Origin of the sequence: Scandinavium sp., from assembly GCF_032012665.1 — a bacterium.
Classification (GTDB): domain Bacteria; phylum Pseudomonadota; class Gammaproteobacteria; order Enterobacterales; family Enterobacteriaceae; genus Scandinavium.
Genome location: NZ_DALZVG010000030.1, coordinates 1 through 51,163, shown reverse-complemented (window position 1 = coordinate 51,163; position 51,163 = coordinate 1). Strand labels below are relative to the sequence as shown.

The window sequence follows — 51,163 nt, the reverse complement described above, 5'->3', positions numbered from 1 at the left end:
TAGACAGAAAGCCAATTGTAGTCGGGCAAAGTGGGTCTATTTTTGTTTATCCTCTCAAAAAATAGTCGCGTGACTGGGATGTTTAACCTGAAGTTTATTCCGTACATCAGAGTTTTTCACGTTATTAAAGGTCTGAAAGTATCTACTGCACATCAGCACATCAGCACAAAAATCTGTTGACAAGCAATAATTACACGCATCATTCAGCGTCACAAGGTAGGCGTAGCTTCCCCTTTGCAGCGAAAATTCACTATCAGCAAGCAGTAATTCTGGTGAATACGCTTATGATTTCATGCGTTGCCCTTCCCACTTAGCAACAGCTTCTTAAAATCGTATCGTGGCTCACATTCCGTCTCTTCAGTCAGCGCCTGGATAACGGGTTCATCAAGCCGGGATACCGTGGAATAAAAATAGATCGTCCTGACAACCAGATGTATGTGATCCCTTTGCACATTTAGCTCAACTGCTGTGCATGCCTTAGTTCTATCGTAGATATACTGCTCTAAAACTCTTCACCTAGGTTGCCTTTGAGGATTTTGTATCCGTACATCGGGGTTTTCATACAAGATGATACAGAAAGCGACAGAATGCGTGGAAACCACATTCATCTCTGCTTATCCAATTTACTTCTGGTCTGCGGATAACAAACCGGGGCAGTATTTAGATTTAGCATGGGCGGTCTACGTAAAAAGCCCGACATGAACGATCGCATTCTCCACAGGAGGTGAGCTAAGTCTGACAGCAAAACGCCCCTATTCAGGGGCGCTAGTTTCAACAACTACTTATCAAAAAACCGTAACCGCCAGCTCTGGAATGTGCGCGGCATGGTGCGTAATTCGTTACCCTGAGTGCTAAAGTAGTGCAACTGAGGTTTGCCCTCTTTGTCGCTGTCGATACGCGCAGCCCAGATATCGTTTTTGGTGTACATAATTACTGCATTCTGGATATTTGCGGCACCGCGTACCCACATTCCCACCACGGTAGCACCAATATTATCAAGGTCATCCTGGTAGATGTAGACGTTCGCCGTATCCACAAACTTCTCATAATCATCGCCGACCAGGTCATGAAAGCGTTTATCCATCGCTTCATCGCGCAGGATGCCCATCGTCAGCAGCGTGGATTTCTGCCGCGGATCTTTCTCACTGAGCATGTATTTACCATCGATAAAGCCGCCGCCCGGCATCGACAGGCGACATCCCCATTCGGCATTGGTATAGACCTGAAGCACACCGCTGCGACGTGGGATTAACAGCACCTTGCAGTTACTGGTATCAATGATGTTCTCCACCAGAGCCATGCCGTAGATTTTGCGGGCTTCCGCTGTATATTCATCATGGTTACGCCCAGCCCATACGCGAATGTCAGTATTCACTGACCACTCCGCACTGTGGCTAAGCTGAAGTGTGCCGCCGCTCATATTCGGCGCACTCATGTTCCACCACTTGCCTTCCCAGTTAAACTCTGGTGCCACATCGGACAGCAGGCTAATTCCTTCGTAATAAGCACGTTCGATACAAGTATCTGAAGTGCAGCTATTAAGCGACTTCTCCCAGTCAGTATACTGTTTGTGGACGGCATTCGAGTCACCCTTCACCAGCATCGAGCGGTAGATTATTGTCAACGTACTGTCGAGCCAGTGCAGATTGTCGTTGTTGCAAATGGTGTTTTCGACCGGCGTAGCCGCGCGCTGGCAATTAACAGCCCAAGCACTGGAGCCGTATAACACCATAAATACAATCATAATTTTCATCAGACGAAGTAGCATTTTGTATGTTCTTTAGCCAAGGCGGCGGCTATTTTGGCGAAATAATTATCTTAATGCAATATGTTCAGAAGGTAAGTAATGACATATCATTTTAAGTTCTCAGATACTTCTGTTAGTTTATTATATTACATATGTAATTTGAATCGTCAATGCATGAAAATTGATAACAGAAATTATATATTTATAGCGATTTCACTACAAATCCTCGCTATTGAATTCCCGCGTACACCACCAGGCATTGAACACAACACGGGATGTACGTGCCCGTAGAGCAGCCAGTGGTAGATGGCGATCCCGGAGGTTTCGACGATGGTCAACGTAAAGAGCGTAGAGAAAGTGGCAACATCCCTTACCCGTACAAAGCCTGTTACGATCGTCAGAAATGCCTATTCTAATTTTGATAAAAACACTTTCCGCACGAATAAATTTAAATACTTGGAGGATCCTTGACGCCCTATCGGCAATGTGAGCCAGCTAAATCACACGGTCAAATATAAAAAACTCTACTTTAAGCATGCTTATTAAGTTATATTTAAAATCGTGCAGCCACTGCTATTAACCAACTGGTATATTTAATAGCCTATAGCTGAAATATATTTTTGGGAATAGTTAATAAGATTTTATTAATTTCCATTATGGTTATGGTATGCCCCACAACCTGAATTTGATAAACTCCGCACTCAGTTCAAAAAGGGGGACAGAAAACGCGCAACCAGATGGCATTCGAGATTGTGTTTTTTGAGTTAGTTGCGTTATCGAACTCAATAGAATGCTTATGTTTTACTTTGCCAGATCAGCAAGCTAATACTACCGTCCAAAATGTCCCAACATTTACTACACACTTCACCAATAAAAAAGCCGAAGCAAGATACTCAGCTTCGGCTTTTTTGACTGGCAACTGCGTTTAGCAGATTTAGAACTCAGTCCATTCCTCTTCCATCATATTCACGCTTTTCTTCGATGTTGCCACCTTCGCCACGTTCTCAACCACCTTCACTTTATTGGGCTGAGGCTGTGTACTTTTCCGGATTACCGCTCCCCGGCTGGAGGGTGCAAATTTTCTATCTTCAATAGTAAAGACAGAAACCGTATCAAACAGATGTTTTGCATTAACGCTCATGCTCTCAGTAATCGCCGCCGATTCTTCAACCATCGCGGCATTCTGCTGCGTTGCCAGATCCATCTCGTTGATAGCCGTCGCAACCTGGCTTACACCCGTGCTCTGCTCTTCAGACGCCTGACTAATCTCCTGCATAATGTCGCTTACGTGGGTCACCGACGCCACGATCTCGTCCATGCTTTTACCAGCATCGGCAATCAATCGAGCGCCATCATCGACATTTTTCACTGACTCATTGATCAGATGGCTAATCTCTTTGGCTGCATCTGCGCTGCGCTTGGCAAGATTTCGCACTTCTGTTGCCACCACCGAGAAACCACGGCCTTGTTCTCCTGCCCTGGCAGCCTCTACAGCCGCGTTCAGCGCAAGAATATTGGTCTGATTCGCAATACCATCAATCACGCTGTTAATTTCGGAGATTTTCCGTGCACTTTGCGAGATCTTATCCATGGTACTCACAACGCGGCTCATGACAATAGAGCCATTATCCGCCGCTGTACGGGCCTGGTGAGAAAGACCATTTGCCTGCCGGGCATTTTCGGCGTTATTAGAGACGGTAGTTTTAATCTCCTCCATGCTGGCCGCAGTCTCTTGCAGCGCACTCGCCTGCTCTTCAGTTCGCGATGCCAGATCGTGATTACTGCTATCAATCTCATTGGCGTTCACAGTAATTTGCTCTGAGGACTCTCGTACCGCCGAGATAATTTTTGTGATAGATGACTGCATCCCCTTCAAGGACCCAAGCAGGGCCCCAATTTCATTAGCAGCCCCCATCTCAAATTCGTGACACAGGTCCCCTTCACCAATTTTCTCCAACGCCAGTGAAGCAATTTTCAATCTATCGAAAACATTCTTTTTAATAAGCCAATAGGAGAATAAAGAGATGGCAATAGCGATAATCAGCAAGACAACAGCATTTATCAGGAAGATATGAGTATCATCATTGAATGCCTGACTCATTTTTTTCTGAGAGGAGACAACAAAGTCCATATACTTATCAATAGAATGTTCAAATGCAACCTCACGTGTACCATTATCAAAGCCGTGATTATTATAGGCTGCCAGAGACTGCATATTCGCAGTATAATTCTCAACTAAGGCTTTAAACTTCTGAACAACATCGGTAGAAAGTACTTGCGCTTCCTCATTATCAAAGGAATGTTGTCCCTCAAACCGCCGTAAATAATCTTGAGCTCGTCCAAGGTTAGTCTTGATAGACTTAACTTTCTCCTCATAAAGTTCGCGACTTACTGTTGGGTCATTATAGACATAGTTGATATCGCCACGAACCTGAGTTAGGGAGTTGCTTAGATTCCCCAGATAGCGCATATTATCCGTTAAGTTCTGCGCATCGCTAAAGGAAACAGATACAGTATTTATCGATTTTATAGCAAAGGTTGATATCAATACTATCATTAAACATAGAGTAATCAATATCGCCTTTATAAGCGTCGATATTTTTAATTTTTTCATATTAGATCTCTGTCAATAACAAAACACCTTGCAAAAGGAGAGCAATCCCGTAAATGTCACCAATTACAGGCACCCTTCTTTGCGCATCGCGCATCTAAAATGTACATTTTAAAAACACACCAAACCTAGGAATGTTCTTATGAACATATTACCTATTGAGGATCTAAGTGCAATTTATTTCACACAAAACAATCTTGAGAATAATGAGCACAAAAAGCCGTAAAATAGCGCAAAACGAATGCTAAATGGATTAAGGATTAATTTACCCCTCCCAACGCCATAAGAAGTTGGGCAAGCTGTTCAAAAATAGAGGCCATCATATTTTCGAAGAAAGGCGCCAGCGTGTACATAATAAGAGCAAGTGCTCCCATACCTACGGTCAATGTTAGCGGGAAGCCAATCACAAAAATAGATAGCTGCGGTGTAAGGCGATTAAGCAGCCCAAGCGTCAAATTGATACACAGCAGAAGAGTTATTACGGGTAGGCCAAGCAGGATCCCGTTACTGAAGATAATACCGGCGGATTTCACAAAAAAGAAGAAACCTTCCTCATTTAGCGAGGTATCGCCAATCGGCAGCAAAGTGAAGCTTTTCACAAGAATATTCAACATCCACAAATGTCCATTGAACGTGAGAAAGAGCAGCATCACTAACAAGTTTAAGAGCCTTGCCACCACCGGCATGTTACCGCCGCTGGAAGGATCATAGAAGGTCGCAAAGGAGAGTCCCATTTGCATGCCGATAATCTCACCGGCATGCTTTACCGCCACAAAGATAAACTGCACGGTAAGCCCCATCAGCACACCAATCAGCAGCTGCTGAACTGCCACCATGAGGCCTTGAAGCGAAAATATTCGCACGCCGGCATCCGGCAACAGCGGCGCAACCAGAGCAGTAATCAATACGGCAAGACCCACTTTCACCTTTTTGCTAATGCCAGCTTCGCTAAAGAAAGGGGCTGTACTAAATAACGCAAGGATCCGAAATAGGGGCCAAAGCCCCTGATTGATTAGAGGGTAGAGATCAGCGACCGAGACGGAGAACATAGCTATCCAATAATATACGGCAGGCTATTGAACAGCGAGCGCGTATAGTCAAGAAAGAGGTTCAGCATCCAGGGCCCTAATGCAATCCCTACTGCAACAATGGCCAGGATTTTCGGGATAAAGGAAAGGGTCATTTCGTTAATTTGCGTTGAAGCCTGTAGGATACTGACGATCAAACCAGTCAACAGTGCAGTCAACAGCAAAGGGGCGGCGATAGTTAATCCCACTTTTATCGCCTGGAACCCTAAAGCCATGACGCTTTCTGGTGTCATTTTTTCTTCCACTTAACTAAAAAAACTTTGGGCAAGGGAGCCCATTAACAACTGCCAACCATCAACTAACACAAACAACATCAGCTTAAAGGGTAGAGATATAGTGGCAGGCGGCACCATCATCATCCCGAGCGCCATCAGCACACTTGCCACGACCAGATCGATAATCAAAAAAGGGATAAAGATAGTGAAACCAATCTGAAACCCAGTTTTCAGCTCGCTGGTAATAAAAGCAGGCATCAGCACCCGCAGTGGGACATCTGCCTGGCTTTGGAAATTATCCACTTTCGCCAGACGTGCATATAGCGCCAAATCGGATTCCCGTGTTTGCCCAAGCATAAAGGTGCGCAGCGGCTGCATCCCCTTATCCAGGGCCGCCTCCATCGAAATTTTATTTTCGGATAATGGCTGCCAGGACTCATCATAAATCTGGCTAAAAACGGGTGACATCACAAAAAACGTCAGAAACAGCGCAAGCCCCAACAGAACCTGGTTCGGCGGAGTAGACGGCGTCCCCAGCGCATTGCGCAACAGCCCCAGCACGATGATGATGCGGGTAAAACCGGTCATCATCAGCAGGATAATCGGCAGGAAGGTGATTGAGGTCAGCAGAACCAGCGTCTGAACTGGCAGCGACCACCCCTCACCACCGTTCGTTGAGTGAGCCAGTATGATGTCGCCGTTTGCCGCAAATGCATTGTGAGCGGGCAAAAAAAACATCAGTAGCGCCAACAGACCTACCGGGAGGATAAAAGAGACATTGCGTGAAGATAACAGGGTCATTCTGCTGGTCCTGCCTCGCGTTTAGTTAACAGCTTCTTTAGCGTGGCCTGGAAATCTGTGCCACCGGAAAATGGAGCGTTTTTCTCTTCCTGCTCAGGTCTGTCAAAAGTGGCAACACAATTAATCTGTTGGCCTGTCACCCCAAGCAGCAGCCGCTTATCCTGCATATCCACGACGACCAGGCGCTCGCGCTGGCCCAAAGAGTGGCTGGAGATAACAGACAGTCCGGAGGCTGAGTGCAGCCTCCGGTTTACGCCTTTAAAGCGCCGAACGGCCCAGACAAAACAAGCAGCAATCACCAGCAAAGCAACCAGCCCGCCGCCAAGGTTTGCCAATAGAGATCCCGGCGTCGCCGGATCGAGATAAGGCGTGGCCGTATGGGCCTGTGTCTGACCTTTCATTAGCGGCTCAGGCGGTGCATACGCTCGGAAGGCGTAATAATATCGGTAATACGAATACCAAACTTATCGGACACGACGACCACTTCGCCCTGAGCAATCAAATAACCATTGATCAGAATATCCAGCGGCTCACCGGCAAGCCCTTCTAAGGTCACAACCGAGCCCTGGCTTAAGCGCAGCAGCTCCTTGATTGTCATTTTGGTACGACCTAATTCCACAGTCATTTTGACCGGGATATCAAGTATAAGCTCCATATCTTCAGAGAAGCTGGCAGCAAGAGCCTCTTTCGCAGAAAGACCACCTACGGATTGCTGTTCACTCATCGCTTCACCCCAAAGATCGTCTATAGCCTGCTTATCATCACCAGAATTTGGTGTGGTATCACTCATTGGGGAACGACTCCTTTTTTAACGCTAATAAAGCGGGGCTCATCATGCTCTCAACTTTCAGAGCATATTGATTATTCACACAACCATATTTACCCGACAGAACAGGTACACCGTCCACCCGGGCTTCAATAGTCTCTTGTTTATCAATCGGTATCACATCACCGACCTTCATTTTCATTACTTTCGACAGGCGCGCAGGGATATCAGCAAAACTAGCCACCAGCTCAAGTCCAGTCTCTCTGAGCTGTGAAGAGAGCGTACTGCGCCACTGCTGATCTTCCTGCTTAGAGTTTTCCAGCGGCGGGCTAGTAAGTAGCTCGCGCAGTGGCTCAATAATGCTGAAAGGAATACAAATATCGAATTCGCCACGATGAGCACCAATTTCAACGTAAAAAGGTGTCGTCACCACAATATCGTTTGGCGAAGAGGTGATATTGGTAAACTTAACCTGAATCTCGGCACGTACATATTCTGTCTTCAGCTTAAAGATCGAGCTCCACGCTGAATCGTAAGCTTCAAGTGCCATCGTCAGCATACGCTTAATGACGCGCTGTTCGGTTGGGGTAAACTCCCGGCCATCGGCCTTCGTTGGGAAACGACCATCCCCACCAAACAGATTATCTACCGCCATAAACACCAGATTTGGCGAGAAGACAAACAGCGCCGTCCCGCGCAGCGGATTCATATGCACCAGGTTTAAGTTGGTCGGCACCGGCAGGTTTCGAGCAAACTCATGATAGGGCTGAATCTTAATATTCCCGGCAGTAATATCCGGGCTACGACGCAGTAAATTAAACAGCCCTATACGAAACTGGCGAGCAAAGCGTTCATTAATAATTTCCAGTGAATGTAAACGCTCACGAACAACACGACGCTGGGTGGTGGGATCGTAAGGTTTAATCTCGCTTTCTAACGCCGTACCGCCTGCTGGCTCTTCACTTTCAGCGCTGCTGCCGCCATTTAACAGACGGTCAATTTCATCCTGAGATAGGATACTGTCAGACATAGACATTACCGTAGAATAAAGGCATTAAATAAAACATCGTTGACATATATACTTTGGTGAGATGCAACAGGTTTACTAATAACTTCTTTTATTTTATCAATAAGCTGTTTTTTACCCACTTCCGTAGACAGCTCTTTTGCTGCCTGATGCGCTAACAATATAAAAATACGGCTGCGAACTTCTGGTAAATATTTTTCCGCAAGCGTTTTAGAGTGTTCGTCTTTGACGCGCAGCGTTAATCCAATGTAGATAACGCGATCCTGATCGTCGCCGTCTGGCTGCAGACTAACGGTAAATGTCTCCATTGGAACGTAGAGCGGCGTTTCGTTGTCGGCTGACTTACGGTTATTATTGTTATCATTCTGTTTATTTCCCGCAACATTGCTCTGCAAACTTTTCATTTCATAAAAAGTATAGCTGGCAAGTCCGCAGGCAGCGATTGCGACAAACATCAGTAATATCACAAGCAGCGAGTTTTTTTTACCACCGGCCGCAGCCTTCTGGTTCTTTTTCGTCATTTTCTTGAAAAACCTTGTTCTGAAATAGTCCAGATAAATAGAGAATGGCTACCCGGATGAGCAGCACATTCTATTACACCCGGAGCCGGGAACAATTCACTAAAAAACCAGAATTGTTGTCCCCAATTCCCTCTATGAATGTAATTATTAAATAAATGTATTTATTCCGTTAGAATAAGTCCGCTGCATCACTACAAGTGGTTCACTCTCTTCGTCCGCGATCCTGCCATTTCCGTTACCGTTGCCCTCTTCACTGTGCTGCTGTCCTGAAGAGTGCTCAGACTCAAATGCCTCCTGCCAGGCAGGGGATTCAGACCCCACACTGCTCTGTCCCAGCTCAATGCCTGACTCCGCAAGCGAGGTGCGCAAATGTGGCATCGCAGCTTCAAGTGCGGCGCGCACCTGGTGGTTCTCCGTCACAAAGTGCAGCTGGGCTTTATCGCTATTCAGACGTAAATTAATCTGCAGGGAACCCAGCTCTTCAGGGTGAAGGCGCAGCTCAGCGTTATGGACGCCGTTGCGGGTAAAATAAGAGAGCTGATGGCTGAGAGCCTGCTGCCAGGCTGGCGTTCCTACCGTCTGGTTTATCATTGTGCCTGGAGTCTGTGACAGCTCCGGAGCACGGGCAGCCGCCTGGGTATTTGCGCTGGTAAGAGAATGCAGTGCGCCGTTTGCCATAACGCCGAAACGGTTATCTGTATTCTGGAGCGGCTGTGTCCCCCCCTGCTCCTGCGTTTTCAGCACTGCAGGCAGGATCTCCTTACCCAGCGGTTCTTTACTGTTCTGTAACGTACTTGTTGCGTCATCACCGTTTTCCTGAGCTTCATGCACGACTTCTGCAAAACGCTTAGGAACCATGCGATCTTCCACCGATACCTGCGCCATCAGGCTGCGCATCGGTGCTTCGCTGGCAACATGCACGTCAACATCAGGCAGAGCAGCCTGAGATTCTGCCGCCTGCAAGCCTTTCTGTGCCACATCGGCCAGCCCCGGTGTAGCGACGGTAAGAGGTTGCGCCTGAACCGGCTCTGTCGCGGCTGGCAGTGCTTGAATATTCGTGACGAGCTGCTGGAGCTGATGCTGTTTTATCTCACCATCTACAGGCTCAGGGGAGACCCCTGTCTCCACGTCCACCGGCGGTGCAACAAGCTCCGCAAGCGTAATATCAAGCAGAGGTAAAACGGCGACGTCAGCTTCAGCATCCGCGCTCTCCTCTTTTTTGCCCGGTAGCTTACCGCCATTTGCAAGTGGCAAGCTCTGCTCCGGATTTTCCGTCGCAGCCATGTTCGAGGTATCTTTCCCTTTTGGCTGAGTCTTTTCCTCAAGGGTTGCCAGGAAGTCCGGTTCATCCGACGTTTGCGCGGCAGGTTTTGAAGACGGAGAGGCAGAGGCGGCATTAACGACGGGTAATATCTTGGCGATCATAAACTTTCTTTTCCCATACACGCACGCTGTGCGAATTCATCCATCGCCTTCTGTTCCTGGCGATTTTCTTTCATCATTCTGACCGCATCACTGCGACTTTTTAGTGTTTCAAACGCATTAAGGCGCTGCTTGTCCCGGCGCCAGGCCTGAAGTGTCTGATCAACCATATCCTTACATTTGGCGACGTGCCCGGAATGCTGCTTAACCACCTTCCCCAGCGAGTCAATAAAAGACTGCCGGTTTAACAGCTCAGCCATAGAAATCCCCTCACCGGAAACCGTCGCGTGGAGCTGCTGCTGATACTCAAGCTTAAAGCCCTCCAACTGAGTAAGCTGGGTAGTTGCACGAGTGTAATTCTGCTGCACTTTACCAAGTTCAACGGTGGTATCGCTCAACGTCTTCTCGGCCATCTCGCGCAAGAAATCCATCGGACTGGTCATCGCCATTATTCAGTGTTCCTGTAACGTTAAGTAGGTCATCAGTCTCGTCAAGCCTCGGAGATGAGCTTCGTTAGCGCATCGCAGGCCTCTTCATAACGACTGCTTTCATGGATCCCCTGCTGTAAAAATGCCTCCATTCCTGGATAGAGGCGGATGGCATTATCCAGCATCCTATCGCTACCGGCGGCATAGGCCCCCACGCTAATCAGGTCACGATTGCGCTGATAAGCTGAAAGTAGCTGTTTGAAATTTTGAACTTTTTTATAGTGTTCCGGATTAATCAGTTCGGTCATGGCACGACTGATTGAAGCTTCAATATCAATAGCTGGATAATGTCCGGATTCCGCCAGACGGCGAGAAAGCACAACGTGCCCATCAAGAATGGCTCGCGCGGAGTCTGCAATCGGATCCTGCTGATCGTCCCCTTCGGTGAGTACGGTGTAAAACGCGGTAATAGACCCTCCACCTTTTACGCCATTACCCGCGCGCTCCACGAGTGCCGGGAGTTTAGCAAATACCGAAGGCGGATAACCTTTGGTTGCTGGTGGCTCGCCGATGGCCAACGCAATTTCACGCTGGGCCATCGCATAACGGGTCAGGGAATCCATAATGAGCAGCACGTCCAGACCACGATCGCGGAAATCTTCAGCAATACGGGTGGCGTAAACCGCGCCCTGCATACGCAAAATCGGAGAGACGTCTGCAGGAGCAGCAATGACGACCGAACGCTTACGTCCGTCCTCACCGAGGATATTCTCGATAAAGTCTTTTACTTCACGTCCACGCTCACCGATAAGACCAACCACAATCACATCAGCTTTGGTGAAGCGTGCCATCATGCCAAGTAATACACTCTTGCCCACACCGGAACCAGCAAACAGCCCCATACGCTGACCACGTCCAACGGTAAGCAGACCGTTAATGGCTCTCACGCCCACGTCGAGCACGTTTTTAATCGGGTCACGCAGCAGCGGGTTAACGGTTGGTGTAAACAGAGGTGCATGATGTTCGCAGGCCGGAGGTGGCAGGCCATCCAACGGACGAGCACTGGCATCCAGCACGCGTCCCAGTAGTTCAGGCCCAAGAGGAAGCTGCTTGCCTTTAATAACGCCGTCGCCAATGCCTTCCGGCGCATAAACGCGTGCGCCGGGTAAAATACCGTCCACGTTCTCAAGCGGCATCAGGTACAGACACTGCCCGTTAAAACCCACGACCTCGCTCTCAACCCGATCAAGTCCGTGACTGGACTGACGCTCAACGATACAGAGTGTACCAATAGGGAGCTTCAGCCCCACGGCCTCCATCACCAGGCCCGTCGCACGAGTGAGCCTGCCGTACTGACGATAAGCAGGCAGGGCTGCCATCTGTTTCTCTTTACGACCGATTGCATCCAGCCACTTTTTCAAACGCATTGTCATGCGATCAGATCCTCGCGGGCAAGCTGACACAGCTCCTGCCAACCGGTCGTAATAGTGGCGTCATATTCGCCCTCTTCAGAGGTCAGGCGGCAGCCCCCCGGAAGAATGTCGTTATTGGTATGTAGCTCCCAGCCCAGAGAGGCCAGAGACGCGCCAATTTTGTCCTGCACCATTTCAAGGTCGTTTGGATGGATCCACAGCTGGGCTTTGCCCTTAAACAGCGTATCTTTTTGCAACAGGAACTGGATCTTCTCCATCAGCACCGAGTTGTCGCTGACCACGTTCTTGCCCAGCATCGAGCGGGTGGCCATGAGCGCAATCTGCACCAGACGCGCGGGAATAACGCTGTCGAGGTTATCGAGCGTGATTTTAAATTCATCGCACCAGCTGGCGAAACGTGCCGTCGCCGCTTGCTGTTCGCTCAGGGCCTCAAGACGGCCTTTTTCTGCCCCCTCCTGCTGCCCGTGCAGAAAACCATCCTCATAGCCTTGCTTCTTGCCCTCTTCAAGGCCTCGTGCCATGCCCTGCGCCATGCCTTTTTGCTCGGCCTGGCTGTACAGCCGGGCAATTTCCATCTGGATTTTCTCATCAGACTGCAAATCGACCGGCAGGGATTCAATGATCTCCTGCTCGCCGGGTACAAACTCTTCGAGCAGGTTTTGCGGCTGCCAGCTCTGCCAGCCGCCTGAGTGGTTACGATCAGATGTAGGCATCGTCGCTTCCTCCCAGAACCACTTCACCGGCCTCAGACAGACGACGTACAATCAGCAGAATATTCTTCTGCTCGGCCTCAACCTGAGACATACGCACTGGACCACGAGAAGCCAGATCCTCCACCATGATATCCGCCTGACGGCGCGACATATTGCGGAAGAACTTGTCACGCAGCGGCTGCTCGGCCCCTTTGAGCGCAATGATGAGCGATTCGTTTTCGATCTCCTGCAGAATGCGCTGAATGCTACGATCTTCGATGTCAACCAGGTTTTCAAACAGGAACATTTCGTCAATGATCTTCTGAGCCAGTTCCTGATCGTATTCGCGTACCGCTTCGATAGCGGCATCTTCCTGCTGACTCTTCATCAGGTTCAGAATTTCTGCAGCAGGACGAACACCACCCATCTTGCTACGTTTGAGGTTCTGTCCGCTCAGCAGGCCGTTCAGCACTTCAGTCAGCTCCTGCAACGCCGCAGGCTGTACACCGCCAAAGGTGGCAATACGCAGCATGATGTCGTTACGTTCACGATCATCAAACTTGCTGAGGATATCGGCAGCCTGATTACGCTTAAGGTGAACCAGGATGGTCGCGATGATCTGAGGATGCTCGTCGCGAATCAGATCGAATACCGTCTGTGGATCCATAAAGTTCAGCGTTTCGATGCCGTTTGCACCGTTCTGCGAATCCAGCAGATCCTCAAGCAGGCTGGAGGCACGTTCTTCACCCAGTGCTTTCACCAGCGCGCTGCGCAGGTAATCGTTGGTGTTAACACTCAGTACGGCAAACTCGCTGGAATCACGCTGGAAATCAGCCAGCACCGAGTGTAAATCTTCATGGGTAAATCCGCCCATGTTAACCATGGAGCTACTAATCTGTTTTACTTCATGCGTATTGAGATGTTTGAACACCTCGGCGGCCAGACCATCACCGAGGGTTAACATCACAATCGCGCTTTTATCAAAAGCATTCATGGTTATTTTGCTTCCTTATTGATCCACTGGCGGATAACCAGAGCAATAACGCGTGGTTCCTGCTCGGCCATTCCACGCAGCCTCTGCGTATTGAGTTCAACTTCCACACGCTGCTCAGCCTTCGCTCTTTCGCTGCTTTCAGCTTTACGTTTATGCGCATCCTGCTGGGCCTGGCGGGCCTCTTTTTCTAGCTCAAGACGTGCCAACAGCGATTCCTGATGGCGAGTCCAGGCTGGCTGTACCGCTTTGCGCCACAGTATCCACGCGATGATCGCAATCGCCAGATAGCGAGCAATAGACATCAGAAGGTTGAAGAACTCCTGCTGCTTCCAGAACGGCGGAGCCACTTCTTCATCAGCAAGACTAAAGGGTGAGTTAACCACGTTAACCGTATCGCCACGTGTCGCAGAGTAGCCAACCGCCTCTTTCACCAGCGCGGTAATCTGTTCCATCTGTTCTTTAGACAGCGCAACAAGCTTGCCCTCTTTATCGGGTACATAGTTCACTACGACCGCCACCGACAGACGTTCAACATCACCCATATTGCGCTTGGTATGGGTCAGCGTGCGATTGAGTTCGTAGTTGGTTGTATCGTCCAGGCGGCTGTTGTAAGGGATACTTGTCGGCGCAGTCTGAGCATTATTGCCCTTCGCTGCACCGTTTTGCCCCTGAGTGTTCCCCTGAGCGTTCCCCTGCGCATTGTTCGTGCCCGCAGTCTGAGTAATAGGTGCAGTCGCTGGCGTAGGAGGGGTATTGCTAAGTGCTCCCGGTACACCGCCAATTGCGTTGCGGCCTCCCTGCTGAGAATTGCTGTTCTGTCGGCTGCGAATAGCCATTTTGTTAACATCGGTATTCGGCTGGAACTGCTCGTCAGTCTGCTCATGCAGCGTGAAATCAAGCTGTGCGGTGACCTGTGCCTTCACATTGCTGCGCCCTACCAGCGGCATCAGAATGGCCTGAATACGCTGCTGATAGTCCGCTTCCAGATCGTTGGTAAATTTCAGTTGGGAAGTTTGTACCGCCTGCGCCCCCTTTTGTGTCAGCAGGCGCCCGCTCTGATCAACAATCGTCACGTTGTCGGCGTTCAGACCCGGCACCGCACTGGCAATCAGGTAGCTAATGGCGCTGACCTGACCTGAGTCCAGAGTGCGGCCATTGCTCAGGTTAACCGTGACCGAGGCCGAAGCGGCTTTCTGTTCGCGAACAAACATGGAAGGTTTAGGAATAGCCAAATGTACACGCACGCCGCGAACCGGGCCGAGCGTTTCAATGGTGCGCGCAAGCTCACCTTCTAACGCTCGTTGGAAATTAACCTGCTCGCTAAACTGGCTAATGCCGAATTTTTCCTGATCGAGCAACTCAAAACCAACTTCGCCACCTTTTGGCAGACCAAGCTGGGCAAGTTTCAGACGGGCTTCATAGACTTTATCTGCGGGTACGGTGATTGCGCCGCCGTGTTCAGTAAATTTGTACGGGATATTCATCTGGGATAGCTGAGTAACAATAGCTCCGCCATCCTGATCGCTAATATTGCTATAAAGTACCCGATAGTCAGGTGTCTTAGCCCAGAACAGTAACCCGATGAGAAGCGATAATGCCGCCGCAACAGCAAAAGCCAAGACTAATTTAGGACTGGAACGCAGGCGTTCTAGCACTGCCATCATATTAACCGTACTATTTTTTTTGATATCGTTTGTTGTGGCATTCATGCCATAAGTCCTGTAAGAAATTAGATAACGTGAATAGACGCAACGTCGCGGATCAACACTGCCAGTTCGGATATCAAAGCAAGACGCTAAACACGCAAACAGACAAAATTCCAGCGGCGTATTATCTGCTAATTAGATTTTTTCGAAGCACCAATAAGCTCAAACTTCTGACAGCTTTTCGGATTATGTTAGTTGACACCCTGCATGTTAATCTTTCGTTATTAAAGAAAGGCAGGAACGTCTGCTTGATTTTATTAAGCTGACTGACAGGAGAGAGTTGTGTCGATACAATCAATAAATGGTGTTCTGGACCAGATTAATTTCCAGGTCCAGCAGGTTGCTACGTCGCAGAGAACACCGTTCACATCTGGTAACGCCGGCGCCGAGAGAAAGCAACAATTCTCTGACATATTGTTTAATAGCCTTAACACTATTAGCACGATGCAAACACAGGCAAAGAATCAGGCTCAGGATTATATGATGGGCTCAACAAAAGTTGGACTGAATGACGTAATGATTGACATGCAGAAATCATCTCTGGCAATCAATTTCGGTGTTCAGGCGCGCAATAAGCTAGTCAATGCATATCAGGAAATCATGAGTATGCCAGTGTAATTATCAGCTTATTGTCCCGACTTCTAATTACGTCAATTATATTACTCTATTCACCGCAACGCTCACATTTTAATCATGCGGCACTCATTCTTGTTAATCACAGCAATGTTCTGACACGCCAGTGATAATCACAGTGGTACGTAACATGGACTGTTTCTGTAGCAATAGCAGTAGTAGCAACACTATATCGAACAAAAAACATGCGAATTCAGGAAGCATTAAGTGATAAAGACTTGCAGAGGATTGGCGAGTTAATTTATCAACGAGCAGGAATTGTTGTTAACCAACAAAAACGGGATATGGTCTATAACCGCCTATCCCGTCGTTTGCGCAAACTGCAGTTGACCAGTTTTACTGACTATATAAATAGCCTTGAGGCAGACCCCAATAGCGCAGAGTGGCAGGGGTTTATTAATTCACTGACCACCAATCTGACTTCATTCTTTCGGGAATCGTACCACTTTCCGATACTGGCAGAACACGCAAAAAGCAGACCGGCAAATTATAGCGTATGGTGTGCCGCCGCCTCGACCGGGGAAGAGCCTTGCTCCATCGCCATGACGCTTGAGGAAACGCTCGGACGCACGCACGCAGGTCCGCGAGTATGGGCAACAGATATTGACACAGAGGTCTTACAAAAGGCCAGCAGCGGGATTTATCGGCTGTCCGATTTGTCCAGCCTGACGCAGCTCCAAAAGCAGAATTTTTTTCTGCGTGGTACCGGTGCCCAAAGTGAATTTGTAAAAGCCAGAAAAGAGTTGCTGTCGACGATTCACTATCAACGGCTCAATTTATTGGACAGCAACTGGGATATTCCAGCGCCTTTTGACGCCATTTTTTGTCGCAACGTAATGATCTATTTCGATCAGCAAACCCAGGAGCGGTTGTTACAACGCTTTGCAAAAATGTTGAAGCCGGGCGGCATTTTGTTTGCCGGTCATTCTGAACATTTTGGTAATACGCGTGGTGCTTTTAGGCTGCGTGGTCAGTCGGTTTATTACCTGACCCAGGAGAAATGATGAGTAAGATAAAAGTCCTGTGCGTTGATGATTCAGCTCTAATACGCAGCCTCATTACTGATATCGTGAATAGTCAGCCCGATATGGAAATGGTGGCAACCGCGCCTGACCCTCTGATAGCAAGGGATCTGGTTAAACGCTTTAATCCAGATGTGCTGACGCTTGATGTGGAAATGCCACGCATGGACGGTCTGGATTTTCTTGAGCGTCTGATGCGTCTGCGCCCGATGCCAGTCATCATGATCTCATCGCTGACCGACAAAGGTTCAGAGATAACATTGAATGCGCTGGAGTTAGGTGCTGTGGACTTCGTCACCAAACCACAAATGGGACTAAAAGAGGGCATGCTGCAATATGCCGAGCTGATTGCCGATAAGATTCGTACCGCCTCAAAGGCGAGTATTCAGCGTCTTAAGCATAATTCCCCGGCGATCAAGACCCTTACCAGCCCTCTGGTTAGCAGTGAGAAGATTATCGCAATTGGTTCATCTACCGGCGGGACCGAAGCACTGCGTCAGGTGCTTGTACCCATTCCGGTAACCTGCCCAGGTATCGTCATCACTCAGCACATGCCGCCGGGCTTTACCCATTCATTTGCGATGCGCCTTAACGGGCTATGCCAGATTTCGGTGAAAGAGGCTGAGGATGGCGATCGCGTCCTGCCGGGACACGCCTACATCGCACCGGGTGACCGACACATGGAACTAACCCGCAGCGGTGCAAACTACCACGTCAAAATTAATGATGCGCTACCGGTCAACCGCCATCGTCCATCGGTTGACGTACTCTTTAAGTCCGTTGCCAAATCCGCCGGTAAAAATGCCGTGGGCGTAATTTTAACCGGAATGGGGAACGACGGTGCGCAGGGGCTTTTAGATATGCATAACGCCGGTGCCCATACGCTCGCCCAAAGCGAGAAGAGCTGTGTGGTCTTTGGCATGCCTCGTGAAGCTATTGCGCTCAATCCCAAAACGGAGGTTGTCGATCTGGTCGACATCAGCCAGAGGATGCTCAACAGCGTTGTGGGTCAAGCTCGCCGAATTTAATGCATTTTTACAACACTCAGCGTTCCCTTGAGATGAGCGCTTCTTTCTTCACAGGATATTGATTGATATGGCAGATAAAAATTTACGCTTCTTAGTTGTCGACGACTTCGCCACCATGCGCCGCATCGTGCGTAACCTGCTTCAGGATCTGGGCTACAAAAATGTAGAAGAGGCCGAAGACGGTCAGGATGCGTTAAACAAGCTGCGCAGCGACAAGTTTGACTTCGTGATCAGTGACTGGAACATGCCAAACCTCGATGGCCTCCAACTCTTAAATGAAATCCGCAAAGACGATGCGCTAAAAAGCACCCCGGTACTGATGGTCACCGCAGAGGCGAAAAAAGAGAACATTATCGCCGCCGCACAGGCCGGTGCTAATGGGTACGTTGTGAAGCCATTTACTGCAGCGATTCTTGAAGAGAAGCTCACTAAAATATTCGAAAAGCTTGGGTGGTAAGCGATATGAATACAGCGGAGAACCGACCTTTAGACGATAACAACAAGGAAGATATCTTTTCACGAGTTGGTCATCTTACACGTTTGCTGCGTGACAGCATCGCCAATTTGGGACTGGATCGCGCCATTATGGACGTCGCAGAAGTCATCCCGGATACCCGCGATCGCCTGAATTACGTTGTCGGAAAAACCTCGCAGGCGGCGGAATGCGCTCTCACTTGCGTAGAAATCGCCCGCCCACTGCAAGATGAACTGAGCACCCAGGCTAACGGGCTGAAAAGCCGCTGGGATGACTGGTTTGAGCATCCGGTTGAGCTGACTGACGCCCGGAAACTCGTCGATGATACTCGCCAGTTCTTAAGCGACACGCCAGACATCGCCAGCAAAACCAACAGCCAGCTGATGCAAATCATGATGGCGCAGGACTTCCAGGATCTCACCGGCCAGGTTATCCAGAACATGATGCAGCTTATCGAAACCGTTGAGCGCGAACTGGTACAAGTGCTGCTGGAAAATATGCCTGAAATGGTACTGCAAGTTCGGGAAGAAAATGCCCCTACCCTGAAAAATGGCCCGCAGATTAACCCGAATGTCACAGGGGTAGTCGCCTCCCAGGATCAGGTTGACGATTTGCTTGAGTCGCTTGGTTTTTAACTTTGCAGTCCATTATTGCTTTATCACGTAGCGCCGGGGTTTCTGAACCTTCTTTAGCCGTGTTAGTCCGCCATTACCGTAGTTTGTTTAGCAAAAACCATGTCTGAAGAAAGTGATGTAGAAAAAACAGAGGACCCCACACCCCACCGAAGGCAAAAAGCCCGTGAAGAGGGGCAGATTCCTCGCTCAAAAGAGCTTACCTCTATCCTGATGCTGCTGATTGGCTGGTTATTGATGCTGGTTGGCGGTCATCATGTTGCCTCCCGTCTTATGCTTCTGCTGCATGACGGTTTGACGTTTGACAGTCTGCTGGTGTCGGACCTCAATGTGACGCTAAGTCGGGCCTGTAAGCTTCTCAGCATGGCGATGTTTTCTGTGCTGCCTATCCTGCTTGGGCTCTTTTTTACCGGGATTGCCTCGCCAGCCATACTCGGCGGGATAAATCTGAGCGGCAAGGCATTAAAAGTTGACTTAAAGCGTTTGAATCCGCTTTCGGGTCTAAAGCGCATGTTTTCTATGCAGGTCGTATCCGAACTGCTTAAAGGACTCCTGAAAGTCGTTCTGGTTGGCGCAGCCAGCTCCCTGTATCTCATCGGCAACAAAGCCCATATGATTCAGCTGGTTTATGAGCCACTCCCCAGCGCGCTGGAAAACAGCACCGGGCTTATCTCCAGATGCTTACTCGTTGTAGTTGTAGCGCTGATCCCACTGGTGGGCTACGACGTTGTCTACCAGATAATGAGCAACCTTAAAAAGCTGCGCATGAGCCGTCAGGAGATCCGCGACGAGCACAAATCTCATGAAGGCGACCCGCACGTGAAGGGGCGCATTAAGCAGCTACAGCGTGCAGCAGCACGTAACCGCATGATGTCCGACATTCCTGATGCGGACGTTATCGTTAATAACCCGACGCATTATTCGGTCGCACTTAGCTACAAGGAAGGCAGCAAAGGTGCGCCCATCATGCTCGCGAAAGGCGCTGGTGAAGTGGCATTGCGCATTCGTGAAGAAGCAGCGAAGCATAAAATTCCGATGCTTGAAGCACCGCCGCTTGCTCGAGCGCTCTATCGTCACTGCGAAATTGGCGACGAAATCCCTTCGGCACTCTACGAAGCCGTCGCTGAAGTTCTCGCATGGGTACACGGCCTGAGGAACTGGCGCAAAGGCCAGGGTGTGTTACCTAAAAAGCCTAAAAATCTGCCGGTGCCTGCGGCGCTGGATTTTGAACAAGTACAAGAGAGTCAAACGTGATGGCAAACTTAGCCACCAAACTACATCTACCCAACCTGAAACAGACCCAGTGGCAGATAATGGCCGGGCCCGTGCTGATCATGACCATTCTGGCCATGATGATCCTGCCCCTACCCGCTTTTATTCTGGATCTGCTGTTCACCTTTAATATCGTCCTGTCTTTGATGATCTTACTGGTTGCGATGTTTACCCAGAACACCCTGGAGTTCTCAGCTTTTCCGACCGTGCTGCTCTTCTCCACCCTGTTACGCCTCGCGTTAAACGTCGCCTCTACGCGTATCATTCTGATGCACGGACACAACGGGGAAGCCGCTGCGGGTCAGGTTATCGATGCCTTCGGCCACTTCCTGGTCGGCGGTAACTTCGCTATCGGTATCGTGGTCTTTACCATCCTCATCATCATCAACTTCATGGTAATTACCAAAGGTGCCGGACGTATCGCCGAAGTGGGCGCGCGCTTCGTACTGGATGGGATGCCAGGTAAGCAGATGGCTATCGATGCCGATCTGAACGCCGGGATCATTGGTGAAGAGGAAGCGAAAAAACGCCGCTCAGAAGTGACCCAGGAATCTGACTTCTACGGCTCTATGGATGGTGCGAGTAAGTTTGTGCGCGGTGATGCCATCGCCGGTATTCTGATCATGGTGATCAACGTTATCGGCGGGCTTATCATCGGTATTATCCAGCACGACATGAGCTTTGCCGAAGCGGGTGAAACCTACACCCTGCTAACCATCGGTGATGGCCTGGTTGCGCAGATCCCAGCACTTATCATCTCGACCGCCGCTGGTGTTATTGTTACTCGCGTTGCTACCGAGCAGGACGTGGGTGAGCAGATGATGGGCCAGCTGTTCAAGAACCCAAGCGTCATGATGCTCTCCGCAGGGGTCATCGGCCTGCTGGGGATGATCCCTGGTATGCCGAACTTCGTCTTCCTGCTGTTTACCGCTGGTCTGCTGACGCTGGCCTGGTGGGTCCGTGGTCGCCAGATTAACGCCCCTACAGACGCCGCTAAGCGTGATAAAAAAACGCTGGATCAGGCAGAAGATCAAGCATCTGCGGTCACGGAAGCTTCCTGGGCCGATGTACAGCATGAAGACGTACTAGGCCTGGAAGTGGGCTACCGTCTCATCCCAATGGTAGACAACGATCAGAACGGTCAGTTGCTGACCCGAATTCGTGGCATACGTAAGAAATTCGCCCAGGAGATGGGGTTTCTGCCTCCAGCGATCCATATCCGCGACAACCTCGATCTTGCCCCAACGGAATACCGTATTTTACTTAAAGGCGTTGAGATTGGCCGCAGTGAAGTTCAGCCAGAACGCTGGATGGCAATCGATCCTGGCTGTGCCGAAGGTAAACTTGCCGGCACACCAACGACAGATCCGGCCTTTGGTCTTCCGGCGGTGTGGATTGATGAAGTGTTGCGTGAGAACGCGCAGATCCTGGGCTACACCGTGGTCGATCCAAGTTCTGTAATCGCAACCCACTTAAACCACCTGATAGCCATGCACACCGACGAGCTGTTTGGCCGTCAGGAAACCCAGCTGCTGCTGGAGCGCCTGACCAAAGAGATGCCGAAGCTGGTTGAAGACCTGATCCCGGAAACCATCTCACTCAATATCTTCCATAAGGTGCTGCAAAACCTGCTGGCCGAACGGATCTCGATTCGCGATATGCGTACGATCGTCGATGCGCTTGCAGAATGCATCAGCACCCAGAGCGATCCGGACGAATTGACCGCCCTGGTACGTATTCGCCTGGGCCGCGCCATTACTCAGCAGTGGTTCCCGGGCAACGGTGACATTGAAGCTATTGGCCTGGATCTCAATCTCGAAAGGCTGCTGATTCAGGCCACTCAGAGCGGCAGCGCCATTGAGCCAGGCATTGCCAATACGATTTTGCAGCACACCGAAAAAGCGATCATGCAGCAAAGCGCCGTTGGCGCACCGTTGGTACTGCTGGTGAACCAACCGTTGCGCTTTATGCTCTCGCGCTTCCTGCGCCGGGTATATCCACAACTGACAGTACTGGCAAACCAGGAGATAACCAGTAATCGCATGGTACGTATGGCCTTTATAATCGGAGCGAAAGAGTGATACTGCCAAAATTAACCGCAATATCGCTTCTGCTCTCCCCACTGCTGGCCTGCGCTGCCAGCGGTGGCGGCTGGAACGGTTATTCTGTGGGCGGCACATTGCACATGGGCAAACAGGAGCTGGTCAGCCGCCCTTTACAGCCCAATCTACCACCCCACGGGCGCATTCACCGGATAGCCTGGCAGATAACCTTGCTCCGCCCGCAGCCCGCAGGATTGAAAATCAAACTGTGCAGCCAGCAGCGCTGCCTGCCCCTCTCGTCTTTGTCCGGGCGGCTCGAGGTACATAACACCTTTCTGGCCCGCGGCCCTTTTTACTTCGTCTACTATGTAGGTACGCCGGGACGGCTCTCCAACCCAATGACGGTAGTAAAAAACGAGCTATCAATTACCTATAAGTTTGAGTGACATAAAAAAGTCCAGACTGAATCTCTGGACTTTTATTATGCAATAACAGAAGGTTCACTTATGCCGGATAATAATTCTGCCCTACGCAACGTTCAATACCCAAATCCCCTTCACCATCTCCCCCAATAAAACGTCAGGCGCAGGAATATTTATCGCCTGTTTCAACACGCCATTCAGCCAATAAGGGATAAGACTAACAATTAAAGAGAACGAACCGTTACTCATTAAGTATTGGCGCAGATTACGTACAAGTTGCCAAAGGCTATATACTGCCAACGCAGGCAGTCCGCCCGTACCGGGCAGGATAATCATTGGGGAGAAGAGGGAAGGAAAGCGAGGAGAAGAGTCAAAGGCTATGTTTACATGGGTAAAATAGCCTCTGCGTCATTAATGGAAGGCGGCGATGTACTGCCGGGTGTAGGCCTCGCTGCATTTTTTCCCGATATGCAGTGAAGACATATCTTTTTTCAGAAAATCAAGACGCTTCTGGAGCGTTTTTTTGATTTCCACTTCATTATTCACAAGACATTGGAGCAGAGATGCAAAGTTCTCCTTCTCCTTTTCCATCATATCCGCAGGTTGTTTTGCCAGTACGTCAGAAACGGCCGTTACATACATTTCCGCTAATTCAATAAACTCATCCCATTTACTCTCTTTTGCCAAAGTAAGCAGGTTTTCATTCAACTGATAAACTTTCTCATACTCCAGGGGTAACACATTAGCCATAGTTTGCCTGCTTTTTCTTAGGTTCAATATCTTTCCATGTGGTGGCAAGGTTCGTTAATATTTCGCTAACCTGAATCAGTGACGAAGGGTCATTACGAATATTTGCTTGAAGCAACGTTCGGGACATGTACTCATAAAGCCGCTCAAGATCGAGTGCAATCTCCTGCCCTTTTTCATGATCCAAAGCGCTGCGTAGCCCATTATCAATGATGTTGATAGCCCGGGAAATCATCTCGCCGCGTCTGGCTATATTACCACTTTCAAAGTAGATTTTTGCCCGCAGCACCGCGTTTATCGCACCGTCATAAAGCATCGTAATAAGCTGATGGGGCGTCGCCCCTGCCAGCTGGCTTTCAAGGTCAACGCTGGCGTATGCCTTAGTTCCCTGTTTCGAGTACACATTGGCTCCATTATAAAGAGATGACGGGAAAAACCTCCCGCGAGACCGATGACAACCCTCCCGTATAAAAGAAAGGTCTGGTTCTCACCAACCAAATTTTTATTGCTAAATAGCATTCCTGCGAACAGAGAAGAAGCACTCCCTTCTCTGCTCATAATCAGGCGAGGAAAATCCCCACCGGGTTACCTATATCCTTACAGTGTGGCAAGCAAGGAGTTAAGCTGGTTGCTCAGGTTATTGAGCTGCGACATGGTGCTGTCCAGATTCTGGAACTGCACGCGGTAGCGTTCTACTTGCGCATCAATCAGCTTCTGGGTTTTATCCAGCTGGGTATCCATCAGCTTGACCTGTTCATCCAGATCGTCTGTTGAAAGCTTGATAACGCCCTTGTTGTCTTTATCATCCGGATCGCCGACGTATTTATTGACGATATCCTGAAGCTTGGTCGCCATGCCCTCATTTTCGCCGCGCCCAATAAACATATCGCCAATCCCGTCCGGGTTATCGGCAATGGCCTTATCCAGCTTATTGTCATCAAGCGTCAGCGTGCCGGTTGCGGCATCAATTTTGATCCCAATGTCTGCAAGCGCGGTAAACGCATCTTCGTCGCTGCCGCCGACTCCGCGATCGCCATAGGTGCCGTTGATCGTCGTACGGATTTCAGCAACCATGCCACGCAGGGTGGAGTCACCCATCAACGCGCCGTTCTGGCTGTTCTGGGTAGCAATGTCATCACTACCAAGCCCGGATGTATCATTCTGCACATACTTGCTGGCCGCAGAGGTCAGCTTGATTAAGGCGTTATACTTATCAACAAAATCCTTTACGCTGCTTTTAATCGCCGAAGTATCTGAAGTCAGCGTGAGCTGTTCTGATTTGTCATCTTCGGATACCGCTTTCAGATCCAGGGTCACGCCAGTAATGATATCGGTAATGTTGTTAGAGGACCGGGTATAATCACTGCCGTCTACGGTGAGCATCGCATCCTGGGCTTTGCTCACGAGCGTCATTGCGTCACCATTATCAGGGCCGTCAGACGGGTTGCCCCCGTTAGAGGTGTTAAGGATAGACCCCAGCTTGTCATCACCATCCACGCTGACGGAAAGCTCGCCTGCACTGCCGGTATTTTTAGCGGTGAATACCAGCTGGTAGCCGTCATCGGTACGCTGTACAGAAGCGGTCACATTGCCTTCTGCCTTGTTTACCGCTTTAGCAATCTGTGACAGTGAGGTTTCATCATCAGACAGCTCAACGGTCGTTTCTTTTCCGTCGCCTGAGGTGATGGTAATAGTACGGGTGCCACCAGTGGTGCTGCCCTGCAAAGTATCCGCATCGTCAAAGCCCGCAGTTTTAATTTTGTGTGCGGTTGCCAGCTGGTGCACGGTAACGGAGTGAGTGTCCGCCTGTGCGCCTGCGCCAGCCGTAGCGGTAAACGCTTTGTTTGAGCTCACGGTGAGCGCACTAAAAGCATCGCCGGTCAGTTTTTTAACGCTGGCTTGCAGATCGGACATCGCACTGGAAATTTGTCCCCACGCGGAAATCTTTGCTTTATAAGTATTTTGCTTGATCGCGTAAGGCTGCAGACGCATCTGTTCTGAGGCCCGAAGCTGGTCGAGCATTGCAGCTGTATCCAGTCCGGAACCGATACCTAATGATGATATCCCCATGACACTCTCCTGTTTAATTCAATTATCGACTGAGGCTCGTTATTAGTTATCGGTTTGAGCGACATAAAGCTTAATTTTTTGTGGTTATCTCATCAACCTTAAGCCCCAATAAAAACACACTCTGTCGCTATTCAGCGGATAGATTCCCAGGCCTTCGCCCCCCTCAGAACGGAGCGAAAGCCAATACAATGAAATAGCCGCAATAATTGCGCCATTTAGCCGCATAGTAAAATTACTGTTCCAAAATCGACGGGGGTTCTGTGCCTTCCCTTGTCCTATAAAGAAGGAATTCCCATGTTGGGCAAAATTTGCTCTAAAAGCAAAAATAATTAAAAAAAATTTTAGAAGATTTTTTTGATGCCGATATTTTTAATATGCGAACGGAATGACGCATCACTATATTGCGAAGTTATCGTGATATTAACTAATTAATTGATGAGGAAAGAACAATGGCACAAGTTATCAATACTAACGCACTGAGCCTGGTAGCACAGAATAACCTGAACAAATCTCAGTCTTCCCTGGGTACTGCTATCCAGCGTCTGTCTTCAGGCGTTCGTATTAACAGTGCAAAAGACGATGCAGCAGGTCAGGCAATTGCTAACCGCTTCACCGCTAACATCAGCGGCCTGACTCAGGCGTCCCGTAACGCTAACGACGGTATCTCTATTGCTCAGACAACTGAAGGTGCGCTGAACGAAATCAACGACAACCTGCAGAACATCCGTCGTCTGACCGTACAGTCCCAGAACGGCACTAACTCCGATTCTGACCGTAAGTCCATCCAGGACGAAATCGACGCACGTCTGTCTGAAATCAACCGTATCTCCGAACAGACTGAGTTCAACGGCGTTAAAGTACTGAGCAAAGACCAGACTCTGAGCATCCAGGTTGGTTCCAACGATGGCCAGACCATCAATATCGACCTGAGCAAAATCGATGCTTCTACCCTGAGCATGGACAGCTTTGATGCAACTAAAGTTGCAACTAAAGTTGCTAAAGGTTCCAACATCGACGATGGTACTGCTACTGCCAAAATGTCCGCAGCCGACATGGACGCTCTGACAACCCAACTGAAAGATGCGAGTGTTACCGGTATCGCAGGCGACAACGCAGTTCTTTATCAACACACTGATGACACTGGTGCAACCAAGTTCTATGCAGTAGGTGATAAAGGTGCAGTTGAAATGACTGCTGTCGTTACCCCTGCAGATGATGCTACTAGCACCCCTTCTTCAGTAGCATTCACTGCAGGTGCTGATGCATTAACTGCTGATGAAATGGCTGCTGCTGGTCTTGGTCAGCTGCAGACCATCGATGATGCACTGGCTCAGGTTGACGAACTGCGTTCCGGTCTGGGTGCGGTACAGAACCGTTTCGATTCTGTAATCAGCAACCTGAACAGCACCGTTAACAACCTGTCCGAGTCTCGCTCTCGTATCCAGGATGCTGACTTTGCTTCTGAAGTTTCTAACATGAGCCGCGCGAACATCCTGCAGTCTGCTGGTACCACTGTTCTTGCTCAGGCAAACCAGGTTCCACAGAACGTTCTGTCCCTGCTGCGTTAATCATGCTTCAACACGGGTCCGGCTTTGCTGGCCCGTTTTGTCTACCCCAGTCATCCGACTGGGGTATTTTTTTGCCTGAAGATCAGTATTAAACCAATGAGTCGCTAAGGGTACACCGCAATACAATCCTGCCAGGTTGGGTACCCATCAATAGAAAAAGAGAAAGACCCCTTCATTCATTTGTATTGATAGTGACCAAGAGGAAAAAAACACGCGCATTATAACCTGGCCTTTATTTTTAACCTTTTGTTTATGGCCCTCTGAACAGGGAATTAGTAGCAGTTACAGATACTTATACATTTAATATTGATACTTTAATTATCCTACGCCTTGCTACACTTTTCCCCACCGTACCCACACAATACCCACGATGCCAGAATTCCCCCGATGATATTATTTAGACTTCACACGCCAAAATTATTCGTAAAACATCAGACTGTTTTTGCTTCAGATAGCCCATTCCGCCCGATACACTTATCTTCGATGGAATAACCAGAGGTAAATGAATATGGTCCCCCACCGCATTCAGCCTCAAGAATATTCACATACATCCCATCTTGCCATTGTCAAAAATATTGCCCATCGCTTTGTATTTTTCACGGTAGAAATCTGCCGGATATTTTTAGTGACGTAAACGACCTGATATTTACGGCTCCTGGCTTTTTTTTGTTCCTCATCAAGCCTCCCCTTTTGATTCCGCGAAGATACGTTTGCCTGGCAATTGCCAGAACGCAGGTTTTTCTGACTCATCACCAGGCGCTTTAGTCCGCAAGCCTCACCGCCCTCCCCGGCCAGGCAGAGAGATTTCGATGCACAAAAAAACGGGCGATATTGCTATCGCCCGTTTCTCATTGCATTTTTAATGCGTGGTTCAACCACAACCTACTTATCCAAGTTCTGGCTCCGACTCGCTCTCGGCCAGACGCTCAACAATATCCATCTCTTCGCTGTTCAGCAGTTTCTCGATATCCACAAGAATCAGCATGCGCTCATCAATCGTGCCAAGACCCAACAGGTATTTGCTGGACAGCAGCGTGGAGAAGTCCGGAGCAGGCTTAATCTGATCGGCGTTCAGCGATATCACATCAGAAACACCATCCACCACAATCCCGACCACGCGCTCTTTCAGATTGAGCACAATAGTGACCGTATTGTCATTAATATCTGCAGATTCCAGCTGGAACTTCACGCGTAGATCGATGATGGGTACGATCACGCCGCGCAGATTCGTCACGCCCGAAATAAAGCCCGGCGTATTGGCGATATGGGTCACACGATCGTAACCGCGAATCTCCTGAACTTTCAGAATTTCAATACCATATTCTTCATTGCCCAGCGTAAAGACCAGATACTCATGGCCCACGTTTTTATCACCAAAATTTTTGTCTGTGCCTGAAATATTCATTTCATAACCTCGCTTAACCAATCCAGATTAATGCTTTTCAGCTAATTTTTTATCTTTGCTCAGCGTAAACAGCGCCACGATATCCAGAATCAGCGCCACGCTGCCGTCTCCCAGAATGGTCGCGGCTGAAATACCAGGCACCTTGCGATAGTTAAGCTCGAGGTTTTTCACAACGACCTGGTGCTGGCCAATGAGCTGATCGACCAGCAACGCGTAGCGGCAACCCGCGCTTTGCAGGATGACAGCGATGCCATCCGTTGGCGTTTGTGAATCGCGAGGAATACCGAAAATTTGCTGTAGATCGAGCAGCGGCAGATATTCACCGCGCACCTGCAGCATCACCTCACCGCCCGCCATGTTGTAGAGCGCGCTTTCTGAAGGTTGCAGCGATTCCATAACGGTGCCAAGCGGCAGCACGTAAATTTCATGTCCTACGCGCACCGACATACCGTCAAGGATAGCGAGCGTCAGCGGCAGAACGATACGAATAGTCGTGCCAACATTCTGCTCCGAGTGCACCTCCACGTGTCCACCCATTGCCAGGATATTTCTGCGTACCACGTCCATACCCACACCGCGCCCGGAAACGTCGGTGACTTTTTCCGCCGTTGAGAAACCTGCGGCAAAGATCAGCATCCAAATCTCTTCGTCACTGCTGTTTTCGCTAATGGCGATTCCCTGCGCTTTCGCTCGGGCCAGGATTTTTTCACGGTTAAGACCCGCACCATCATCAATGACGTCGATGACAATGCTGCCACCATGGTGCTCTGCGGAAAGCGTCAAGTTCCCCTGCTCTGGTTTGCCTTTTGCCAGACGCTGCTCTTTTGGCTCAATACCGTGATCGAGGCTGTTACGCACGAGGTGTGTAAGAGGGTCAATAATGCGTTCGATAAGGCTCTTATCAAGCTCGGTGGAGCCCCCCTTAAGCGTCAACTCAACGTTTTTATCAAGCTTACGGCCCAAATCGTGGACCAGACGCGGGAAGCGGCTAAACACATATTCCATCGGCATCATACGGATGGACATCACCGATTCCTGCAAATCGCGCGCGTTGCGCTCCATCTGCCCGATGCTGCTGATCAATTGATCGTGCTCCGCGGGATCGAGAGAAGCAGAAAGCTGGGAAAGCATTGCCTGGGTAATGATAAGTTCACCCACCAGGTTAATGATGGTATCCACCTTTTCAACCGCCACGCGCAGGCTACCGGATTCCGCCACCTGGCTTCTGACCGCAGATTTCGCTTTAGTGGCTGGTACGACCTGCTCTGATGAACCGCCCGGCCGGGCCACTGGCTCTTCTTTTGTCTCAGGCAGTTCTGCTTTTATCTCCGCTGGTTCTGCAACCTGCTTTGACTCAGCAGGTTCCGCTTGCGCAGAGGTAATAGAAATTTGTTCAGGCTCCAGCACAAAGCACAGCACTGCCAGAATATCGTCAGAGGATGTCGTGGTGCTCAACTGGACCAGCAGCGTATCACCTCGCTGCTCCTGGCTTAATACATCACCCAGGTTACCGAGTTCTTCCAACAATGCCTCTTTATCTGCATCAGGAATCGCGGTCAGAGCAACGGTGAGTAGCCCAGCGCTGTCCGATTGTGCGGCAGGAACGGCGGTAGGTGCAGGAGTTAGTGCAGGTTTAGCTTCTCCTGCTTGCTCCTGCTTAGCTTCAAGTGCAATTTTACGCAATGCTTCACAGATATAACGGAAGGTTTCTTCATCCGGCTTCTCTGAGGACTTATAAGCGTCCAGCTGATCTTGCATAATGTCCTTGCTCTCCAGGAACAGATTAATAATCTCGCCAGTTAACTGCAGATCTCCACGGCGGGCCTCATCCAGCAGATTTTCCAGAATGTGCGTAGTCTCTTGCAGGATAGTGAACCCGAAGGTGCCTGCCCCGCCCTTAATCGAGTGCGCTGCACGGAAAATCGCGTTCAGCATCTCTTTATCAGGTGATTCACAGTCAAGATTAAGAAGATGGCTCTCCATATCGACCATCAGTTCATCTGCTTCATCAAAAAATGTTTGGTAAAAATCACTAACGTCCATTTTTCTTAACCTTTACCTGTAGAAGTATTATCCGGGGCCGGCGGTGATATTTTTTGTCCAGCGGCAACCGACATCGCTTTTAGCTCAGACTTTATTTTTTCGTTATCCTGGTTGTTCGATGCACTCTGTAAGACGGTGTCTTCGCTGAGAATGGCCTTCTCTTTACTTTTGCTAAGCACCAGAACGCTGATACGTCGGTTAATAGGGTCATCAGCTTTGACGTTCTCCAGCTGCATCATGTTTGCCGTTCCAATCACTCGCAGGAATTTATTATCCGCAATGCCACCGGCAACCAGGGTACGCCTTGACGCATTAGCGCGATCGGAAGAGAGTTCCCAGTTGCTGTAACCCAGCTCACCTTTTGCATAAGGTAAGGAGTCAGTGTGCCCGGTCAGGTTAATTTTGTTTGGGAGATCGTTAAGCACTGGCACCAATGCCTGAAGAATGCCACGCATGTAAGCTTCCGGCTCTGGACTGCCGATCTTGAACATAGGGCGATCCTGGCTGTCAATAATTTGGATCAGCAGACCATCGTCGGTCAGGGACAGACGCAAGTTAGACTGGAAGTTACTGAGACGTGGGTCGCTGCGGATCAGGCTTTCCAGTTTCTCCTGAGCACGCATAAGGGTCTGAATATTTTTCTTTTTATCGAGCTTTTCGAGTTTTTTCTTCAGCTCCTCCCCTTCTTTACGAAGCATATCCTCACCGCCACCGGGGATTGGACTGCTGCTAAGACTCGCCTTATCCCCTTTCCCCAGCGCAACGTTCAGCGGCATTTTAAAGTAATCGGCAATCTGTTCACGCTGTAAAGGCGTAGAGGTTGAAAGCAGCCACATCACCAGGAAGAAGGCCATCATCGCAGTCATAAAGTCAGCGTAGGCAATCTTCCAGGAGCCGCCATGATGACCATGCTTATGTTTTTTCTTCCGGCGGACAATAATCGTCTGGTGCTGCTGTTTATTCATGATGCGCTGTCCGTTTGGCTATTGGACATGGTTTTCACCTGGCGCACGTGTTCCTCCAACTCGATAAAGGAAGGACGTTCTGAGGAGAACAGCGTTTTACGGCCAAACTCAACGGCAATCTGTGGCGCGTAGCCGTTCATGCTGGACAACAGTGTGATCTTGATACACTGCATCATCTTGATCTCTTCGCTACTTTTCTGACGTAATAGTGTTGCCAGGGGCAAGATAAAGCCGTAAGCCAGCAGAATACCGAGGAAAGTTCCAACCATCGCGTGAGCGATAAGTTCCCCAAGCTCGGCGGCAGGACGGTCGGCCGCCGCCAGAGCGTTGACCACCCCCATTACCGCCGCCACAATCCCGAAGGCTGGCAGGGCATCACCTACAGTATGTAGGCTACCCGCGGGGACTTCGTGCTCATGTTCGGTCGTCTCAATATCTTCATCCATCAGCGCTTCCATCTCGAAGACACTCATGCTGCCACTGATCATCAGACGCATGTAGTCAACGACAAAAGTCATAATCGTCTGGTCGGCCAGTAAGCGTGGATAGGCAGAAAAAATTGGGCTGTTTTGTGGGTCTTCAATGTCGGCTTCAAGCGTCATCAGGCCATTCTGTCTACCCTTGGCCAGGATGAGATACATCATCGCCATGAGGTCCATATAGATATCTTTGGTATAGCGCGAGCCTTTTAGTAAATGCGGAATAGATTGCATGGTGGCTTTAATCGCTTTACCGTTATTTCCGACGATAAAGGCCCCCACGCCCGCCCCACCGATGATCAGCAATTCCGTTGGCTGATAAAGCGCACCAAGCTGACCTCCAGACAAGAGATACCCGCCGAAAACTGTCAGCATAACAATAAGATAACCAATAATGACTAACACTCAAAATCCCTCAGCAATGAATATATCCTGAATTCGCCTGCAAGAAACACAATCAGAAGGCTGTACTGCATACGAGTTACACCGAAACGTGAACCGCTTGTTGTAAATCATTTGTCGTTTATGCGTTCAGTTGCGCTTCGGCAGACACATCCGCAACTTTGTTTTTCTTAATCGCGCGCGAAGGTGGGCAACAAAGGCTACAGGTGAATGCATTTTTGGAATATTCGTTGGTGACAACAAAGTTGCCGCCACAGACACAACATTCCGTCTGTTCGATAATGCCGCAGTCAATAAATCGCAGCAGCGTCCACGCACGAGTTAATCCCAGCACCGGCCCTTCGCCTGGAGACACAGGACACTGTTCCAGATATAAACGATAGGCTTTAATCGTGGCCTCTATCGTGCGACAGGATTCCGTTTTTTGCAGATACAGGTAAATATTGTAAAACATTGAAGCATGAATATTGCGTTCCCAGGCCATAAACCAGTCTTCTGAAAACGGCAGCATTCCCTTAGGAGGAGGACACCCACGCAGCTCTTTATAAAGACGCAATAGCCTTCTACGACTCAGGTTTGTCGCGCTTTCCAGCATTTGCATACGTGCGCCAAAGTTAATCAACTCCATGGCAATCTGCACTTCTTTGACTTCCTGGAGAATACTTTTTTCAGTCATCTTTAAATCCAATAGGTCATCACGAAGGGTTGATTCTTTGCTCACTTAGCGAGTTAAGCAGATCCGTAGACAAAATTATCCCAGTATGGATTTGCTGCAGAGCTTCAATCCGGGAGTCCTTTGTAAGATTGTCGATAACAATTTCGCTATCCACTCGCAAGCGACAAATAAGTTGATTTGTCGAGGCTAATTTAATCAACTGAGGAAGCGAAAGATCCTTAATGGTATCGATAGTTGCTTCAGTTAAGCCCAAACGGAAGCCTGCTGCGAATTTATCCTCCCGGATAAGTTGTTGCGCCAATAGCAGATAGGATAAATTGATGTCGTGAATTCTTTGAAGCTGGTCATCTACTTTTTCGATAGTCATTTTCTTTGTTACCATATCCGCGTCACGGGTAACCGCACGGAATCAAATTGAGTTTTTATTCAAACCAAATAATAAAGGTTAAAAAAAGGATGAAGTAAAGAGATAGTATGTCTCCAAACGTGACATACATCACTATAACTAATATATTTTACCCATAAATCATCCAGGCAGCGATTCAGAATCACATAGATTGATAATACTCTTCTGAGATAGCGAATCCGGATATGGAATAGCAACCGATACAGTCGTGTAGGGGAAAGCAATTACGACCTATAACGAGAGGAATATTATCTTCGATATAAAGGATGCTCTATGCGTATTATAGTTACTCCAGTCTACATTTTCAACACCTTACTTTTTTCCGGGCGAAAGCAATCCACCCGGGGCGACAAATACAATAACACTTCAAAAATGGATCTATATCATTATTCAGTTATTATTTTATTATCCCTTTAATTACAAGATGTTTAACGGCGATCGTCAGCAGTATCAATCCTTGCGCGCAGTCGCTTAATGGCCAAACTGTGCAGTTGACTCACTCGCGTTTCGGTGATGCCTAAAAGAACACCAACCTCTTTCATATTCAACTCTTGCTGATAGTAAAGATTTAATAAAAGTTGTTCCCTTTCAGGTAGATACTTCATTTCCGCACTGATCTTCTGAGCTAACTTTCCCTTCATCAGCTCATGGAGCGGATTGAGCATTTCATTTTGAGCATCCACAATTTCCGCGCCATCTGCAAATTCTTCCTGAAGTTCGTCTAACGAGAATATTTGGCTGTTATTCGTGTCCAACAACATTTGTTGATATTCACGTAACGAAATGCCCATCATTTCCGCAACATCACTTTCACTCGCCGGAGCGCCACTTTCCTGCTCTATTTTTCGAATAGTGCTGGAAATCTCTCGGGAATTACTCCGAACCCGGCGAGGCACCCAGTCATATTCGCGCAACTCATCAATCATTGCCCAGCGAACACGCTGCGTAATATAGGCACCAAGGCCAATACCTTTCTTCGGGTCGAACTGATCAATTGCGCCAAGCAGGCCAATGGTGCCAGCCTGAATCAGGTCATCAAATTCTACGCAGGCGGGGAGTTTTACCTGCAGACGCAGAGCTTCATTACGAACTAAATAACGATACTTTGACCATAATTCGTTCTTTTGCATCACCCCATCATGTGTATAAATACCGTTCACAATCACACTACACCTAACCAGCTAATCCGCCTCACATTATGTAAGAACATTCTTAAAACAAATAGCCTGATAAGGGCTCATGAGCTTATCCAATCCACATCTTTGATTTGCTAAAAAAATGTAAAATTATCAGGGCAAATGTTCTTCATCACCTACAGAGTGAGTACACATAATGCTATTGATTCTAATTCTCGGTCACTCTCTGGCAATCAACTCGGAACGTAAAGCGGTCATAAAAAATTAGCTATGTGCAAGCGTAACCGGGCAAAAGGTATAAAAAATACAATGCGGTCACATTCAACTAATGACAATCAGTTAAATTAATGTATTCATTAATGTTGATTAATGTTAACGCAAGTAGTTGAAAATATTCATTTGCTGCATACTTTGAAACACTTTAGCTGAGGTCTGTAAAGCAAACTCGGCCATTTTCGATTGCGTAACCAGGGTAATAAGAGTATCAGGATCTGAACCGACCGTTTGCTGTAAACGTGACTCAACACTAATACGGTCATTTGCCGAATGCATTGCCAATGCATCAATCTGCTGCAGGTTGGTACCGACTTCCGCTTGAATGCGCCCTAAATTATCAATACCTTTTTTGATAGAGACATTCGATTTATCGAGAGTATCCTGCAGTGCTTCACGATCGGCATCTGTTACAATCGGGTTATTTAATGCCTGAATGGCATTATCTAGCGCTGCAAAAATATCATCTGAAGAACCACTCATAAACACGTCACGACCGGTATGACCAACCTGCATGGTGGTACTATCAGCAACGTTTTGTGTCATTGCTGTATCACCGCCGTTGTAACTGCCATCCTTACTAAAAGGCTCGGTTCCCGTTTTATAACCGGAAAAAAGATAGCGACCATTACTATTTTTGCTGTTCGCTAAATCCAGCAAGCTGTCACGGATACCTTGAAGTTCCGTTGCCAAAGCCTGGCGGTCAGCATCGCTCATTGTACCATTACCGCCAGAGACAATTTTCTCACTGAGGTTTTTGGTCATAATATTGCTGACAGAGGTCAGAATATTATCTTCTTGCTCAAGCGAATCTTTTGCATACAGCTGAGCGGTGTCATATTGGTTCATGGTTGAAAGTGCATTCTGGAATGTCACCGCCTGCGATGCTCCAGCTGGGTTATCTGACGGCTTTAATAAAGTGCGCTGTGAAGATAACCGAGTGCCAATGTCGTTACCCATTTTCATCGCATCGGATAAACTTTTGACATTATTCTGGAACATATAATAAGTGCTAAGACGCATGACGCTTTCCTTTACTGTACTTTAAGCCGCACTGCCGTGTGGCTACAGACTGATGACATCCTGTTGCGACTCCATCGCAATAAGATGTCATCATACAATTCAACATGAAAAACCAATATTTGATTTTCAACCCATTTTATAGTGTGAGAAAACATTCCCTCCACGGGCTACGCTTTTCAAACCGCGTTCATACGAACATGGAAGCCGACTTAAGATCTAAGGCTTAACAGCGTATCGAAAATATCTACTGCAGTTTGCAATACCTGGGCGTTCGCCTGATAGTACTGATTAAACATCTGTAAATTGATCATCTCTTGCTGGAGGTCAACGCCGGCTACTGACTGCTGCTGTTCTGCTATTGCATCGTAAGCCTTACCAGTTGTCGCCGCATTCCCCTTCAGGCTGCTCATTGAGGAACCTACGGAGCTGACCAGGCTTGCATAAGCTTCAGACAGTGTACCGTTACCAATCAGGCGAGCGTCCTTAATGGCGATCAGATCTTTGATATTTTCGTTGTTGCTCTCATCACTTGGATCGGAGGAGCTTGAGGCCGCAATCAGATCACCATCATCAATGGCCACTTTCAACTTCCCTGCAGCATTATCTGCCGGATTCAATTTGAAAGAATCACCCGGCTGTGGCGTCCCCTGCGGGCTAATGGAGATCCCATCAAATTCCAGCTCACCGTTAGAGCCAATCGTTGGTGTGATGGTACGCCCATCGCTGGTCTTCACTTCCCAGTCGCTGGCACCAGGACCTTTAAAGGTAATGTCGTAATCCTGTGCAACCACCTGCGAAATATCCGTGAAGCTCACGTCAAGGGTGCCATCCCCCACGTTATTACGGTTAGTAATTGCAGTCGGATCGGCAATCGTGAAGATATCGCCACCCTGATCGCCGTTACGGTCATAACCGGCATGGTTCACTTCGTTAAACTTGTTGGCCATCTGCAATGCCAGCTGGTTTAGCTGATTACGTGCATCAACCAAATCTTCATTACGGAATTTAAACAGTCCGCCTAGCTGACCTTGAGTGAATTTTGACTCGTCAATCGGCATCTTGTTACCTGCCGCATCAACGTAGGACACAATCGTTTTTGACGGTTCTTCTGGCGAAGCGGATGCTTCAAGCGAGTAGGCACGATCGCCGTTAACCAGCGGCATCCCATTCGCCATAGTGACGTCAACGCGTCCATTGCCGGTGTCTTCGTTAACCTTTACGCCCACCAAATCACCCAGCTGACCTAACACCAGATCGCGCTGATCGAGCAAATCCGCAGGCAGCGTGCCCGTTTGCGCATAAATCTTGCCAATCTGTTCATTAAGGTTGGCCAACTGCTTAGCGTAGGAGTTTACGTCGCTTACAGTTTGATTTATCAGTGTATTCGTACTTTTTTCCAGACCAGCAAGCGTGCTGCTGTTGCTGTTGTACTGATAGCTAATGGCTTTGAACTGTGAAAGTGCTTCCTGGCGAGCCGCCGGGTTCGCCGGATCACTGCTCATTTTCTCAAGCGCGCCAAAGATATTGCCTAAGGAGACTGAAATATTTGAAGTATCGTCACCCAGCATATCGTCAATCTGGCTAAACTGCTGGTAGCGGCTTCCGAGCGCGGAATACTCTGAGGAAATGTTACGCATCTGGTTGTTGATAAAACCATCATAAGCACGCTGTACACCGTCGGTTTTTACACCGTAGCCAAAGAAGCCATATCCGGTCGTACGCCCGCCAGCTTCGCCAAAAATCAGGCTTTGGCGACTGTAGCCTGGGGTGTAGGCATTGTTGAGGTTGTTACCCACAACATTCATCGCCAGCATTGCTGTACTGAGCCCGCTCTGGGCCAAATTCATAAGACTCATAACTCACCAATATTATTTTCGGTGCTCAGTTGGCAACGCTTTTAGCCAGCACCACTCGGAAAAATCTTGTCCTATAACATTTATCGGTCAGAGATAAATTAACTAAAATATCTTTCTTAAAATAATGATGAGAGGTCTGTTTTATAGGCATTCAGTCCCTGATTAACTGAGCCTTTAACCTGTCCCATGATCTGTATCAATTTTCTTGCATAACTCGGATCGGTCGCATATCCGCCTTTTTGAAGAGCATGCGCCGCAGTTTCCGGAGAGGATGAGCGCGCCACATTCTTATAGCGCGGGTTCTGCGTCAATAAGGAGGCATAATCAGCCAGCGCCTCGGAGTAAGAGGGGTAAACACGGAAGGCAGCCTTCACCTTTTTCGCCACACCATTAATATATTCAGTCGTGGTAATTTCCGTTGATTCACCCTGCCAGTCCGGTGTTGCTTTAATACCAAACAGGTTATGACTTGACTTCCCATTTGCGGTCGGAATTTCTCTATTTCCCCAGCCGGATTCCAGCGCCGCCTGAGCAATAATCAATTGATGAGGGATCCCACTCTTTTTCGCGACCGAAATAGCAGGCCCCAGCAGGCGAGAAATAAAGCTCTGATTATCCCCACTGCCTGTTACTGCCGACGTGATTTGCTCTACAGCCCCTGGAGCACGCTGCATCGGGGCACTGTTTATGATTTTTTGCTGCCCTGGAAGCAGGCTATAAGGCGCGGGAGCCACGCCTTTTGTTACTGGCTTCGCGTCCACTTCGCCACCAAGCTGTTTTACCATCATATCGGCAAAACCCAGCGATCCTCGGGAAGCGATGTCCTGGGAGATCTGCTGATCGTACATGGAGGTAAACATATCCGAGCTTTGGCTGTGCATCAGATCATCTTTCATGGTGGCATCGCGCATGCTCTTTAGCATCATCTGCACGAACATGCCTTCCATCTGCTTTGCCGCTGCCTTCAGGCCTTCAGCGGAGTTCGTGCGGGCTTCGCGTTTTAGCGAGTCCAGCCCACGAACATCAAAGGCCGCGCCGGAAACTAAAGATTTCGCGTCCATTAGTTGGTCTCCAGCTTAGCTCGCAGGCACCCTGCACTCTTCATTGACTGCAAGATAGCCATCAGATCGTTTGGCGTTGCCCCAAGGCTGTTAAGCGCACGAACAACCTGGTTGAGATCAGCACTGGTAGAAATTTTCTGTAGCGAGCCACCGCGCTCCTGAATGGAAACCTGAGTATTCGGCACCACCGCAGTTTGCCCACCGCCAAATGGCGTATCCGGCTGGCTGACTTCGTTAGTTCTGGAAACCTCAACGGCCAGGTCGCCCTGAGCCACGGCACAGGAATCGAGTACCACATGACGGTTCATTACCACGGAGCCGGTTCGCGAGTTGACGATAACTTTAGCGTCCATCACCTGAACACGAACTGGAATATCAAGTACACGTGACAGGAAACGCACACGTCCCGAGCTGTCTGACGGCGCAAAGAGCTTAACGGTACGGGAATCCTCAGCAACAGCGGTGCCGCCGTTAATGCGTCGGTTAATCTCATCGCTAATCAGCTGGGCCGTAGTGAAGTCATCGTCGTTAAGCTGTAGCTTCAGGACATTTTGGGAAGCAAAATTCATAGGCACCTCACGCTCAACGGTTGCACCATCGCTGATGCGCGCGCCGTTAAGCTGGTTGACCTGAACCCGGCTGCCGCCGCCCTGCGCTCCTGCGCCAGAGACCAGCAGGTTTCCCTGAGCCAGCGCATAAATTTGGTTATCCACCCCTTTTAACGGCGTCATTAATAACGTGCCGCCACGCAGGCTTTTAGCATTACCCAGCGATGACACAACTACGTCAATTTTTTCGCCACTGCGAGAGAAGGGAGGCAGCTCGGCGGTCACCATGACCGCCGCAACATTTTTAAGCTGCATATTGACGCCTGGTGGCACAGTAATCCCAAGCTGAGAAAGCATGTTATTCAAGCTTTGGGTAGTAAAAGGGGTCTGCATAGTCTGGTCACCCGTACCATCCAGCCCCACCACCAGACCATATCCCATCAGGGCGTTGCTACGCACACCCTGCACGGAAACTAAGTCACGAATGCGTTCCGCCTGGGCTTTACCTGGCATCAGACTCACGATGCCGATAAAAAACAGCCCCATTACGAAAGTGAAAAATGAAGTTTTCATGGATTAGTCATTAAAAGGGTGAAAGATTCAGGAACAACCGCTGTAGCCAGCCCATCTGTTGCGCCTCATTAATATATCCGTTACCAACATACTCAATGCGCGCATCTGAGACCTGCGTTGAGATCACCGAATTACTGCTGCTGATGGTTCTTGGGTTCACCACGCCAGAGAAGCGGATAAATTCGGTACCCTGATTAATGGCAATCTGCTTCTCACCTACAACCCGGAGGTTGCCGTTCACAAGAAGCTCCTGCACGGTAACGGTAATAGTGCCGTTAAAGGTATTCTTGGCCGCAGCCCCACCTTTACCGGAGAAGTCATTTTTGCCGCTGACGGCTGTGTTCGCACGGTCTCCGCCAAGCAGGCCAGAAAGCATGCCAGGAACGGTGTCCATAGAAAGACCCGTCGAGCCGTTGCGGTTCGCGCTTGCTGAAGAACTTTTACTGGCGCTCACGTTTTCTTGTAGCACGATAGTGAGCGTATCCCCCACGTTACGTGGGCGGCGGTCTTCAAACATCGGCTGGTAGCCGTAGCTCATCGCCTGACCGGTCTGAAAAATAGAGCCGCTTGTCGTGGTGGTTGCTACCTGCATGGGTGCGGCGGTCGTTGAGCCATCCACCAGAGGTTTATGCGGAATATAGGCGCATCCAGACAACACGAGTACCAGCGCAGCTACCGCCGGAAGCGAGCCAGTCTTATGACGGAAGAGAGAACAGGCCTGGTCAGTACGAGATCCGATTCCTGAGGTAAAGGGCTGGTTTTTCATTTCATCCACTGCATTAGCATCGCAACCATAAACGCCCTCGCGCAAGCGTGGGCGTTTATGGCCACAATCAAAGTTGTGACAGGCGCTGCAACATCTGATCGGATGTTGACACCGCTTTACTATTAATTTCGTAGGCGCGTTGAGTCTGGATCATGCTGACCAGCTCTTCGGCTACGTTGACATTGGAGGTTTCGACGTAACCCTGCTTGAGCGTCCCGGCACCGTTCAGGCCTGGTGTACTTTCGTTCGGCGCACCGGAGGCCTGGGTTTCGCGGTAGAGGTTTTCACCAATGCTTTCAAGACCGGATTCGTTAATAAAGGTGGTCAACGTTATCTGTCCAACCTGCTGTAATGCCGTCTGCCCTGCTACCTTCACGCCAACGATACCGTCGTTACCAACGGAGATACTTTCAGCATCCTGCGGCAGCGTGATAGCTGGCTGGATCGGATAGCCGCTGGAGGTCACCAGCTGTCCGTTCTGATCGATCTGGAATGAACCATCACGGGTATAAGCTGTAGTACCGTCCGGCATCTGCACCTGAAAGAAGCCCTGGCCTTCGATTGCCAGATCCTTGCTGCTGTTGGTCTGAGTCAGGCTACCCTGGCTGTGAATACGCTCAGTCGCCACCGGGCGCACACCCGTACCGAGCTGCAGGCCAGAAGGGATGGTGGTCTGCTCAGATGACTGAGCGCCTGGCTGGCGCAGCGTTTGATACAGCAGATCTTCAAAAACAGCGCGCTGGCGTTTAAAGCCGTTGGTGCTTACGTTCGCCAGGTTATTCGAGATAACATCCATATTGGTCTGCTGCGCTTCCAGACCGGTTTTGGCAATCCATAAAGAACGGATCATACTCAATTTCCTCTTTGCCTGATTAGCTCAGGCTTAATAGCTGGTTAGCCTTTTTTTCGTTGTCATCCACGGTCGTGATCGTTTTCATGTTCATATCAAAACCGCGCGCAGTGGCTATCATCTCCACCATGGCATTCACCGGGCTGACGTTACTGCTCTCCAGCGCACCGGGGATCAGCTGCAAATTCAAATCCGCCGCCAGTACGTTTTGGCCCGCATTTGCAGAGCCTGGGCTGATATGGAACAACCCGTCATCACCGTGTTCCAGATCCTGAATTTTGGCGTTCACCATTTTCAGACGCCCAACCTGAGCAAGTGTTGATGGCTCATCGCCAGGGCCACGGGCGGTAATCGTTCCATCTGGTGCAATGGTCAATTCTGACTGCGGCGGTACGTTAATAGCGCCGCCATCGCCCATCACTGGACGACCACGAACGGTCAGCAAACCTTCACTATCCACCTCAATATTGCCCGCACGGGTATAGCCCTCACTGCCATCCGGCATCATGACGGCCAACCAGCCATTTTGCGGCAACGCCACATCCAGGCTGCGCCCCGTCTGGTTGATGGCCCCCATAGAGTCGTCGTGATAAGGCGTCGACTCCGTAACCAGGGTACGGGTGGCAACGGAAGGACCTTCAACCGGGACAGCGCGAAAAGCAGAGAGCTGGGCGCGAAAGCCGGGCGTAGTGGCATTAGCCAGGTTGTTAGACGTAACGCTCTGGCGGTTAAGAGCGGCATTCGCAGCGCCCATTGCTGTATATATTGCGCGATCCATAAATGCCCTGCGTTAACCGAGGTTACTAACGATCTGAAGGAGTTCAGACTGCGTTTTAATGGTCTGGGAGTTGGACTGGTAGTTGCGCTGGTAGATGATCATGTTAACCATCTCCTGGCTCAGATCGACGTTAGACGCCTCCAGACGGTTACCGTAGAGCGTTCCCAGGTTACCCGTACCGGATGCCCCCATGACTGGCTGACCGGATTCAGGCGTTTCTGACCAACAGTTGTTCCCTTCCGCAGATAGACCACCCGCATTGTTGAAGTTTGCCAGCACAACCTGACCGATAAGCTGAGACTGGCCGTTGCTGTAGCTTGCAATGACCTGACCGTTATCGCCCACAGAGTAGCCATTCATCAGGCCAGGTGCGTAACCGGTAGTGGAGACTTTATCAATAGAGGTATCAGAAGCCTGCTGAGTGAGCCCATCAAGATCCAATTCGAAATCCAGCGGCAGACCGCCTTTATAGGATTCACCGGACACCTGCACTTTGGCAGGGTTAGTCGTCAGTTTGCCGGACGCATCAAATTCTAAGTCCACCTTCTGGAACATATCGTTCCCACCCGCGTCCTTCTGTGGTGACGTGGTGTCATTGGTGTAGACCGTCCATTTGTTATCAGCGGTTTTTACGTAATACGCGTTGATCGTGTGCTTATTACCAAGGGAGTCATAGGCATCCATTGGCTGCACATAGTTGTAGCTCTTGCTATCTTTCGGATCGAATGGGTTTGCAGTCTGATCGATTGCCTCTTCCCCAGAAGAAATATTGCCGGACATTGAGCCCGAGTCGGATGCTTTCGCGCCCATTTGGCCGGTTGGGATTTCGATAGGGCCAACTGGGGAACCAGGCTGAATCGTCGGAGGTGTACCGGTTGCCTGGTAACCTGTCAGCTTCAGGCCCTGCTGGTTTACGATATAACCATTGGCATCTTTCTCGAACTGGCCGTTACGGCTGTAGAAGATACGTCCCGCATCATCCACTAAACGGAAGAAACCATTGCCCTGGATACCCATATCCAGAGCGCTGCTGCCTTGGCTTAATACGCCATCGCTAAAGTTCTGGTTAACACCAGCAACCTGTACACCCATGCCTACCTGGGAGCCTGCAAATACGTCAGCAAAAGCAATAGTGCCTGATTTAAAACCAACGGTCTGGGAGTTAGCAATGTTATTACCGACAACATCCAGAGCCTGTGCAGCAGCGTTTAATCCACTGAGACCTTGTGAGAAACTCATTGTTATATGATTCCTGAAAACGAGAGGGTATGACTACAGAACGATTACTCAATCAAGTAAATATCGCCGAGGGAGGTGGTACTTCCGTCCCCAAGACGCAGCGCTGCGCCCTGACTCGAGAAGGAAACGCCATCTACGATAGATTTTTTCAGCGACGCAATTTTCGGCACATCGCCGCTTTCATTGCTCGCCGAATAGGTCACTTTAAATTCGGTGTCCGCTGGCGGCGCACTCGGCTTAAAGTCTTCTAAATCATCAAGGGAGAAGCTGTTTACGCCAGCCTTAAGATCTCTCAGATCGGCCGTGTAAGCGTTACCCGTTTTATCCGTTAAGGTAACGGTCACAGTATCTGCATCGGAATCCAGCGCGAAGGAGAAGTCTTTATTCCCTTCTTCCGTCGTTGAGACACTGTTATCGCCTTCAATATAGACAGTCCGCCCAACCCATTGCGCCGCATTCATCTGCTGCATGTTGTAAACCAGACCACCGACCTGATCTAACGCGGTATTCAGATCGCGTACCCCAGCGGCAGTGTTGAACTGCGCCAGCTGAGAGGTCAGTTGGTTGTTATCCATTGGGTTGGTGGGATCCTGGTTTTGCATCTGGGCAATCAACAGCGTCATAAAGCTGTCGGTGATATCGCCGATATCACTCCCGGTGCCCAAACCACCTGATGCCTGAGCGGATTTCGCGGTATTGCCCGTGTTGCCAGTGCTTTGCACGGTTTTAGCCATGCTGCTCGGTGCAGAATTCATTACTGGTGATACAGCCATTTCGTTGCTTGTCCTTTTATTGACCGATCGTCAAGGTTTTGAGCATTAATGATTTGGCCGTGTTCATCACTTCTACGTTGGCCTGATAACTGCGGGAGGCGGAGATGGTATTGACCATTTCACCGACCACGTTCACGTTAGGCATACGCACATAGCCATTAGCATCGGCAAGAGGGCTGCCCGGCTCATAAACCATTCGGTCAGGCTCGGCACTTTCCACCACGTCGCTTACACGCACACCGCCAATCTCCTGACCTGGTGCACTATTGACTTCAAAAACGGCCTGTTTAGCACGGTAAGGCTGGCCATCCGGCCCTACTGCGCTGTCAGCGTTAGCCATATTACTGGCGCTGATATTTAAACGTTTCGACTGCGCCGCCATGGCGGATCCAGCAATATCAAAGATACTGAAGGTTGACATAATAATTATCCCTGACCGATCACTGTCATCATGCCTTTGATTTGGGAACCAAGAAGCGTAAGACTGGATTGATATTTCATACTATTATCCGCAAAACTCACGCGTTCCCGGTCCATATCGACCGTATTACCATCAGCACTTGGCTGATCCGGAATGCGATATAATAGTTGGCCATCATCAAACGCAGGTGCTGTACCGGCAATATGTGTTCCCGATGTTAAAGCAAGAGATAAAGGCGCATTAGTGGGCACATTTCTGTCCATTGCTTTTTGTAATTGCTGGGAAAAATCAATATCACGGGCCATATATCCCGGCGTATCAACGTTGGCAATATTCGATGCCAGAACTTCCTGTCTTTTGTTCAGCAAGCTCAGCGCCTCTTGCTGGAAGCGCAGCGCATTGTCGAGTTTATCGAGCATAAAAAACACTCACTTTCTGCTAAGAAGATTAACTCGCACATTCTATGAGTGAATAAACTATTTCTATACTGCAAAGATAAGACAAAAATAAACGTATTTAGCGATATGGATTTTTCAGGACACAGTTTGAGACATTTATCCGCAGAAATGGCTCTACAAATGACGCTATATTGAGCATTAAGAATGAGCGAGTTTTATCATATACTCTAAGACAATAAATCCTGATGACAAGTATTTTTTCTACGCTATATAAAGCTGAGGTTCGCTCATTTTATGCTATCTGTACGCACTATTTCTGTCATAGCATTAATGCTGCTTAGCGGTTTTTTTCACCTTCAGGCGATGGCCGCCATGGAGTCAACAGAAAAAGAAGGATTGGCGCAGAATATCACCGCGCTGATTATCGCACATCGCCAGCTCCCTTCTGAAGCAAACGTCGTTCAGCACGTGAAAATACTGTCAGCACCCGCTCAGCTGGCAACGCTTTGTTCCGACCCCGAACTTTCTATTGCCGGTAATAACGACCGGTTAACGGGCAATAAAAGTATTATTGCGCGCTGCGGCAACCGTAAGAAGTTTATACAGGTGAACGTCAGTGCGGAGGGAGGTTGGTGGAGCGCAGTCCGAACCATTAAGCCAGGCAGCGTCGTACAAGAAAAGGATATTATCGCCCGTACCGGATCGCTTGACCGGCTCCCTGCCGATCTGCTTTTTTCGAAAGAGAGTATCGTCGGAAATACCGCCACTCGCACGATTAGCAGCGGGCAGGCAGTGACCCAAAGCCAGCTACGTCGCCCTTGGGCGGCCGTAACCGGGCAGTTGGTGGAGATCCTGGCTCAAGGCAATGGCTTCCAAATACGCACCCGCGGCAAGGCGTTAAACAATGCCGCCGCCAACAAACCGCTCAGAGTCGCAACCCATGGTGGACAAATAGTCAGCGGGATCCTCTCAGCTGATGGGGTCGTCACAATAAACCTTAAAGAATAATTTTAGTTTTTTTGTCGACGCCCGATAGTATCAGTAGAGCCCATCGCCACCGTAAACCGCCGAGGATTGAACAATGAGTATAGACAGAACACAACACGCTCTTCCCGTGACTGCAGTTAATGCACATCAGGACTTTACTGTCAGAGCAAAGACGGAAAACGTCAGTACTCAATCTGTTACCACCGATAAGGATACGGGTACTAACGTCAAACTCAGCCAGATGGCCCAGCAGATCCAGGCGGATGACTCTCAGGATATCGACCATGCTCGTATTGATAAAATCCGTCAAGCAATGGAAGCAGGCGAACTGACGTTTGATACCGATAAAATTGCTCAGGCTCTGGTGAATGACATCTTTCAACTCTCTTGATGTTATAAAAAAATGAAAATGGAAAATTTACGCACTATTTTACTGAAACTGCAGGGCTCCCTTGTCGATCTGGAGGCACTTCTTATCGCAGAGGTTGCCCAGCTACAGCGAACCCAGATTAACCCGGTCTCCCTGCAAATCGTTTCAGATAATAAGAGCCAGCTACTCTCAACCATTAGCCACTATGACGATCTGCGTAAGCAGCAGGAGTCTATTCTGAAAATAAGCGTGCCATATGAACATAATCCACGCATCGCTGCCTCCTGGGAAGAAATTATCAGGAAAGTAAAAAGGGCAAATGATTTAAATAGCAAAGTAGCCGAACTTCTTGATCTTCACATGAAAAAAGGCGACCAGCTGATGAAGATGGTGAATAAAGCAGGTTCCACACTGCCGGTTTACAGCTCGGATGGCCAGTCTAACCTCGCGACATCGGGTAAAGTTTATAACATTAGCGTGTAGCCAGCCTTTTCCTGCGGAACAGGCTGTGCATTAATCCTCTCAGCCGAAATAAATAATATAAAAACAATCAATATAGCCATGGGCTAACCAGTTCAGCCCTTGCTTGCAGAATAGAAATATAGCTTTGCTTATGGTACTTCAATATTAATAAAAAGAAGGGATGTGCATTATCACTCTTTCCTTTCCATATTAATGGCAGATGCATTTTTATTTTAATCTTCTCACGTCATGCTTTCCGCCATAGCTTATTGAAATCAAAGAATATATGTACAGCGGCATTTCTGCGCCTTCATGAACGGATTGTAGTCATTTTTTGCATGTTAAAATCATGTGTAATCTATTGCTTATTCATAGATTTCAACCCCTGGAAAAAGATCTTTTTGAGAAAGTAAAACCATGCTAAACCGTATAAAGATAGTTACAGTTTTATTATTTGTATTTGGAGTATTTGTTGCTTTACAGATTACCTCCTATGGGGTTGGGTTCCATGCTCTGAACACGGACCGTGAAAATAGCAGTACTCTCAATGCCATCAACCAACAACACTCTTATCTCAGCGATACCCTTGTCTCCCTCCTGCAAACTCGATCCACTATTGGCCGCGCTGGTATTCGTTACATGATGGATCAGGCAAACATTGGTTCAGGCGATACGATTCAAACACTGATGACTTCAGCCAACGAAACGCTAAAACAGGCCAGAGATCGCTGGAAAAATTATGAAGCCCAGGGTAACCCAGGCGATGTTGACGAAAGCGCCCGCAGCGAGCTCAAACGCCAGTTCAACCTCTACTGTAACGCACTTGAGGAGCTGATAGGCTTTATTAAGGTTGGCGATATGGTGAAAGCAAACGCGCAGCCAACCCAAAGCTTTCAGGATAATTTCGACCGGGAATACGTTAACTACTTACACCTTAATGAAAAAGCTCATCTGAATGCTGTTGAAAACGGCAATCGCGTTTATAACACCATGCTGTGGACCTCCGCTGTTGCACTGCTCCTGATAGCACTAATTATATTTGCAGCCTGGAACGGTATTCGCCGTGTGCTTATCACACCATTAAGTAAAATTAGCGCCGGCATTTACCACATTGCCGACGGCGACCTGATGCATAGTATCGAGGTTTCCGGTACCAATGAGATGGGACAACTTGCCGATCACCTGCGTCACATGCAAAGTTCACTGATTCGCACCGTGGGTAATGTTCGGGCGAGCGCCGACACCATCAACGAAGCGGCAAAAGGGATCGCTTTTGGTAACAGCGAACTGGCATCACGCACCGAGCAGCAAGCATCTTCACTGGAACAAACTGCCGCCAGTATGGAAGAGCTCACCTCAACCGTGAAGCAGAATGCTGAAAACGCGCAAAAAGCCAACCAGCTGGCGCTTAACGCATCCAGCACGGCACAGCGCGGCGGAAAAGTGGTCGATAACGTGGTGACGACCATGAATGAGATAGCCAGCAGCTCGCGGAAAATTGCTGATATCACCAGCGTTATCGACGGCATTGCCTTTCAAACTAATATCCTGGCACTTAACGCCGCAGTTGAAGCAGCAAGAGCGGGTGAACAAGGCCGTGGTTTCTCTGTCGTAGCTGGCGAAGTCCGTAATCTTGCCCAGCGCAGCGCTCAGGCGGCAAAAGAGATCAAAATCTTAATTGATGACTCAGTCAGTAAAGTCAATGTTGGCTCTACCTTGGCCGAAAGCGCGGGTGAAACGATGAATGAAGTGGTCAACGCCACCACACACGTAACCGATCTGATGAGCGAGATTGCCTCTGCCTCCAAAGAACAGAGCCGGGGTATTGAGCAGGTTGGGCTTGCCGTGGTTGAAATGGATAAGGTGACCATGCAGAACTCGAGTCTGGTACAACAGTCATCGACAGATATTCATGCACTGGAAGGCCAGGCTGACGTCTTGTCCCGGACAGTTGCTATCTTCCGCATTAAGGATGAGAAAAAGGCCGGAAATCATCCGACTATCGAATCTAAGGCTAACGCAACGGCTTTGCCTTTAACTCCAAGGGAAGCGGCAAAAGAAGAGACAAGCGACGACTGGGAGGCGTTTTAAGACCGCTAAATAGCGGCTCTAACAGTAATCTTTGGACCCTAAAAAATTTGCCTTCACCACAGGGGAAAGATTTACGATCTTTCCCCTGTGTATATCAATAAGCACCAAACTTTACTCAAACCCAGATACTGGACTAACCCCACCCCGACAGACGATCCGGCCCTATAGTTTAAGAATAGGAGGAGCGTATAGGCACACCACTATTTACACCTGAATTTAATGAAAAAGCCATCCGTCAAACAACGAAGCGCAGCCATTCCATCTATCAAAATGCTCCTGCTCATGCCCCGGCACAGCGGACATGTCAATCGTGTAATTGCACGCCTTATTGATCGACACCAGCGATCAATATCGATAAATTGATCTATAAAAACAATTATCTTTCGGATGCCCTGGCTGGTTATCCTTACCGTTTATTGATCGCAAAAAAGTCTTTAATTACGGTTGGTTATCCAGCCGGGGCTTGCTGCGTCCATTTTCCAGATAATCCAAATCTCGAGGTCATAAAGGCGCAGAAAGATGAAGAGATGTGCACGATGCAATAAAAAAAGAAGCGTCCTTGAGCGGTGGTTCGCCCTCGATAAAGAATTCTGCGACGAGTGCTTATTTGAGAATGACCGGGAAATCAGGGAAAAACGCATTATCCCCATCGGACACCGCACAGATAACCATGAAGGGAAATCGTAGCCCGATATGAAGAATCACATCGACGTTAGCGTCATTATCCCTGCCTTCAACGCCGCTGCGACCATTGGTAGCCTGGTCAATAAACTCCTCTGCGAAACCCGCGTCTCTGTTGAACTTATCGTTGTCGATGACGGTTCCACCGATGATACCGCGGGCGTTATTCGCCAAATCCAGGATGAGCGGCTGCTCCTCATCGGGCAGCCTAATCAGGGCGTCTACGCTGCCCGCAATGCGGCTTTAGCCATTCATCGGGGTGAATGGGTGGTTTTCCTTGATGCCGACGATGATATCGCCGACGGGTTCATTGAAAAGCGATGGCAGGCAGCAACCGCAGCGCAGGCCGACGTGGCGATTTTTAACGGCTGGCATTCTGGCGCTGAGCATCGTCGAAAGGCGATTCACCGCAAGCAGCCCTGTGGGGAAACGCTGTCGGGGCATGAGTGGATCAGACACTGCGTTATCCATCGCGAATGGCCGCACTACCTGTGGCTACAGATGGTCAGGTCATCCTACATCAGACAGCATTCGCTGCGTTTCCAGGCCGGCAAAAGCCATAAAGACATTCTGTGGACGGTTCACCTCGCGGCGAGCAACGGCCGGTTCCGCATAGTGGACGTTAAGGATTACATCTATATCAGCAACACGGCCTCTATCACGCACCGGCCGGATTACTACGACGTTCGGGCCGTGAGCTATGTTGAGGTGATTGCGGAGATCGTTCGGCTGGCGGAACTGGAGCAGCACAAAAAAATAAGGGTGTTTTTGTATCGGCACGCGCTGGTTGAGGCCCGACATTTTTTGGGGCTGTATCGTAACCGCGTGCAGGATAAGTCAGGCGTGAAAGCCCGCTTTAAAGCGGATGTCTCGTTTGGCCGTTTGTTCAGAGGGATAAGCAGTTTCAGCGATGTGTTTTTCTTTATTAAGGTGGTGGGGAAGCTTTTTTGATGTGCTTTGGTGTCGCCAACCTGACGGGATCGAAAAACAATCAAATACTTAATCCAGCGATCTAACCGACTCCACTAAAGCCTTTCTGCCATCAGAACCGATTCGGTTCCACTTAAACAGCAGCAGCGCTAAATGGACTGACCCCGCCCCGGTAGACGATCCTGCCCTATAGTTGGACTGACCCCGCC

At 49.1% G+C, this 51,163-nt stretch carries 50 protein-coding genes and 1 pseudogene; 14 read left to right on the top strand and 37 right to left on the bottom strand.

Going from position 1 to position 51,163, the window contains the following annotated elements:
- Positions 1-416 precede the first annotated feature (416 nt).
- From RTU33_RS19185 to fliF, 16 genes and pseudogenes are all read right to left on the bottom strand, one after another.
- A pseudogene (locus RTU33_RS19185) lies at positions 417-618 on the bottom strand (transposase); the annotation flags it as partial.
- Positions 619-778: 160 nt separating this feature from the next.
- On the bottom strand, positions 779-1,768 hold the full coding sequence (locus tag RTU33_RS19180) for a hypothetical protein (RefSeq protein ID WP_312629474.1): 990 nt from the start codon (positions 1,766-1,768) through the stop codon (positions 779-781).
- A 913-nt stretch (positions 1,769-2,681) separates the two neighbouring features.
- Positions 2,682-4,361, bottom strand: coding sequence for a methyl-accepting chemotaxis protein (locus tag RTU33_RS19175; protein ID WP_312629473.1), 1,680 nt, complete (start codon positions 4,359-4,361; stop codon positions 2,682-2,684).
- Between the two features lie 257 nt (positions 4,362-4,618).
- The gene (gene fliR / locus RTU33_RS19170; protein ID WP_312629472.1) at positions 4,619-5,407 is read right to left on the bottom strand and encodes a flagellar biosynthetic protein FliR; all 789 of its coding nucleotides are present in this window, start codon (positions 5,405-5,407) and stop codon (positions 4,619-4,621) included.
- Between the two features lie 2 nt (positions 5,408-5,409).
- Positions 5,410-5,679, bottom strand: a complete 270-nt coding sequence (gene fliQ, locus RTU33_RS19165) for a flagellar biosynthesis protein FliQ (protein WP_312629470.1) — start codon at positions 5,677-5,679, stop codon at positions 5,410-5,412.
- 12 nt (positions 5,680-5,691) lie between these two features.
- Positions 5,692-6,399, bottom strand: coding sequence for a flagellar type III secretion system pore protein FliP (gene fliP / locus RTU33_RS19160; RefSeq protein WP_312629486.1), 708 nt, complete (start codon positions 6,397-6,399; stop codon positions 5,692-5,694).
- A gap of 59 nt (positions 6,400-6,458) precedes the next feature.
- Positions 6,459-6,863: a flagellar biosynthetic protein FliO gene (fliO, locus tag RTU33_RS19155; protein ID WP_312629469.1), complete on the bottom strand. Its 405-nt coding sequence runs from the start codon at positions 6,861-6,863 to the stop codon at positions 6,459-6,461.
- On the bottom strand, positions 6,863-7,252 hold the full coding sequence (fliN, locus tag RTU33_RS19150; protein WP_312629468.1) for a flagellar motor switch protein FliN: 390 nt from the start codon (positions 7,250-7,252) through the stop codon (positions 6,863-6,865). Before fliN ends, fliO begins: the two co-directional genes overlap by 1 nt.
- Positions 7,245-8,258 carry a flagellar motor switch protein FliM gene (fliM, locus tag RTU33_RS19145; protein WP_312629467.1) on the bottom strand — a complete coding sequence of 338 codons (1,014 nt, stop codon included), beginning with the start codon at positions 8,256-8,258 and terminating at the stop codon, positions 7,245-7,247. Before fliM ends, fliN begins: the two co-directional genes overlap by 8 nt.
- Positions 8,259-8,263: 5 nt before the next feature.
- Positions 8,264-8,776: a flagellar basal body-associated protein FliL gene (gene fliL, locus RTU33_RS19140; RefSeq protein WP_312629466.1), complete on the bottom strand. Its 513-nt coding sequence runs from the start codon at positions 8,774-8,776 to the stop codon at positions 8,264-8,266.
- 147 nt (positions 8,777-8,923) lie between these two features.
- A complete protein-coding gene (locus tag RTU33_RS19135; protein ID WP_312629465.1) occupies positions 8,924-10,201 on the bottom strand; it encodes a flagellar hook-length control protein FliK in 1,278 nt (425 codons plus the stop codon).
- Complete coding sequence (fliJ, locus tag RTU33_RS19130; RefSeq protein WP_312629464.1) at positions 10,198-10,647, bottom strand: flagellar export protein FliJ; 450 nt, start codon at positions 10,645-10,647, stop codon at positions 10,198-10,200. The genes RTU33_RS19135 and fliJ overlap by 4 nt, the downstream gene beginning before the upstream one ends.
- 41 nt (positions 10,648-10,688) lie before the next feature.
- Entirely contained in the window at positions 10,689-12,059 is a 1,371-nt protein-coding gene (fliI, locus tag RTU33_RS19125) for a flagellar protein export ATPase FliI (RefSeq protein ID WP_312629462.1), read from the bottom strand.
- Positions 12,056-12,772, bottom strand: a complete 717-nt coding sequence (locus RTU33_RS19120; RefSeq protein WP_312629459.1) for a flagellar assembly protein FliH — start codon at positions 12,770-12,772, stop codon at positions 12,056-12,058. Before RTU33_RS19120 ends, fliI begins: the two co-directional genes overlap by 4 nt.
- Positions 12,759-13,745: a flagellar motor switch protein FliG gene (gene fliG / locus RTU33_RS19115; protein ID WP_312629457.1), complete on the bottom strand. Its 987-nt coding sequence runs from the start codon at positions 13,743-13,745 to the stop codon at positions 12,759-12,761. Before fliG ends, RTU33_RS19120 begins: the two co-directional genes overlap by 14 nt.
- A gap of 2 nt (positions 13,746-13,747) precedes the next feature.
- Complete coding sequence (gene fliF / locus RTU33_RS19110) at positions 13,748-15,454, bottom strand: flagellar basal-body MS-ring/collar protein FliF (RefSeq protein WP_312629455.1); 1,707 nt, start codon at positions 15,452-15,454, stop codon at positions 13,748-13,750.
- A 279-nt stretch (positions 15,455-15,733) separates the two neighbouring features.
- On the opposite strand from fliF, the gene fliE reads away from it, so the two are divergent.
- The 8 genes from fliE to RTU33_RS19070 all read left to right on the top strand — a co-directional run bounded on the left by fliE (position 15,734) and on the right by RTU33_RS19070 (position 23,001).
- Entirely contained in the window at positions 15,734-16,069 is a 336-nt protein-coding gene (gene fliE, locus RTU33_RS19105; RefSeq protein ID WP_312629452.1) for a flagellar hook-basal body complex protein FliE, read from the top strand.
- A 200-nt stretch (positions 16,070-16,269) separates the two neighbouring features.
- The gene (locus tag RTU33_RS19100) at positions 16,270-17,088 is read left to right on the top strand and encodes a CheR family methyltransferase (protein WP_312629451.1); all 819 of its coding nucleotides are present in this window, start codon (positions 16,270-16,272) and stop codon (positions 17,086-17,088) included.
- Positions 17,088-18,134 (top strand): chemotaxis response regulator protein-glutamate methylesterase, encoded by a 1,047-nt coding sequence (locus RTU33_RS19095; protein WP_312629485.1) that lies wholly within the window; start codon positions 17,088-17,090, stop codon positions 18,132-18,134. Before RTU33_RS19100 ends, RTU33_RS19095 begins: the two co-directional genes overlap by 1 nt.
- Before the next feature lie 67 nt (positions 18,135-18,201).
- Complete coding sequence (gene cheY, locus RTU33_RS19090) at positions 18,202-18,591, top strand: chemotaxis response regulator CheY (protein WP_312629450.1); 390 nt, start codon at positions 18,202-18,204, stop codon at positions 18,589-18,591.
- Positions 18,592-18,596: 5 nt separating this feature from the next.
- On the top strand, positions 18,597-19,244 hold the full coding sequence (gene cheZ / locus RTU33_RS19085; protein WP_312629448.1) for a protein phosphatase CheZ: 648 nt from the start codon (positions 18,597-18,599) through the stop codon (positions 19,242-19,244).
- A 99-nt stretch (positions 19,245-19,343) separates the two neighbouring features.
- Positions 19,344-20,495, top strand: a complete 1,152-nt coding sequence (gene flhB, locus RTU33_RS19080; protein WP_312629446.1) for a flagellar biosynthesis protein FlhB — start codon at positions 19,344-19,346, stop codon at positions 20,493-20,495.
- The gene (gene flhA / locus RTU33_RS19075) at positions 20,495-22,594 is read left to right on the top strand and encodes a flagellar biosynthesis protein FlhA (RefSeq protein ID WP_312629444.1); all 2,100 of its coding nucleotides are present in this window, start codon (positions 20,495-20,497) and stop codon (positions 22,592-22,594) included. Before flhB ends, flhA begins: the two co-directional genes overlap by 1 nt.
- Entirely contained in the window at positions 22,591-23,001 is a 411-nt protein-coding gene (locus RTU33_RS19070) for a flagellar protein FlhE (RefSeq protein WP_312629442.1), read from the top strand. The genes flhA and RTU33_RS19070 overlap by 4 nt, the downstream gene beginning before the upstream one ends.
- A 387-nt stretch (positions 23,002-23,388) precedes the next feature.
- On the opposite strand, the gene fliT is transcribed toward RTU33_RS19070, so the two are convergent.
- The 3 genes from fliT to fliD form a co-directional block, all read right to left on the bottom strand.
- Positions 23,389-23,727, bottom strand: coding sequence for a flagellar protein FliT (fliT, locus tag RTU33_RS19065; RefSeq protein WP_312629440.1), 339 nt, complete (start codon positions 23,725-23,727; stop codon positions 23,389-23,391).
- Entirely contained in the window at positions 23,720-24,127 is a 408-nt protein-coding gene (gene fliS / locus RTU33_RS19060) for a flagellar export chaperone FliS (RefSeq protein ID WP_312629438.1), read from the bottom strand. Before fliS ends, fliT begins: the two co-directional genes overlap by 8 nt.
- 194 nt (positions 24,128-24,321) lie before the next feature.
- Complete coding sequence (gene fliD, locus RTU33_RS19055; protein ID WP_312629436.1) at positions 24,322-25,794, bottom strand: flagellar filament capping protein FliD; 1,473 nt, start codon at positions 25,792-25,794, stop codon at positions 24,322-24,324.
- Between the two features lie 449 nt (positions 25,795-26,243).
- Here fliD and RTU33_RS19050 point away from each other — a divergent pair, with 449 nt between their 5' ends.
- Positions 26,244-27,362: a FliC/FljB family flagellin gene (locus RTU33_RS19050; protein WP_312629434.1), complete on the top strand. Its 1,119-nt coding sequence runs from the start codon at positions 26,244-26,246 to the stop codon at positions 27,360-27,362.
- A gap of 886 nt (positions 27,363-28,248) precedes the next feature.
- On the opposite strand, the gene cheW is transcribed toward RTU33_RS19050, so the two are convergent.
- From cheW to flgB, 18 genes are all read right to left on the bottom strand, one after another.
- Positions 28,249-28,767 (bottom strand): chemotaxis protein CheW, encoded by a 519-nt coding sequence (cheW, locus tag RTU33_RS19045; RefSeq protein WP_312629432.1) that lies wholly within the window; start codon positions 28,765-28,767, stop codon positions 28,249-28,251.
- A gap of 27 nt (positions 28,768-28,794) precedes the next feature.
- Positions 28,795-30,810 carry a chemotaxis protein CheA gene (gene cheA / locus RTU33_RS19040; RefSeq protein ID WP_312629430.1) on the bottom strand — a complete coding sequence of 672 codons (2,016 nt, stop codon included), beginning with the start codon at positions 30,808-30,810 and terminating at the stop codon, positions 28,795-28,797.
- A 5-nt stretch (positions 30,811-30,815) separates the two neighbouring features.
- Entirely contained in the window at positions 30,816-31,775 is a 960-nt protein-coding gene (gene motB, locus RTU33_RS19035) for a flagellar motor protein MotB (protein ID WP_312629428.1), read from the bottom strand.
- Positions 31,772-32,659 (bottom strand): flagellar motor stator protein MotA, encoded by an 888-nt coding sequence (gene motA / locus RTU33_RS19030; protein WP_312629426.1) that lies wholly within the window; start codon positions 32,657-32,659, stop codon positions 31,772-31,774. The genes motB and motA overlap by 4 nt, the downstream gene beginning before the upstream one ends.
- Positions 32,660-32,777: 118 nt before the next feature.
- Positions 32,778-33,332 carry a flagellar transcriptional regulator FlhC gene (gene flhC / locus RTU33_RS19025; RefSeq protein ID WP_312629483.1) on the bottom strand — a complete coding sequence of 185 codons (555 nt, stop codon included), beginning with the start codon at positions 33,330-33,332 and terminating at the stop codon, positions 32,778-32,780.
- Positions 33,333-33,351: 19 nt separating this feature from the next.
- A complete protein-coding gene (flhD, locus tag RTU33_RS19020) occupies positions 33,352-33,699 on the bottom strand; it encodes a flagellar transcriptional regulator FlhD (RefSeq protein WP_409438263.1) in 348 nt (115 codons plus the stop codon).
- A 467-nt stretch (positions 33,700-34,166) separates the two neighbouring features.
- Entirely contained in the window at positions 34,167-34,898 is a 732-nt protein-coding gene (locus RTU33_RS19015; RefSeq protein ID WP_312629477.1) for an RNA polymerase sigma factor FliA, read from the bottom strand.
- 348 nt (positions 34,899-35,246) lie between these two features.
- Positions 35,247-36,170, bottom strand: a complete 924-nt coding sequence (gene flgL / locus RTU33_RS19010) for a flagellar hook-associated protein FlgL (RefSeq protein WP_312629424.1) — start codon at positions 36,168-36,170, stop codon at positions 35,247-35,249.
- A gap of 209 nt (positions 36,171-36,379) precedes the next feature.
- Entirely contained in the window at positions 36,380-38,026 is a 1,647-nt protein-coding gene (flgK, locus tag RTU33_RS19005; RefSeq protein WP_312629422.1) for a flagellar hook-associated protein FlgK, read from the bottom strand.
- Between the two features lie 116 nt (positions 38,027-38,142).
- On the bottom strand, positions 38,143-39,087 hold the full coding sequence (gene flgJ / locus RTU33_RS19000) for a flagellar assembly peptidoglycan hydrolase FlgJ (protein WP_312629420.1): 945 nt from the start codon (positions 39,085-39,087) through the stop codon (positions 38,143-38,145).
- Positions 39,087-40,181 (bottom strand): flagellar basal body P-ring protein FlgI, encoded by a 1,095-nt coding sequence (locus tag RTU33_RS18995; RefSeq protein WP_312629475.1) that lies wholly within the window; start codon positions 40,179-40,181, stop codon positions 39,087-39,089. Before RTU33_RS18995 ends, flgJ begins: the two co-directional genes overlap by 1 nt.
- Positions 40,182-40,218: 37 nt before the next feature.
- Entirely contained in the window at positions 40,219-40,974 is a 756-nt protein-coding gene (locus tag RTU33_RS18990; protein WP_312629418.1) for a flagellar basal body L-ring protein FlgH, read from the bottom strand.
- Positions 40,975-41,041: 67 nt separating this feature from the next.
- Positions 41,042-41,824, bottom strand: coding sequence for a flagellar basal-body rod protein FlgG (flgG, locus tag RTU33_RS18985; protein ID WP_312629416.1), 783 nt, complete (start codon positions 41,822-41,824; stop codon positions 41,042-41,044).
- A 22-nt stretch (positions 41,825-41,846) separates the two neighbouring features.
- Positions 41,847-42,602 carry a flagellar basal body rod protein FlgF gene (locus tag RTU33_RS18980; RefSeq protein WP_312629414.1) on the bottom strand — a complete coding sequence of 252 codons (756 nt, stop codon included), beginning with the start codon at positions 42,600-42,602 and terminating at the stop codon, positions 41,847-41,849.
- 12 nt (positions 42,603-42,614) lie between these two features.
- Positions 42,615-43,841: a flagellar hook protein FlgE gene (gene flgE / locus RTU33_RS18975; protein ID WP_312629412.1), complete on the bottom strand. Its 1,227-nt coding sequence runs from the start codon at positions 43,839-43,841 to the stop codon at positions 42,615-42,617.
- 44 nt (positions 43,842-43,885) lie between these two features.
- Positions 43,886-44,614, bottom strand: coding sequence for a flagellar hook capping FlgD N-terminal domain-containing protein (locus RTU33_RS18970; protein ID WP_312629410.1), 729 nt, complete (start codon positions 44,612-44,614; stop codon positions 43,886-43,888).
- Positions 44,615-44,630: 16 nt separating this feature from the next.
- Positions 44,631-45,035, bottom strand: a complete 405-nt coding sequence (flgC, locus tag RTU33_RS18965; RefSeq protein WP_312629408.1) for a flagellar basal body rod protein FlgC — start codon at positions 45,033-45,035, stop codon at positions 44,631-44,633.
- Between the two features lie 5 nt (positions 45,036-45,040).
- Positions 45,041-45,454, bottom strand: coding sequence for a flagellar basal body rod protein FlgB (gene flgB / locus RTU33_RS18960; protein ID WP_312629406.1), 414 nt, complete (start codon positions 45,452-45,454; stop codon positions 45,041-45,043).
- A gap of 273 nt (positions 45,455-45,727) precedes the next feature.
- On the opposite strand from flgB, the gene flgA reads away from it, so the two are divergent.
- The 5 genes from flgA (at position 45,728) to RTU33_RS18935 (ending at position 50,975) form a co-directional block, all read left to right on the top strand.
- Positions 45,728-46,441, top strand: a complete 714-nt coding sequence (gene flgA, locus RTU33_RS18955; RefSeq protein ID WP_312629404.1) for a flagellar basal body P-ring formation chaperone FlgA — start codon at positions 45,728-45,730, stop codon at positions 46,439-46,441.
- Positions 46,442-46,514: 73 nt separating this feature from the next.
- Entirely contained in the window at positions 46,515-46,811 is a 297-nt protein-coding gene (flgM, locus tag RTU33_RS18950) for a flagellar biosynthesis anti-sigma factor FlgM (RefSeq protein ID WP_312629402.1), read from the top strand.
- 12 nt (positions 46,812-46,823) lie between these two features.
- Complete coding sequence (locus RTU33_RS18945; RefSeq protein WP_312629400.1) at positions 46,824-47,273, top strand: flagellar export chaperone FlgN; 450 nt, start codon at positions 46,824-46,826, stop codon at positions 47,271-47,273.
- A gap of 396 nt (positions 47,274-47,669) precedes the next feature.
- On the top strand, positions 47,670-49,343 hold the full coding sequence (locus RTU33_RS18940; protein WP_312629398.1) for a methyl-accepting chemotaxis protein: 1,674 nt from the start codon (positions 47,670-47,672) through the stop codon (positions 49,341-49,343).
- A 693-nt stretch (positions 49,344-50,036) separates the two neighbouring features.
- Complete coding sequence (locus RTU33_RS18935; protein WP_312629396.1) at positions 50,037-50,975, top strand: glycosyltransferase; 939 nt, start codon at positions 50,037-50,039, stop codon at positions 50,973-50,975.
- The last annotated feature ends 188 nt before the right edge of the window (positions 50,976-51,163 follow it).

What these genes read in the sequence shown, in the direction of transcription:
- RTU33_RS18990 (WP_312629418.1), bottom strand. Translation starts at nt 40,974, where the DNA reads ATGAAAAACCAGCCCTTTACCTCAGGAATCGGATCTCGTACTGACCAG.
- fliO (WP_312629469.1), bottom strand. Translation starts at nt 6,863, where the DNA reads ATGAAAGGTCAGACACAGGCCCATACGGCCACGCCTTATCTCGATCCG.
- cheA (WP_312629430.1), bottom strand. Translation starts at nt 30,810, where the DNA reads ATGGACGTTAGTGATTTTTACCAAACATTTTTTGATGAAGCAGATGAA.
- RTU33_RS19100 (WP_312629451.1), top strand. Translation starts at nt 16,270, where the DNA reads ATGCGAATTCAGGAAGCATTAAGTGATAAAGACTTGCAGAGGATTGGC.
- flgE (WP_312629412.1), bottom strand. Translation starts at nt 43,841, where the DNA reads ATGAGTTTCTCACAAGGTCTCAGTGGATTAAACGCTGCTGCACAGGCT.
- RTU33_RS18945 (WP_312629400.1), top strand. Translation starts at nt 46,824, where the DNA reads ATGAAAATGGAAAATTTACGCACTATTTTACTGAAACTGCAGGGCTCC.
- RTU33_RS19175 (WP_312629473.1), bottom strand. Translation starts at nt 4,361, where the DNA reads ATGAAAAAATTAAAAATATCGACGCTTATAAAGGCGATATTGATTACT.
- RTU33_RS19120 (WP_312629459.1), bottom strand. Translation starts at nt 12,772, where the DNA reads ATGCCTACATCTGATCGTAACCACTCAGGCGGCTGGCAGAGCTGGCAG.
- cheW (WP_312629432.1), bottom strand. Translation starts at nt 28,767, where the DNA reads ATGAATATTTCAGGCACAGACAAAAATTTTGGTGATAAAAACGTGGGC.
- fliF (WP_312629455.1), bottom strand. Translation starts at nt 15,454, where the DNA reads ATGAATGCCACAACAAACGATATCAAAAAAAATAGTACGGTTAATATG.
- flgK (WP_312629422.1), bottom strand. Translation starts at nt 38,026, where the DNA reads ATGAGTCTTATGAATTTGGCCCAGAGCGGGCTCAGTACAGCAATGCTG.
- RTU33_RS18970 (WP_312629410.1), bottom strand. Translation starts at nt 44,614, where the DNA reads ATGGCTGTATCACCAGTAATGAATTCTGCACCGAGCAGCATGGCTAAA.
- RTU33_RS19050 (WP_312629434.1), top strand. Translation starts at nt 26,244, where the DNA reads ATGGCACAAGTTATCAATACTAACGCACTGAGCCTGGTAGCACAGAAT.
- fliQ (WP_312629470.1), bottom strand. Translation starts at nt 5,679, where the DNA reads ATGACACCAGAAAGCGTCATGGCTTTAGGGTTCCAGGCGATAAAAGTG.
- fliM (WP_312629467.1), bottom strand. Translation starts at nt 8,258, where the DNA reads ATGTCTGACAGTATCCTATCTCAGGATGAAATTGACCGTCTGTTAAAT.
- flhC (WP_312629483.1), bottom strand. Translation starts at nt 33,332, where the DNA reads ATGACTGAAAAAAGTATTCTCCAGGAAGTCAAAGAAGTGCAGATTGCC.
- RTU33_RS19135 (WP_312629465.1), bottom strand. Translation starts at nt 10,201, where the DNA reads ATGATCGCCAAGATATTACCCGTCGTTAATGCCGCCTCTGCCTCTCCG.
- cheZ (WP_312629448.1), top strand. Translation starts at nt 18,597, where the DNA reads ATGAATACAGCGGAGAACCGACCTTTAGACGATAACAACAAGGAAGAT.
- fliL (WP_312629466.1), bottom strand. Translation starts at nt 8,776, where the DNA reads ATGACGAAAAAGAACCAGAAGGCTGCGGCCGGTGGTAAAAAAAACTCG.
- flgB (WP_312629406.1), bottom strand. Translation starts at nt 45,454, where the DNA reads ATGCTCGATAAACTCGACAATGCGCTGCGCTTCCAGCAAGAGGCGCTG.
- RTU33_RS18940 (WP_312629398.1), top strand. Translation starts at nt 47,670, where the DNA reads ATGCTAAACCGTATAAAGATAGTTACAGTTTTATTATTTGTATTTGGA.
- flgL (WP_312629424.1), bottom strand. Translation starts at nt 36,170, where the DNA reads ATGCGTCTTAGCACTTATTATATGTTCCAGAATAATGTCAAAAGTTTA.
- RTU33_RS18995 (WP_312629475.1), bottom strand. Translation starts at nt 40,181, where the DNA reads ATGGGGCTGTTTTTTATCGGCATCGTGAGTCTGATGCCAGGTAAAGCC.
- flhA (WP_312629444.1), top strand. Translation starts at nt 20,495, where the DNA reads ATGGCAAACTTAGCCACCAAACTACATCTACCCAACCTGAAACAGACC.
- flgA (WP_312629404.1), top strand. Translation starts at nt 45,728, where the DNA reads ATGCTATCTGTACGCACTATTTCTGTCATAGCATTAATGCTGCTTAGC.
- fliT (WP_312629440.1), bottom strand. Translation starts at nt 23,727, where the DNA reads ATGGCTAATGTGTTACCCCTGGAGTATGAGAAAGTTTATCAGTTGAAT.
- fliD (WP_312629436.1), bottom strand. Translation starts at nt 25,794, where the DNA reads ATGGGGATATCATCATTAGGTATCGGTTCCGGACTGGATACAGCTGCA.
- RTU33_RS18980 (WP_312629414.1), bottom strand. Translation starts at nt 42,602, where the DNA reads ATGGATCGCGCAATATATACAGCAATGGGCGCTGCGAATGCCGCTCTT.
- flgG (WP_312629416.1), bottom strand. Translation starts at nt 41,824, where the DNA reads ATGATCCGTTCTTTATGGATTGCCAAAACCGGTCTGGAAGCGCAGCAG.
- fliP (WP_312629486.1), bottom strand. Translation starts at nt 6,399, where the DNA reads ATGTTTTTTTTGCCCGCTCACAATGCATTTGCGGCAAACGGCGACATC.
- flgM (WP_312629402.1), top strand. Translation starts at nt 46,515, where the DNA reads ATGAGTATAGACAGAACACAACACGCTCTTCCCGTGACTGCAGTTAAT.
- fliJ (WP_312629464.1), bottom strand. Translation starts at nt 10,647, where the DNA reads ATGGCGATGACCAGTCCGATGGATTTCTTGCGCGAGATGGCCGAGAAG.
- fliI (WP_312629462.1), bottom strand. Translation starts at nt 12,059, where the DNA reads ATGACAATGCGTTTGAAAAAGTGGCTGGATGCAATCGGTCGTAAAGAG.
- motB (WP_312629428.1), bottom strand. Translation starts at nt 31,775, where the DNA reads ATGAATAAACAGCAGCACCAGACGATTATTGTCCGCCGGAAGAAAAAA.
- cheY (WP_312629450.1), top strand. Translation starts at nt 18,202, where the DNA reads ATGGCAGATAAAAATTTACGCTTCTTAGTTGTCGACGACTTCGCCACC.
- fliG (WP_312629457.1), bottom strand. Translation starts at nt 13,745, where the DNA reads ATGAATGCTTTTGATAAAAGCGCGATTGTGATGTTAACCCTCGGTGAT.
- RTU33_RS19180 (WP_312629474.1), bottom strand. Translation starts at nt 1,768, where the DNA reads ATGCTACTTCGTCTGATGAAAATTATGATTGTATTTATGGTGTTATAC.
- RTU33_RS19095 (WP_312629485.1), top strand. Translation starts at nt 17,088, where the DNA reads ATGAGTAAGATAAAAGTCCTGTGCGTTGATGATTCAGCTCTAATACGC.
- flgC (WP_312629408.1), bottom strand. Translation starts at nt 45,035, where the DNA reads ATGTCAACCTTCAGTATCTTTGATATTGCTGGATCCGCCATGGCGGCG.
- flhB (WP_312629446.1), top strand. Translation starts at nt 19,344, where the DNA reads ATGTCTGAAGAAAGTGATGTAGAAAAAACAGAGGACCCCACACCCCAC.
- RTU33_RS18935 (WP_312629396.1), top strand. Translation starts at nt 50,037, where the DNA reads ATGAAGAATCACATCGACGTTAGCGTCATTATCCCTGCCTTCAACGCC.
- flhD (WP_409438263.1), bottom strand. Translation starts at nt 33,699, where the DNA reads ATGACTATCGAAAAAGTAGATGACCAGCTTCAAAGAATTCACGACATC.
- flgJ (WP_312629420.1), bottom strand. Translation starts at nt 39,087, where the DNA reads ATGGACGCGAAATCTTTAGTTTCCGGCGCGGCCTTTGATGTTCGTGGG.
- fliR (WP_312629472.1), bottom strand. Translation starts at nt 5,407, where the DNA reads ATGTTCTCCGTCTCGGTCGCTGATCTCTACCCTCTAATCAATCAGGGG.
- fliN (WP_312629468.1), bottom strand. Translation starts at nt 7,252, where the DNA reads ATGAGTGATACCACACCAAATTCTGGTGATGATAAGCAGGCTATAGAC.